This is a genomic window from Moraxella oculi, assembly GCF_023336735.1.
Classification (GTDB): domain Bacteria; phylum Pseudomonadota; class Gammaproteobacteria; order Pseudomonadales; family Moraxellaceae; genus Moraxella; species Moraxella oculi.
In genome coordinates this window covers 1-57,671 of record NZ_JAMBAQ010000009.1, presented here as the reverse complement: position 1 = coordinate 57,671, position 57,671 = coordinate 1, and the positions used below count along the sequence as shown (strand labels likewise).

Below are 57,671 nucleotides of genomic sequence, written 5' to 3'. Positions count from 1 at the left end.
GCAATGCAGACGGCAAGCCAAAATTTTAGCCGATTGGCCAAGATTGAATATGCGTTTTCAGGATTGCCTGCACTGTCTGCGTTAAAAGCCTTTATGGCACAAGAAGGAGAAGGTAAGTGGGCTGTGCTGTCTGAACGCCTTGCGGCATTGCATGATCGCATCGTCAGTCTACCAAAAGATGTCATTGTTGTTTGTGAACCTGAGATGGCAGATGTGTTGACAAGCACAATCAGCCGAACGCTTCATACCCAACCAAGATCTCAGCGTGTGTCAAGAGACCTGTTAGTATTTGATGATTTGTCGCAGATTGTGAATGGTAATAATTCTCAAGACATTGCCTGGCTGATCTCCACCAATGTTTATCATAATGCAGCCGCTTACGCTGCAACCACCGCAGGCGATGAGGACGCACCTGCACTGATGGTGCTTGCTCCATTTTTGCGTAATGGCTATCTGCATGCTGCCATTCGTGAAAAAGGTGGTGCTTATGGTGGTGGTGCAAGCTTTGATGGTAATGCGGCGGCATTTAAGTTTTATAGCTATCGAGATCCGAATTGCCAAGAGACATTTGCTCATTTTTTGGCCAGTATTGATTGGTTGATTGATCATGAGCATGATGAATCTCAACTACAAGAAGCAATCATGGGCATCATCGCTGGTATGGATAAGCCAGGTTCGCCAGCAGGCGAGGCGGTCAAGTCCTGTTTCGCTCAGCTTCATGGTCGTGATAGAGTGTATCAGCAAGCGTTGCGTGCTAAGATTTTGGCGGTAACAATAGACGACCTAAAACGCGTGGCTTGCCGATATTTAAAAGACAAGCCTCACACCAAAGCCACCCTAGCACCGCTTGAAAAAGAGCAAGTGGTTGAACAGCTAGGATTTTTGGTAAAAAAACTGACCGATTAAGCCATTCTCATTAAAAAAACCAAACCCTTGTCGTCATGGGTTTGGTTTTTTTTGATTGGATATTAACAACTGGGCAATCACTCACTCTGTTTCATATATTTGACGAATCAAGCGTTTAAAATAAGCAAATGCGTCATCTGCACCTTTCATGGCGGCTTGTCTTTGTTGTTCGTCAAATGGCAGTGCGTCAATTTTGGCTTTCACCGAACGCCAATGTGGCATGCGACCATCTGCATGAGCAGCCAAATGAGAAGCACCAAAATCATCTGTTAAATCAATCTTTCCTGCTTCTTTATACAAAATTGCCGCACCGACATTTGACCCTTCAACGCAATACAACCAGCCGACAGCCTCATCTTCATCATAGCTTGGCTGTTCAATGTCTTTATCGTAAGCTTCAACCGCCAAGTCTTTCATGTCAGACTTCACGCGATCTAGGCGACTTAATTGTGCTAAGTCATCAAACTGGCTGGCAAGTTTTTGATTTTGATAGATTGGATGGACGGTTTTATGAAACTCAAACTGTGCTTGTAGGAATTTGCGGTAGTTGTCATGATTGGCAAATGGTTGCATGCTCATGACCAAATGATCCACGGCGTCATGGGTTGTGCGTGAATGCTCTTTTAAAGCTTCAGATAGTGTGGGCTTACTCATAAATAACCTTTCATTCATGATCTTTGTTTATTGATGTACTCAATAAAAACCTGGACAGATTTATCAGGATTTACTTTTGATAAATCACAAGCTTGTGATATGATTATGATGGTGGTGCCTTGACTTGATATTTATATTTAATATTTAGACCTTATCAATATCAATCAGTTGGCTACATTTATCATGCTACCTTATGTTATTATGACGGTTTTTTTGTGATTTTCAAGCTAAAAATGATGGTTTTTTGATGAGTCTATGTTGAATTTACCCCAAAATAAATCACCAACCAAGCCTAATAAGCACCAAAAATCCACCAATCACATGATGAAATGGGGGCTTTTTTTACTAGGTTTTGTATTTTTAGGTTTGGGCATCTTAGGGGTGGTGTTGCCAGGCTTGCCAACGACAGTATTTGTTTTGCTGGCGGGATATTGCTGGTCGAGAAGTTCTGATCGATTTCATGATTATCTGCTTAGGCACAGGGTTTTTGGCAAGGTGTTGAGTGACTGGGAGAGACATCGTGCCATGCCACGCTTTGCCAAATACTTGGCATGGGGCATGATGATGCTTTCTTGTGTCATCTTGGCTTATCGCTTGCCTGCTGATTGGATGTGGGTGGTGGTATTGGTGGGTGTGATTTGTTTGGCGGTCTCTATTTGGATGGCGAAATTGCCTGATGCTTAATCACTAAAAAATATCCACAGGTCTAAGTGGATATTTTTTTACTAAAAAGCGTACAAACACTTAGCATGCTTTGGTGCCAAAAATTTTATCCCCAGCATCCCCAAGTCCGGGAATGATGTAGCCATTGTCATTTAGGTGGCTATCTAGGGCGGCGGTGTATATGGTTACATCTGGGTGAGCTTGATTGACCAATCGTACACCTTCTGGGGCAGCGACCAAAACCAAAGCCTTGATGTTGGTGCAACCATGCTTTTTAAGCATGTCAATGGTGGCAACCATACTACCACCTGTTGCAAGCATTGGATCTAAAATTAAGGCGGGACGGCGATCAATATCTTTGACAAATTTCTCAAAAAATGGCACAGGCTCAAGCGTTTCTTCATCTCGCTGCAACCCAACCACAGAAATTTTAGCAGTGGGTAACAAATCCAGCACCCCATCAAGCATGCCCAGTCCAGCCCGCAAAATTGGGACGAGTGTGAGTGTTTTACCCTTAATCTGTTCGCCATCAATCTCACCACACCAGCCTTGCATTTTAAAGGTTTCAATTTCAAAATCACGGCTTGCTTCATACGCCATCAAGCGTCCTAACTCTTTGGTTAAAGTGCGAAATTGGTAGGTGCTGCAATCAATGGCACGCATTAAAGACAGCTTGTGTCGGACAAGAGGGTGGTTAATGATTTGGATATTTAGATCGGTCATGCTAATCTCTTTATTATTGGTTCATGAATTCATGTATTGTTTGGTTCATTTTGCCAAACGCCATCTCAGTAAACAGCTTTGAAAAACCTTGCAAAACCATCAAGCACGATTCAATCATCTGTCTTGATAATGTCTGATGGTTTGGGTGGTATCGCTGTGCGTTTAGGCTGTGGGTGATTTTTCAGGTCTCAGCCACCCTTCAATGGTTACTTGTTTACTACGAGCGACCACGAGCTTACCATCGGTGCAATCTTTGGTAATCACAGAGCCTGCACCAATCGTTGCCTTGTTGCCTACCGTAACGGGAGCGACCAGCACTGTATTTGAGCCGATACGCACTTCATCGCCAATCGTGGTTTTGAATTTATTGACGCCATCATAATTGGCAGTAATCGTGCCAGCACCGATGTTGGTCGATGCACCGACCGTACTGTCGCCCAGATACGCCAGATGATTGGCTTTTGCACCATGCTTCATCTGCGTATTTTTAAGTTCCACAAAGTTACCGATATGCACTTCATCAGCCGTTACCGCATGTGGGCGTAAGCGTGCAAAAGGACCAATTTGGTTGTTTTCACCCACCACTGCATTCTCAAAAATGCTGTATGGCTGGACAACAGTACCACTGGCAATCTTAGTATTTTTGATGACGCAACCTGCACCGATTTTAACATCATCACCTACGACGCAATCACCTTCAAAAATCACATTGATGTCAATGCTCACATCTCGACCCACCGTCAAACGACCACGCAAATCAAAACGGGCGGGGTCAATGATGTGTACGCCTTGTTTCATGAGTTCATTGGCTTGGTGAGATTGCCAAGTGCGTTCTAATTGTGCTAACTGCATGCGGTCATTAACACCTTCAATCTCAAAAGCAAATGTGGGTGATACGGTGTCGATAATGATGCCATCATCAACGGCCATTTTGACGATGTCTGTCAGATAGTATTCGCCCTGTGCATTATCATTGTCTAGATTTTCTAAATATTTATGTAGGATTTCATTGGCGATGCAATACACGCCACTGTTAATTTCACTGATTTGTTTTTGGGTGGTCGTGGCGTCTTTTTCTTCTATGATGGCGACCACCTTGCCATCACAGCGTAGAATGCGACCCAAGCCGAATGGGTTGGTGGTGGTCATTGTCAGCATGGCAAAAGGGCTGCTGCTTTGAACGAGTCTTAGTAGTGTATCTGCTTGAATCAGCGGAACATCGCCTGACAGAATCAAGCTTTTACCTTGTTTTGGTAACACTGGTAAGGTCATTTTGACAGCATGCCCTGTACCAAGTTGCTCTGCTTGTTCAACCCAGTCGATGTCATTATCAACAAAGGCATTCCTAACCTTTTGACCTTCAAACCCATAAATAATAACGGTTTTTTGGGCGGTTAATTGTTTGGCGGTGGCCAAAACATGTGCCAGCAAGGACTTGCCTGCCAATGGCTGCAATACTTTGGGCTTGGCAGATTTCATGCGAGTGCCTTTGCCAGCGGACATGATGATGACGGTCAATGACATGATAACTTCCTGCGACAAAAATAAAGTGATTATAGCATAAGCATGACCATTTATGAATTGACCATGCCGCCGACCGCTTGATAGACGCTGACTAAGGCTTGGGCTTGATTGATCACGCTGTCTGTTACTGCCGTTTGGGCTTGACGGGCATGCTCTTTACTTTCTTCCAGCTCTCTGATTGAGATGAATCCCAGTTCATGGCGTTTTTGTTGATGTGCCAACTGTTTTTTGGCAAGCTGATTGGCTTTTAAGATGAGTTGGTGGTTTTGTTTGAGATTTTCTAAGTTTTCCAATTTGTCTTGAACATCTGACAATGCCTTATAGACGCTGTCTTGATAATTTAAGGTGGCGATGTGTTCATCGATTTTGGCAAGATTCAGATGATATTGGTGGTCCTTTGGGTTTAAGTTGGGAATGTTTAGTGAGATGCCCCAGTTGAGTACAGGAACTTTTAATAAATCCAGCAAATGCGTATGCTGTGAGCCTGCCCCTGCTGTAAATACCAATGTTGGGTACTGGTTTTTTTTGATGAGGTCTTGCTGGACTAGGCTTGCTGTCAGTCGCCACATTTGTGCTTGAACATCTGGTCGGTGGTTGATCACAGCCATTGATGAATGCTTGATGTCTGTTGGTAGGTTTGGGGGGAATTTTTGATTGCCAAGCTGTTTTTGTAAATCTTTTTTATCAATCTGGCTTAATAAAGACAGTGTGGATAGGCTGGCTTGTTCTTGTTGTGCCAGATTGTTAGCAATTTGCTTTAGGTTGTTGATGGTTTGTTCAATGGGTAAGGTGTCGGCAGGGGCAATCAGCCCCAATTTTAGCTGACTTTGTAAAAACTTGCGTTGTTTTTGTTGGTATTGCAAGGCTTGCTGGTTCTCCAAGCGTTTTTGTTGAATGCCTAGAAGGTTGAAATACTCTCTGACGGCAGTTGCGGTAAGGCTGACAAATACCGCTCGACGATCAGCACGGCTTGCTTGCATTTCCCAATCGCTGATGTTTTGTTGCAATGCCAGTTTCCCCCACAAATCAACTTCCCAACTGGCATTCACACTCACATCAAAGTTGCTTGATGATCTGATTTCGCCTGTTGAGAGGGATTTTTGTGCACGATGACCTGCTAAGGCGGTGTTACTTACCATGATTTTCTTATTATCTTTGGTTTTTTGATGACTCAAAATGGCTTTTTGTAAGTTGAGTGTTGCCACGGATAATTCATGGTTATGTATCACAACTTCACGCATGAAATCATTTAAGGTGGCATCATTAAATACACGCCACCAATCGCTGGTGCAAAGTTTGTCATCAATATGTAGGCATGCTTTCGGCTCGTTGTTGAGTATGTGTGGTAAAGGCACTGGCTGTTTTGGTACGGTTTGGCACGCTGATAGTGTCAGTACTGCTAACACCACACTAAAAGATTTGATTGACATGGCGATTATCCTTTATTTAAAGCATCAATTGGATTCATTTTTGCTGCCTTATGAGCTGGCATGAATCCAAATATAAGACCGATTAAGCTGGCACAGCTTACCGCAAGTATGATGGAAGTGGCAGAGAACATCACTTGAATTTCAAAAAGCCGTACCAGCAATCCCAAGCCAAAAGCCAGCAGTACGCCTAAAACACCACCTAAAGCACAGACAACCATCGCTTCAATCAAGAACTGCCAAACGATGTCTTTATAAGTAGCACCCACCGCCATACGCACGCCAATCTCGCCTGTGCGTTCGGTAACTGATACCAGCATGATGTTCATCACGCCAATACCGCCGACCAATAAAGAGATGACTGCAATCGCTCCAATGAGCAGAGTCAAAGATTGTGCGGTTTTCTCCACTGTTTTTGCTAGGCTGTCGCTATTAAACACAGTAAAATCTTTCCTTCCGTGTCTTTTGGTGAGTACTTGACTGATGTTTTCGCTTGCTAAGGCAGATGACTGGTCTTTTTTTAGAAGGACGGTGATGCTACTAAGTTGTGGCGATTCGCCTGCAAAGCGGGCTTGGTAAGTGCGATAAGGAAGCCAGACTTTTAGACCACGATCAAAGCTGGCTTCAACGCCTTTGTACTTAAATACCCCAACGACAGTGGTTGGCACGCCGTTTAAGAGAATGGTCTGACCTAGGGCGTCACCTTGTTTGAAAAAAGTTTCTTTGGTTTTTTCACTGATGATGATTTTTTGGCTAAAATGATCCAAATCTGTTTGGCGAAACATGCCCCCCAAGACAAATGCCACATTCTTTAAGCGATGATGATTAAGTCCTACACCATCTACTTGTACAAGCTTGGTATGATTGCCGAATTGGGCTTGTGCGTTCATCGATAAATCAGGCGACACGCTTTCTATGAAAGGTAATTTTTCAAGTGCGTGCATGTCATCAAAAGTTAAGTCATTAGGTCTGGTGGCATCATCATCGTTATTCATGGTCCCCATAAAGATGGTGATTGTCGGTGAACCGATGCTGTTGATTTGGGTTAAGATTTGCTGCTTTGAACCATTACCCAATGCGACAATCAATACCACAGAAGCAATGCCAATGATGATGCCTAGCATGGTTAAGAGTGTTCGCATTTTATTGGCGATCATGGTCAAAACCGCCATGCGAAAGGCCTCTTTGATGCGACTGATGGCTTGGGCGTTAAAAGTGTGTTTGATTGTTTGAGAAAATTTTTGTGAGGTATTTGGTAGGTGGTCTTCAGCTTGTTTTGTGTCGCTTAGGATTTGACCATCGGATATCTCAATGATGCGACCAGCACTCTGAGCGATTTTGGGATCGTGAGTCACCAAAATGACGGTGTGGCCTTCTTGATTGAGTTTGGTCAAAATGTCCATCACATCACGGCTGCTTTTGCTGTCTAACGCACCAGTTGGCTCGTCTGCAAAAATGATTTGGCCGCCGTTCATCAAGGCTCGTGCGATGGATACTCGTTGTTGTTGACCGCCTGAAAGCTGATTGGGATAGTGATAAAGCCGCTCTTGCAAGCCTAATTTTGTGAGTAAGGCTTGGGCTTTTTGCTCTCGTTCGTAACTGTTGGTTCCAGCGTAGATGGCAGGCATGGCAACATTTTCTAAGGCATTTAGGCTGCTAAGTAGCTGATATCTTTGAAAAATGAAACCAAATTTATCTCGCCGTAACCTTGCCAACTCATCGCTGTCCATGTCGGTGGTAGCAATGCCATCAATGACATAGCTTCCTGTTGTTGGTGCGTCTAGGCATGCCAAGATGTTCATCAGCGTGGATTTTCCAGAGCCTGATTGACCGACGATGGCGACCATTTCTCCTGCAAAAATTTCTAAATCAATGCCGTGCAACACTTGTAGTTCATTATCACCTGAGCCGAATTTTTTGGTGATGTTTTTCAGCGATAAAATGGGTGTGTGATTCATGCTACAGCCCCAAATCCAGTGTTTCTATATTGCCGTCTGACTGGGAGACGATCACTTTTTCACCTTGTTTTAATCCAGACAGAATTTCTGTGTTGATTTTGTCGTTGATGCCAACCTTGACGGTGCGTGTGCTGATATTGGGCGTAGCACTGTCCTGACTTTCCATGACTTGCACTTCAAATTCATCTGTGCCGACTTGCTTGCCTAAGGCGGTTAGGGGGATGGTGAGTGTCTGTGCTTTTTTGTCAATCATCACACTAACATTGGCAGTCATGCCAATAAATAGCTCACGATTGGGATTGGGTACGCTAAGCAGACCATAGTAATAAACCGCACCAGACGATGCACCATCGGCGATGGGAGACAGCTCAATGGCCTCCAGCGTGGCGTGAAATTTCTGATTTGGCAAGCCTAAGATGGTCACATTTGCCGCCATGCCCACCTTTAATTTGGGAATGTCAGCTTCAGAAAATTTGGCTTTAATGCGTACGGTGTCAATCTGAGCGAGTTTAATGATTGTCGGTGATGACTGCATGGCATTGATCGTTTGACCTTCTTTGGTAACGACCGCCACCACGACACCGTCAATGGGTGCGGTGATGCGAGTATACGCAAGGTTATTCTTAGCCGTGGCAATTTTAAGCTTTGCTTGTTCTAACTGTGAGTTGCTGGCAACCAACTCTTTTTTGGCAACTGATAGGGCGTTTTTGGCTTTATCAAAATCCACCTGTGAGATGATGCCCGCATCAAATCCTTGTTTTTGTTTGTTAAAATCGTTTTGGAGTTGGTCAAGCTGGAGTTTTTTAATATCATGCTGAGCAATCAGTGCTTGATAGCTGGCTTGTTCGTCCTTTAAGGTATTTTTTTGTTGTGTGGCATCAATATCAGCAATCAACTCGCCTTTTTTAAGGCGTTGACCGAGTTTGACATGCAACTTGTCTACTCGCCCAGTTGCCTGTGCACCCACATCCACCAGCTCTTCAGCATAGACTTGACCCCCTGCAATCACTGTTTCTTCAATGTCATTTAATGCCACCGACTCAGTGAGATATTCTATTTTTGGTGCTTGATGTCGTTGCCAAAACCAGCCGCCAATGGCGATGATGAGAATGATCATGACGAAAGAGATTTTTTTTAAAGACATGGTGCATCACCCAATGATATGTAATAATATGAAAAAGTAAGCATCATCAATGCTTTTTGCTAATTGATAAAAAATAATAAACAGCTTGCCAGTCCTGCCATCATGCCAGCTAGAACATCATCAATCAAAATGCCAAAGCCGCCAGAGACATTTTTATCCACCCATTTGATTGGAAAAGGTTTAATAATATCAAAAAAACGAAATAAGATAAAAGGAATGATGAATGATAAAATCACGCTTGGGTGTGAATGTGCCAATCCTGCTTCATTGCCAATTTGTGTGCTTTCTAACAGCCAAACACTCGGCAAAACAGCTATCCACACGCCCACCCATTCATCAAAAACAATGTGCGGATCATCATGGACATCCATCAAATTTGAAGTCTTGCCACAAACATGACTGCCGACCAAACAACCCAACAGCGTGAGGACCAAAAATCCCCAAAATCCCAATAATAACATCGGCAACGCAATCACAAATCCGCCCAGCGTCCCCCAGCTCCCAGGAGCTTTTTTTGGTAATCCAGAACCCAGTCCAATGCCCAGCCAGTAAACACACTTTTCAAGGCGTGTGGCAGTCAGCGGGCAGGGTGGGCAAGGGTTTGATTTTCGAATGTCGGGTTTGTGCATAATGATGTTTTATGTATTTACTTCAAAGGTTAATGACAAATGATGCTGCCCAGTTTTGAGGCATGAATGTTGCCAACTATTGGCAAATCAGCAATGCCATTTAGAATATTTTGTATGGAATTTAAATGATTTTGACCAGTCTTTCAAAAATGCTCCCAGCCTTGAATTTTAAAATCCACTTGTTGATTTTGATGAAATAATTCCACCTCTTGTTGTTCTATAATTTCGCCAATTTTAACAATGCTATTGGGATAAAGCTGATTAAAGTTATCAAAACTATCTTGGGGCATTGTAAAGCACAGCTGATAATCATCACCACCATTCAAAATGTGCTGATATTTGTCAGCAAAAGGTAGGGTGTTTAAGGCGTCATCGCAAGGAATGTTATCCAGATGCAGCCTAGCACCAACCTGACTGGCTTTTAAGACATGCCCTAAATCTTGCCCTAAACCGTCTGAAATGTCAATCATGCTTGTGGCATAACCGATGAGTTTTTGACCCAAATCAACCTGTGGCATCGGTAAATCTAGGGTGTGTTGTAAATCGGTTTTTTGATGGGTTAATATCTGTGATAATGCCAAACTTGCTGAACCAATAGGGCCGCTCACACAAATATGATCGCCAACCTTTGCCCCATCTCGGCGAATGGATTTGCCAGCTTCAACAAAGCCCAATGCCGTTACCGAAATGGTCAATCTGTCAGACTTGGTGGTATCGCCCCCAATCAGATCAACATGAAATTTTTTGCAAATATCGCCAATGCCTTGGGAAAGCGCTTGTAGCCATTCATCATCATTTTGGGGTAGAGAAATCCCCAGTAAAATTGCATATGGCGTCGCTCCCATGCTGGCAATGTCGGATAAATTGACCGCCACTGATTTAAAACCAATCGCATAAGGATGCGTACCTGATGGAAAATGTCGCCCAGCCACCAAGGTGTCCATACAGCTGACCAGCTCACAGTTGGGTGGAATGCGGCTGACTGCACAGTCATCACCAATACCTAAAATGGTTTGGCTGTGCGATTGAGTCAGGTGTTTAAAATGATTGTGGATTAGAGAAAATTCAGACATTGGACGATACTTCATTTAAAAGATGATGGGGATTATCAAAAAACTCTTGATCTGTTGATGGTGAATGTTCTCACTAATAACTTTCATGATTACTGCTCATGAGATGTTGTGTTTGGTGGTTTTATCATTCTTCATCAAATTGGGCGTTGCTGATGTTTTTGTTCTTTAAATCATCAACAAAATCATCAGAATGAAAAAGTTGCTGTCAAATTAACAAGTCTCTTTAATTTTTTGTACAAGGCGGATTTAGGCACATCACAAGGTATTTGTTGCAGGCTTGATGGTTGAGATGATCGCGGCGATAAGTGTTGTTTGGCAAAAAAATGAATGGACGATGAGCATTGTGGGTGAAACCATCACAAAAGATATCATGTTTAGGATCTGTATTCATGCTTGCGCCATACCTCTTGGAGATTGGTAAAAATCCTTGCTTTTAACGGCAAGGATTTTTACCATGATTAAAGCGTACAAAGTAGTCTTGGCACTTAGTGGCTTATTATTGCAATATTTTTCAATGATGATTTTAACTCAATTCAGATTGGGCAGATCGGCAGCAGACTTAGGTCTTATGCCATTTTTCTCATCTGTTCGCACTTCTTTGGCATATCTGTCTAGCACGGCATTGATGAGCTTGTGGGCGTCTGTCGCCCCAAAATAAGTATTTAGCCGCATTGCTTCATCAAGCACTACTTTATAAGGAATGTGTGGACTGTGCTTAAGTTCGTATGCACCGATAAGCAGCACCGCGCGCTCAATGGGATCTAGGCGGTTAAAATTGCGATCCAAATGGCGGGAAATCTCCACAATCAGTTCACCTATCTGATCAGGAATATTACGCATCAGCTCATGATAGTAGCCTAAATGCACAGTGTGCATGGCATTGTCGGCTCTGGTGCGAGCAACGATGGTGTGTGGTTCATTACCACCTAACAAATCTTGATGTTCGTTAGCAAAGCGATGGTCGGTCAAGATCCATTCATACAAGCCTTGCAAGGCAAAGCGACGAGCTTTACGCACAGCGGTATGGCTGGTTTTATAGCCGCATTCATCAAAGTTAACTTGGTTGTTTTGGGAGATAGTATTCATAAAACGCCTTAAAATAATGCTGCATTGAAATCATCTTTCAATGGAAAAAAGATGCCAGCTTTTCGATGAGTTATCATTCGTGATGACATCAAACAGCCGGGTCTTCATGTGGGATTTTTGTTAAATGGCTTTGAGTACACTTGCCATTTCGATGGCGGTCATGGCAGCTTCATACCCCTTGTTGCCTGCTTTTGTACCAGCACGCTCAATGGTCTGCTCAATATTTTCAGTTGTTAAGATGCCGTTGATCACAGGAATGTCGTGATGTAGAGCAACTTGACTGAGTCCTTTGGCTGACTCATTGGCAACGATATCAAAGTGTGGCGTTGCACCACGAATGATTGCACCTAGCACCACGATGGCATCATATTTGCCAGAAGTTGCCAGTCGTTTTGCAGTCAGTGGCAACTCAAAAGCCCCAGGCACACGAACGACGGTGATGTTTTCGCCTTGCACTCCATGGCGAAGCAGAGCGTCTAAGGCACCCTCCACCAGGCTTTCTACCAAAAACCCATTAAAACGGCTGACTGCAATGGCTACTTTAAGGTTTTGGTTTTGGTCTAAGGCGCCATCAATGTGAGTGATGGTGGATTTTTGAGCGGTGTAATTCATGGAGCTACTCGTGTTTGATTGTGTTAAAAACTGTCTTTTATCATATCATATTTTGATAAAAATAGGGTGTTTTTTGGTGGGTGAGTCAATTAAGGCAAGTGGTCATCTAAAAAACTGGCGTACTTGCGTGATGGGTAACATCATCAGAGCAATCGCATGGGAATGCCTTGATTTGCCATGAATGCCTTGGCTTCAGCGATGGTGTGGTCGCCGAAATGAAAAATGCTGGCCGCCAGCACGGCATCCGCACCGCCTTTGATGACGCCATCAGCCAGATGCTGTAGATTACCCACACCGCCTGATGCAATCACAGGAATGCTCACCAAATCACTGATGGTGCGTGTTAGTAGCAAATCATAGCCTGCTCGTGTGCCATCGCCATCCATGCTGGTAATGAGCAGTTCACCTGCCCCTCGTTTGGTCATCTCCACCGCCCAAGCAACCGCGTCAATACCAGTGGCACGCCGCCCGCCATGCGTAAAAATCTCAAAGCCAAGTGTGCCATCTGACTTGGTTACGCGTTTGGCATCAATAGAGACCACAATGCACTGACTGCCGAAGCGTGCTGCAGCGTCATTGACCAAATCAGGATTGGTGATGGCGGCAGAGTTGATGCCAACTTTATCTGCACCAGCATTGAGCAAATTTCGAATGTCGTCAATTTTACGCACGCCACCACCCACAGTCAGTGGAATGAATACAGAGCGAGCAATCTGCTCTACCATGTGATAGGTGGTATCTCGCCCATCTGATGTGGCTGTGATGTCAAGGAAGGTGATCTCATCTGCTCCTTGGTCATTGTAGCGTTTAGAGACTTCTATGGGATCGCCTGCATCTTTAATGTCAATGAAATTAACGCCTTTGACGACGCGTCCATTTTCGACATCAAGACAGGGAATGAGTCGTTTTGCTAACATAGGTGTCCTTGATTTGGCAAAGCTTGCTTAAACTGATGGGTTATTATAGCAGTTTTTGATGGGCTGTGCGTTAGAATATTTGCCATCATTCTAAGCCAAACTCTTGATGAAATTTTAATCGCTTGTTAAGCTTGTGATTTTTTTTTTTGAGTGTTAAAAGATGATCAATGCTGAGGAGGGTGTTGCCATCAAAAAATTTTTAGATTGGTTTTTGTTGATATTTTTTTCAAACGATGAGATTGCTAAACGAATGTTGATGTAAGATTGCTAGAATAAGGTTGATGTATGAGTCAATAAAAAAGACCAACCTTTAGGGTTGGTCTTTTTTATTCTCAAGTTGAGAAAGAATATTGGCACTCCATAGGGGATTCGAACCCCTGTTACCGCCGTGAAAGGGCGATGTCCTAGGCCTCTAGACGAATGGAGCGCATGAAACTTTGACTGAGTCAAAAATAAGAATGTAAGAAATTGCCTAGGTGCTTACATTCAGCCTTAATGGTTTTTGGTGGAGCTAAGCGGAGTCGAACCGCTGACCCCTTGCATGCCATGCAAGTGCTCTACCAACTGAGCTATAGCCCCTTGATTAAGGTGGGCGTATTATATAAGGTGAGTTGTTTGGTGTCAAGAAAATAATTTAAAAAAAGTAAATAATTTTCTTAAATTATTGATTTTTATCATTTTTATTTGATGATGTGGAGAATGTTATTTGACGGTTGGGTTGTGCGGTATTAGTTAAAACCGACAACGCAGTGGGGCATTGTCGGTCATCATGGGTCATGCTTGGGCTAAAAAATTTGGCAGGGTTTTATTCATTTCTTCAAGTTTTTTCAGCTTCTTCTTACCTAAGCCGTCCAACACCTCGCAAGCATGGCGTAATCGTGCCAAGGTCATGTCCGCACCCAAAATGTACATTGAATTCATGACAGGTGTGGAGCTGGTTGACCCTGCGATTGCCACGAAAAACGGCTGCATGAAGTCTTTGAGTTTGATGTCGAAGTGTGCTGATAAACCTTTGAGCGTTTGGTAGATGTATTCTTCACGCCAGCTTGGTAGGGCTTCTAGTTGCCAAGTCGCCAAATAGAGTATTTCTAAAAGTCTGTCTTGATCTAATGTTTTGTGAGTAAAATCTTCTGCCGTAACGGTAGGCAAATTTTGAAAATAAAAACCTGCCCAGTTGACCGCATCGGACAAAAGATTGATGCGTGGCTGAATTGCCTTGGTGATGGCGGTCAGTTTGTCATCATCGCTTGCCCAAGCTAAGATGGCGTGTTTGAGTTCATCGGTACTCATACTGCGTAGGTACTCGCCATTTAGCCAATAGAGTTTTTCCACATCGAAGACAGGACCGCCCAAGGACACACGAGTGATGTCAAAAGTATCAATCATCTCATCTAGGCTGAATTTTTCTTGCTCATGTGGTAGGCTGTATCCCATACGCCCCAGATAGTTCATTAAGGCTTGTGGTAGTACGCCTGCATCACGATAATAAGTGATGGAGGTTGGGTTTTTGCGTTTAGACAGTTTGGATTTATCGGGATTGCGAAGTAGTGGCATGTGGCATAGCACAGGCATTTCCCAGCCAAAATATTCATACAGCAGTTTGTGCTTTGGGGCGGAATTGATCCACTCTTCCCCACGAATGACATGGCTGATTTGCATCAAATGGTCGTCGACGACATTGGCAAGATGATAAGTGGGTAGGCCATCTGTTTTTAACAAAACCTGCATGTCCACCGTTTCCCAAGGAATGCTGATCTCACCCCTTAGCATGTCATTGATGACGCATACGCCTTCGGTCGGTACTCGCATTCTGATGACAAAAGGCTTGCCACTGTTTGCCAACTCATCACTTTCTTTGCGACTAAGATTGGCATAGCGACCGTCATAGCGAACAGGCAATCCCTGCTTTTCTTGTTCACGACGCATGACATCAAGTTCTTGAGGTGTACAAAAACAGCGAAAGGCATGCCCTTGGTCAAGTAATTGTTGAGCATATTGTTTATAAATTTCACCACGCTCAGACTGTCGATAAGGGGCAAATTGCCCACCTACATCAGGGCCTTCTGACCATTGAATGCCCAGCCATCGCAAAGCATTTAAAATCATCTCTTCGGATTGGGCGGTGGAGCGAACTTGGTCGGTATCTTCGATGCGTAAGATGAACTCTCCACCCATGGACCTGGCAAATGCTAAGTTAAACAATGCGATGTAGGCGGTGCCGACATGTGGAAATCCAGTCGGGCTGGGGGCGATGCGAGTGCGAACAGGACGGGTCATAGGTTTCTCACTGTTGTTGTATGTTATTGTGTGCTTGCTTGAAAATTTTTACTATCATATCAAATTTGCCAAGTTTTGGATAGAGTTGTTATTTTGTATGAAAAAGCACCAAAAATGCTTGATTTGGCAACAATAACAACACAAAAATCTGCCACAAAAGTATGATTTGCTGTTAGAATATTGGGTTTGCAGTTTTTGTTAGGCAAGTCTGCCAGCCATGCATGTTGAGCATGATTTGGCAAATTTGGGGTGTTTTGGATGATGACCGACTTACATGGCGATGATTTGGCGTCATTTCGCCATACGACAGTATTGCTTGAGCCAGCCGTTGCGATGGTGCTTGGAGTGGCAAATCTTAATCATGTCCCAAAAAACAGCGTGCATGGCGTGTTTGTTGATGCAACCTTTGGTCGTGGTGGGCATAGTAGGCTGCTGCTTGATTATTTGGCAGATGATGCAATGCTGGTTGTGTTTGATAAAGATCCACAGGCGATTGTTGCTGCCAAAGCATTGAGCAGGGCAGATGATCGAGTGAAAGTCGTGCATGACAGCTTTGCGACATTGGCAGACAGCTTGCGAACGCTTGGTGTTGATAGAGTAGATGGGGTATTGGCAGACTTGGGGGTGTCTAGTCCCCAACTTGACGATGGCGCTCGTGGATTTAGCTTCATGCGTGATGGTAGGGTGGACATGCGTATGGATACGACTCGTGGCGAACCTGTTTCAGTGTGGCTTAAACGAGTAGATATTGATGGGCTGGCGGATGTGCTTTTTGAATATGGCGAAGAGCGACACAGTCGTAAAATTGCCCGTGCGATTAAGGCGATGTCAAGTTATGAGTCTACTTTGGAGCTGGCAGAGGTTATTAAGCAGGCACACCCAGCTTGGCAAAAAGGCAAGCACCCAGCCACGCAAAGCTTTCAAGCGATGCGGATTTTTATTAACAATGAACTTGGCGATGTTGATGACTTCTTAATACAAACTCTGTCTGTGCTAAAATCAGGAGGACACCTTGCGGTCATCAGCTTTCATTCGCTTGAAGATCGTCGCATCAAGCGATTTTTAAACAACCATAGCCGTGGTCGCTGGGAAGGTGATGACAAGCTTTTCATGCCCCCAAAAAGACAAAAGTATTTTGGTAAACCAAACCGTATCGCACCATCTGATGATGAAATTACGGTCAATCCAAGAGCCAGAAGTGCCTATTTGCGTGGTGCAACTCGTACTGATGTGCCTTTTACAACCTGATGGCTGTCGTTTTTCATCTATCAACAGTGATGCTCTGGCGACTTTTACTTAAAACCTAAGACTTAGATACCATGAATGACAAACTTGCTCATTTGATTTCGTCTGATACTCTCACCAGTCGTTTTGGCATGGTGGCGTGTCGTGTGATTTTGTTTGTACTATTTATAGCAATCATGCACACAGGAGTGAAAGTCGTTGAGCAAACACAAGAGCATCATGAGGCTTATCACCAGTTGCAACAGCTTAAAAAAGAACTGGTGGCGATGCGAATTGAAGAGCAGCAGTTGCTGATTGAGCAACAAACTTTCAGTGCAACGCCACAGGTCGCTCGTCGTGCCGTGAGTGAACTGGGCATGTTTTTTCCCACAGGAGAGAATCGTCGCATCATCACCCCTGGTATCAGTACAACCTCAAAAAATCAGCAGGTGGGTGAATGATGAAAAAACCAACCCAAAAACAAGACCTTGCATCAAAAATCACGCCATCGAGTCGTAAGAAATCCCCCAAAGATGACACTAAAGATAAAAACGGCATTGCCAAGCCAAAGCATTCAAAGCACGGTAACGCATGGTCTTGGCTATTAAATAAGCTGGGGTTGAGTAAGAGGCGTTCACAGGCAACCAGATTGGGTGGCATGCATGATGCGTGGCGATATCGTCTGATTTGGGCTGTCATGGCGTTTGGCTTCGCTGCTTTATTTGTCAGGGCGTTTTATTTGCAGGTGGTCAATTCGTCTTTTCTGATTGATATGGGCGACAAAATCATCACTGCCAAAATCACCATGCCTGCACATCGTGGCATGATTACTGATACCACAGGAGTGCCGCTGGCAGCGAATGCACCATTATCAACCATCGTGTTTAGTCCTTATGATTATGCAAAAAGGTACTATGAATTATTAAAAATCGTCAAAACCTCTCCCAGTCAATCAAAAAGAGATAGGGCTCTACAACAACTTAAAGAAATGGACTTAGTCAAGCTGTCTGGCATGACCAATTTTCCTCTAAAAACTCTACAAAAAGCCGTTGCCATTGATAATACAATCGATGTCAGTGATGCAGATGCTGTGAAAGCGGCTTTACCAAAGGGTGCGGGTTCTAAAAGAATGGTGCTGCAACAAAAAGTATCGCCTGAATTGGTTGAGCCGATTAAAAAGCTCAAATTTGTGGGTGTGAGTGAAGATACGATTTTTCAAAGATATTATTTGCAAGCCGAACCAAATGCACAGATTCTGGGCTATATGGCACAGTCCAAAGATGCTACAAATGGTGGCTATGTAGGGCGTGCAGGCATTGAGGCCAAATACGAAAAACAACTTGCTGGCGAACCAGGAAGAGTACTGCTGCTAAAATCCAAGGATGCTGCTGTCAAAGAACTCAAAGAACTCAAACCGCAGGTTGAGGGTCAGGATTTGCAATTAACGATTGATTCTAGATTGCAATATGTGCTGTATAAAGAGCTTGAACAAGTAGGTCGTGTACAATCAGCACGATCAAGCTCAGGCATCGTGGTCGATGTCTTGACTGGCGATGTGTTGGCAATGGGGTCGTGGCCGTCCTTTAATTCAAACAATCTTGCCGAGCGTACTGGTGCCAATGAACGCAACCGCCCAGTATTAGACACCTTTGAGCCAGGATCCATCATGAAGCCTTTTACGGTGGCGGCAGCATTAGAATCTGGAAAATATTCTGTCAATTCACTCATTAATACCACGCCAGGTAAACTCTATGTTGGCGGTTATACGATTCGTGACAGTGCGGACTATGGTTCAATCACGATGGCAAAACTCATTCAAAAATCCAGTAATGTCGCATCAGCCAAAATCGCCCTTAGTCTTGGCGTGAATGATATTGCAGACATGCAGCGTCGCTTTGGCTTTGGGCAAAAAACAGCTTTAAATTTCCCTGCCGAAGCATCAGGGAGTGTCAAAAATCCTAGTGGTGAAAAAGACACCACGCGCCGAGCCACACTCAGCTATGGCTATGGTCAAAGTGTTACGCTGGCTCAGGTTGCCCAGGCTTATGCAACACTTGCCAATCATGGCCAAATGCACCCTTTACGGTTGGTAAAAAACGAAAAACCTGTCGAACCAACTCAGGTCATTGAAGCTCGTCATGCTGATGCCATTGTCAAGATGATGGAGCTGGTAACGGAGCCAGGTGGTACAGCACGAGCGGCTGCCATCAATGGTTATCGTGTGGCAGGCAAGACAGGTACAAGTCGCCGAGCCAAGCCTGAAGGTGGCTATCATGCCGACCAATATCGCACGACTTTTGCAGGGATTGCTCCTGCATCCAATCCTCGCTTTGCGGTGGTGATACTGGTAGAAGATCCACGCCGTCAACACTATGGTGGTGTTGTGGCCGCACCTGTATTTCACAATGTGATGAAGGAGGTGTTGCGTTTGTATAATGTGCCATTTGATAAGCCTTTACAAGCCGATGTGAAAGACTTGCCACGATTTTAGCCGCATGATAAAACCATAGAAGGAATTTGCCATGAAAACTGTTACGCTGTCTGCACTTTTTAACGCTTTGAATACGACTTTGCCTGAGGATATGATGTCGGTAGCACAGCTGCCATTTTCACGGTTTTGTTTGGACAGTCGTAAGATTGAGCAGTCAGATGCGTTTGTGCTGCTTGAAAGCTTTGGGAGGCAAGGTGATTTTGAGCGTGTGCGTGAGTATCTGCATTCGGTAGAAAATAAGGCTGCTTTTGTGTTGTCGCAAATCGACCCCAGGCTACTTGGCATCAATTTTCATCTTCCAGTGGCGTATGTGCCAAACATTCGTAGCCATTTGGGGGAATTGATTGCAGTCAGGTTGCAACAGCAAAAGACCGCTCAGCTGCCAACGGTGGTGGCGGTAACTGGCACAAATGGTAAAACCACCATCAGTCAGCTGACCGCCCAGCTTGCCCAAATGGCTGGCATGCCCTCTGCCATCATGGGTACAGCGGGCAATGGACGGTTGGGTAGTTTGGTTCAATCAGCAAATACCACAGGCGATGTGTTGATGGTGCATGAGTTTTTATATCAAATGGCACAAGAATCGATTGAGCTTGTGTCGTTAGAAGCCAGCTCACATGGACTTCATCAGCATCGTTTGCAGGGAGTGCCGATCAAAGTGGCGATTTATTCCAATCTGTCTCGAGATCATTTGGATTATCATGCAGACATGAATGACTATGCCCAAGCTAAGGCCAGACTTTTTGATAAAAATTTATTTCCAAGCCTTACCCATGCCATCATCAACCTTGATGATGATCATGCCGACATCTTCTTAAATACGGCCAAGCTATCTGGCTTGACGGTATGGACCTATGCCACTCAAAATCCACAGGCAGACATTCACGCAAGCCAAATCACGCCAAGTCTTGATGGAGTGGACTTAACCATCAATACGCCGCAAGGACAGATGATGGTAAGAAGCCCGCTTTTGGGAATGTTCAATGTGTCAAATCTTTTGGCGAGTGTCGGAGCTGCTTTGGCGTTAGGGGTGAGTCTAGAGCGGCTTTTCGATGGCATCACACACCTAAAAGGTGCAAGCGGCAGAATGGAGCGAGTGCCTTCTAGGCATGGGTCATTCATCGTGGATTATGCCCATACGCCTGACGCATTAGAACAGGTATTATCCGGCCTTAAAAAACACTGCACTGGCAATCTTGTGGCAGTGTTTGGCTGTGGTGGGGATCGTGATAAGGGCAAACGCCCATTGATGACACAGGCGGGGCTAAGATTTGCTGACAAAGTCATCTTAACGGCTGATAATCCAAGAAGCGAGCAGCCTTTAGCCATATTAAAAGACATGCAAACAGGGCTGATGTGTGCTGATCATTATCGGATTGAGATTGAGCCTGATCGCAGATTGGCGATTGAGCTTGCTGTAAAATCAGCAGGAGAGCAGGATATCGTGGTGATTGCTGGCAAAGGGCATGAGACCTATCAAGAGATACAGGGGGTGCGACATGATTTTGATGATAGAGTGGTATTAAGACAAATGATTGATAAATTTGATAAATGAACATTCATTAACACGAACGAGAATGAAGAGTAAAGACATGACAACAAATCACCGATATGTTTGGCATAAGCAAAATTTACAAGCCGCCACTTGTGGTGCTTGGCATGGAGATTTTTCTGGTCAGTCCACCAAAATCACGACAGATACTCGCACCATCAATGAAGGCGATATTTTTTTGGCAATTCATGGCGAGAACTTTGATGGGCATGATTTTGTCAACCAAGCCTTTGAGCAAGGAGCGGTACTGGCGATTGTCAATCAGGTGGTGGCAAGCAATTTGCCACAGCTTGTTGTTGGAGATACCAAAAAAGCACTAGGAATGCTTGGTCAATACCGCCGTGATGATCACCCTGATTTGACGGTTGTTGCCCTGACAGGATCGGCTGGTAAAACCACGACCAAAGAGATGCTTGGCAGCATTCTTGGGCAAATGGCACCGACTTTGATTACTCGGGGCAATCTCAACAATGATCTTGGCGTGCCGATGATGCTGCTTGATTTGACAGATGAACATCGATTTGCGGTGATGGAGCTTGGGGCGAATCATGTGGGGGAGATTGCCCATACCAGTGCTTTGGTGCGCCCTGATGTGGCCTGTGTGTTAAACATTGGTACGGCACATTTGGGTGAGTTTGGTGGTCGTGCCAACATTGCTCGTGCAAAGGCTGAAATTTACTCATCATTAAGCAGTGATGGCGTTGCGGTCGTGCCATTTGACGATGAATTTTTTGAGTTTTTAAATGAGTCGGCAAGTCAATTCACCAGTCGTATTTTAAGTTTTGGTGAGCGAAGTGTGCCGTTATCTCAAGCATCTTTATCTGATGATGATACAGCAATGCTGTGCAAGCAGGGTGTGGACTCGGTATTAATGATGGGTGATTTGTTCGCAGATGATGTTGATGTGGCGAATACATACACCAACTTTACGCTAAATACCAACTTGCATGTTGATGAGATTGAAAGTCTGCCAGTGCATTTGCCATTCATGGGCATGCATAATGTGGTCAATGCTCAGGCGGCGGCGGCATGTGCTTATGCGTTGGGCGTTCCTCTTGAGCTGATTGTAAAGGGTCTAGAATCGGCAAATCCGCCCAAGGGTAGGTTGACTCGTGTGGCATTTGGTCAGCATACATTCATTGATGATACCTATAACGCCAATCCGACCTCCATGCTGGCCGCTGCCAAAGTATTAGAACAAGAAGAGACGACTAAAATTTTAGTACTGGGAGATATTTTTGAGCTGGGTGAGGCGGCAGATGATGAGCATCATCGTTTGGGATTGAACTTGGCACAGCTGCATATTGATGAGATTTTTGGGCTAGGTCGGCACATGCTACACACGGTGCGTGGAGTCAATGAAATTCGCCCCATTGCGACACATTTTTCGGACAAAGATTCTTTGCTTGGTGCGTTAAATGCACGCTTGGACAGTGGTGCTGCTACCGTGTTATTTAAGGGTTCTCGTGGTATGAAGATGGAATCGCTCATCGACGCCTTGATGAATGCTTAACTTCATGAATTGTTAGATAAAAAATGGCAGTCACTGCCAGAAGGGTTAAATCATGCTTTATTGGTTATTTCAGCACAGCGATATTGCCATATCATCTTTGACATTGCGTGCCTTACTTGCGGTCATCACATCGCTGTTAATTGTCATTGTGGCTGGCAAACCAGTCATCAATTATTTACGCACCTTAAAATACGGGCAGGCAGTGCGTGATGACGGTCCAAAAACCCACTTAATCAAACAAGGAACGCCCACAATGGGAGGTGTGCTGATTTTGGTGGCCATTGGCATCTCAACCTTGGCTTGGGCAGATTTATCAAATCCTTATGTGTGGATTTTGATGGTGGTGATGGTGATTTTTGGGGCGGTAGGCTGGGCAGATGACTGGCTAAAAATCAAGCATAAAAACCCACAAGGCTTGATTGCTCGCAAAAAGTATTTTTGGTTGTCGGTTGGTTCGCTATTTGCAGGTGGTTCACTGTATTACATCGCCATACAACAAGACACCACCACGGCTGCTGCAATGCAAGATTTGCTGGTGCCGTTATTTAAGGATCTGGTGATTCCTCTTTCGGCAATTCCTCTTGGATTAGGCTTCATCATCTTGACTTATTTTACAATCAATGGCACTTCTAATGCGGTGAACCTAACCGATGGCTTAGATGGCTTGGTGATTTTGCCAGTGGTGCTGGTGGCGGCCGGGTTGGGTGTGTTTGCGTATATTTCAGGCTCGGCCAATTATGCGGCATACATGCATGTGCCTTATATTGCATACAATGCTGAGGTCATCATTGTTTGTGCATCAATTGTTGGTGCAGGACTGGGCTTTCTTTGGTATAACGCCGCACCTGCTGATGTGTTCATGGGTGATGTTGGGGCGTTAAGCTTGGGTGGCATGCTCGGTACGATGGCGGTAATGACACGCCAAGAGCTGGCGTTCGTCATCATGGCCGGGGTGTTTGTGGCAGAGGCGGTGTCGGTGATTTTACAGGTGGGTAGTTATAAGATTCGCAAAAAACGCATTTTTTTGATGGCACCTTTACATCATCACTACGAGGAAATGGGTCTAAAAGAAACCAAGGTCGTTGCAAGGTTTTATATTGTCTGTATCATTTTGGTGGTGCTAGGCTTGATGACTTTAAAATTGCGATAAGACCATCCATCTATAAAACCCACGATTGTCGTGGGTTTTTTTGCATTGTTGTCGCAGAAGGCTGATGGGTGTGCTACAATGATTGCCCAATATCAAAGCATAAACCCATCAACAAGTGATGTGAATGATATGAATACCAATCAAAATCAAGCCATGCAACAAAAACCATTTCCAGCACTGTGGGTGCTTATCTTGGGTGTGATGATTGCCATAGGGCCACTTGCCATTGACATGTATTTACCTGCCTTGCCGACCATGGCAGAGGATTTTGGGGTGAGTACTACCAGTTTGGCTCGTTCTGTGCCTGCTTATTTTATTGGGCTTGTGTTTGGGCAGTTATTTTATGGTCCGTTTTCTGATAGGATCGGCCGTGTTAAACCCATGTATATTGGCATGGTGATTTTCATTATAGCATCTGTGATTTGTGCCATGACAAAAAATGAATGGATTTTGTTTGCTGCTCGCACCATGCAAGCTGTGGGTGCGTGTGTAACAAGTGTGGTAGCTAGGGCATCTGTGCGTGATGTCTTAGATCCCATTCAGTCGGCACGAGCATTTAGCTTGATGGTATTGGTGATGGGCGTTGCACCCATTTTAGCTCCGACATTGGGAACTGTGATTTTGCAAGCAGCTGACTGGCATGCTCTGTTTTGGTTTTTGGCGGCATATGGAGTGTTCATCATCATCTTGACCAAATTCTTTTTAAAAGAAACACTTCTACCAGCCAATCGCAACACACGCCCCATGCGTGAGACTTTGGTTGGCTATCTTGACTTGCTCAAAGACAAAACTTTCGTCATTCCTGCGATGGCGGCTGGGTTATTACAGGGGGCTTTTTTTATTTATTTATCAATTTCTAGTGTGTTGTTCATGGAGAATTACGGTCTTTTAGAAAAGGAGTTTGCTATTGCATTTGGAATCAATGCTTTTGGTTTTGTTGCTTTAACCCAAGTTAATCAATGGCTACTTAAAAAAATCCCATTGATAACACTCTTGCGTTTTGGGGCTTTCCTGCAAGTCTTTTCAGCGACATGCCTTTTGGTGCTGGGGAGTGTCTTTGGAGGTCAAGCAAACTTTATGTTGGTGTCTGTCGCCATCTTTTGTTGCATTGCAGGACTTGGTTTTACCCAACCGAATGCCACTGCTATCGCGCTTGCCTTTCAAAAAAAGCGTGCAGGCATGGCGTCTGCAATGCAAGGTGCCATGCAGTTTTCGGTAGGAATTTTTGGCGGTCTGTTGCTTAGCTTTTTTGATGCTGATCCAGTAACAAAGCTTGGCATCACAACATTCGTCTTGACTGCCATTGGTGCTTATCTCATTTGTCAACTTGATAAAAATATTCGACTGTCCGATATTGATTGATTTGACGGTCGTTTGCAGGCTGGCAATCAAGAGATGTTAACCACCACGATGGTAGGGGTGGTTGTTGATGATGCTCATTGCACGATACAGCTGTTCTACCAAAATCACACGCACCAAGGGGTGGGGGAGGGTTAAGTCGGATAAGGACCACTTAAAATCAGCTGCTGCCAACACCTCTGCCGACACACCATCAGCACCGCCAATCACTAAGGCAATGTCCACTCCTTCTGCCATGACTGCATTGAGTCTGTCGGCCAGAATCTCGGTTGAGATCATCTTGCCTTTGACTTCCAAAACCCAAAGACGCTCTCTTGGTTGTCGGGAGGTTAAGATGGTTCTTCCTTCTTGTTGTTTGTATTTGTCGATTTCAGCAGGCGAAGGGTTTTTACTGCGTTTGGCAGGGGGGAGTTCGATGATTTGAGTGCTCATCATGGGGTTGATGCGTTTTAGATATTCATCAACACCAGAGTGTACCCATGTGGGCATTTTATGACCAACGCTTAAAATTCGTAATTTCATACAACACGCTCGGTTTAAAGATTTTACTTATTATAGATAAAAATCAAAAAAATCTCCAAATTGAGGCAAAATTGATGTAAAAAAATGGCGGAAATTTAAAAACTTTGTTATGCTAAGGCTTATTTTATTACTTAGGAAGTAGACATGAATATACACGATTCAAATCATCCAGCTCATAACGCCATCACTTATGAATATGCGGGTTTTTGGTTGCGGCTTGTGGCAAATATTATTGATGCCATATTATGGGCGTTGATCAGTTTGCCACTGCTTTATTTGATTTATGGCAATGCTTATTTTAGTAATCCACAGCCATTTGCTGGTGGGTTTGATGTGATTTTGTCAACAGTATTACCAGCCATACTTTCTGTGGTTTTTTGGCTAAAAAAAGACGCAACTCCTGGAAAAATGTTGCTTGGTCTTAAAGTATTGGACGCCAATACGGGCAATCGCTTGACGCCAGCACAAGCAATTTTGCGCTATTTTGGTTATTTCGTATCGGCATTTGTACTGTTCTTGGGCTATATTTGGGTGGGTATTGATAAGAAAAAGCAAGGTTGGCATGATAAGATTGCCAAGACCGTGGTTGTGCGTGAACGCTGATGCGTCAAAACACAAGACGCATTGGCGATGCTTATGAAAATCGTGCTTGCCAAATGCTACAAGCAGGCGGTCTTGACATCATCACTCGTAACTATCATGCGTCAAAGCTGGGTGAAATCGACATCATTGCCCAAGAATGCAAAGCCAACCGATTCGGTCAAATGGTGCGGACGATTATTTTTGTTGAAGTGCGTGCCAGAAGACATCGCCATCAACCATTTGTCAGTTCAGTACAGAGCATCACCATTGCCAAGCAAAGAAAAATCATTCAAGCGGCAGGGTATTTTTTGCAGCATCATGAATCTTTTGCTGGGTATGATTGTCGTTTTGATGTGATTGTCTTTGATGAATTTGGTGAGCGTGCTACTGGTGAGTGGATTAAGTCGGCATTTTTGGCGGAGTGAATGCGTTGGTATTCATGTGTCATGAGCATGCCTGCCTTGAAATTTAATAATGACTACAAAGGGTGAATATCATGAAACAACTGGCATCGGCTGCCATGCTTGGTGTGCTAATGACGCTGACGGCGTGCGGTACACTTGGTAACACTGCTCAAAGTGTTGATTTTGCTGACATGGGGCGTAGCTTGCCTGAGCGTATCAGCGACGAAAGCATTGAATTTACAGCGCGCAAGCAGTTATCATACATTGCTGGTGTGAATGAAAATACCGTGCGTATCGCCATTGACAGCTTTCATCGCGAGGTGTTGCTGACAGGCGAGGTGCCTAATGAGACGGTCAAGACCGACATTGAGGCAATGGTAAAATCCATGAAAGATGTGACGGCGGTCTATAATTATCTGACAATTGCCCAAACGCCAAAAAGCCAAAGTCATACCGTGCATGAAAACTACCTAAAATCAAAGATCAATGCTCGCTTGATGGCACAGCAAGGCATCAAGGCATCTCAATACAAAATCGTTGTGCGTGATCGTACGGCATATGTGATGGGTCATATGACTCCAATCCAACAAGGATATGTTTTAGATGCCATACAGCATACCGCAGGCATGGCATCAGCGGTTACTTTAACGACTTTGGTGAATGACGATGTTTCTGTGGGTGCTAAGATTCATCCTAACCCAACGCAGCCTAGCTCAAGTAATGGTGTGATTGATGGGGGTGGGGTGTATCAAGCCAAACCTTATGCCTTGCAAGAAATCTATGTACCAAATGCCACCACCAATGCTCCAGCAAATATTGAGCCTGTCTATACGCCAGTAGGTATGGGTAAAAGCACAAGTGGTTATGTGCAGCTGTATCAAGGAACGAATACTCCTTAGTTTTGACTGATTAAGCTTATGACCTCACAAAAGAAAAACGCAACAAAGCTAACTTTAAAGACTTAAGTTTTGCTATAATAGCGTGTTTTTAAGCGATGAACTGTTAATATTTTTTTGGAAAAACTCATGAATGCTGATGATTTGATTGAATTGTTACAACCACACTTCCCAAAAGCCGAAATCCAAGCGGCAAATCAGGGCAATAAATTTGAGGTATTGATTGTTGATGCGGGTTTTGAGGGCAAGCGATTGGTGCAGCGTCAGCAGGCTGTGTATGCCATCGTCAATCCGCACATTCAAAGTGGTGCGATGCATGCCCTAACCATTCATGCACTGACTCCTGATGAATACCAGGTCAAACAAAACTAATGAGGCAAGGAAGTGCTATGGATAAATTTAAGATCACAGGCAAGAGCCGCATTGCAGGCGAGGTTACCATCTCTGGTTCTAAAAATGCCGCCTTGCCACTATTGGCAGCGATGATACTGCCTAATGGCGAATCTGTCTTACATAATGTTCCTACCTTAAAGGACACAGAAACGCTCATCAAGCTCATTGCAGGTACAGGTGTGGCAATCGCTAAGCAGGGCAATACTGTCGTAGCAGACGCACGCTGTGTGACAGACTACTATGCACCCTATGAGCTGGTACGCACCATGCGTGCATCAATCTTGGTATTAGGACCTTTATTGGCACGCTTTGGTGAAGCGGAGGTGTCTTTACCAGGTGGCTGCTCAATCGGTTCTCGCCCTGTGGATCAGCATCTAAAAGCCTTTGAGGCGATGGGAGCTTCCATCACGGTAGAAAATGGCTATGTCAAGGCAAAAGCACCAGCAGGCGGTCGTCTGATTGGTTGTGATTTTAGCTTTGATATGGTAACTGTGGGTGGTACTGAAAATGCCATCATGGCGGCCGTACTTGCCAAAGGTGTTACTCGCTTACAAAACTGTGCTTGTGAGCCAGAAGTCGTTGATTTGGCAAAAATGCTTGTCACCATGGGCGCTAAGATTGACGGTATTGGTACGCCGACGATGGTCATTGAAGGCGTTGATGATTTGCACGGATGTGAATACACGGTCATCTCCGACCGCATTGAGACTGGATCATATCTAGCAGGTGCCTTGATGAGTGAGGGAGATGTTCTAACCAAGAATACCTCAGCAGAGTTTTTATATCCTGTACTAAAAAAGTTTGAATCCATGGGGGCGATCATCACGACAGGGAATGATTGGATTCGTGCTGTCATGAAGGGCCGTCCAAAGGCGGTGGATATTCGCACACAAGTGCATCCAGGCTTCCCAACAGACATGCAAGCCCAATTGATGGCTGTTTGCTGTTTAGCACAAGGTACCAGCACCATCATAGAAAATATTTTTGAAAATCGCTTTATGCATGTCCCAGAATTACAGCGTTTGGGTGCGAATATTAAGGTTGATGGCCATGCTGCAGTCGTTGTGGGTGTGGATTCATTTACCCCAGCTCCTGTGATGGCAACCGACCTGCGTGCTTCAATGTCATTGGTGATGGCGGCAGCTTGTGCTGATGGTGAGAGCATCATTGATCGCATTTATCACATTGACCGTGGTTACGATGATGTGGAAAATAAACTGCGTGCATTGGGCGTGAACATTGAACGCTTAAAAGGCTGATGATGCGCACCGTTTTTAGCGGTGCGTTTTGGTTAATGAGATTTTGTGGGCTGAATAAACGGTGGCGATGATGAGTAACTTTGATGGATTGACGATTGCCTTGTCGAAAGGGCGAATTTTAGATGAAACCCTGCCTTTGTTTGATAGAGCGGGCATTCGTCCTTTAGAGGATATGAATAAATCTCGCAAGTTGATTTTTCAGACCAGTAGTCCTGCTGTGAGATTTTTACTACTGCGTGCGTCCGATGTTCCGACTTATGTGGCACATGGTGCGGCGGATGTTGGCATCTCTGGTAAAGATGTATTGATGGAGTACGATGGCGATGTGTATGAGTTGCTTGATTTAAACATTGCCAAATGCCGATTGATGACAGCTGGTGTTAAAGGAGCGGTATTGCCAAAACGACGCCTACGCATCGCCACCAAATACGCTAAGGTTGCCAAGGATTATTTTGCCTCTCGTGGTGAGCAAGTAGACATCATTAAATTATACGGTTCTATGGAATTGGCACCGCTGGTGGGATTGGGGGATTTGATTGTCGATGTGGTGGATACGGGAAATACTTTGCGTGCCAATGGACTAGAACCATTAGAAGAGATTTGCCAAGTGTCATCACGATTGATTGCAAATCCTGTGAGCCATAAGCGTAAATTGGCACAGCTTGAGCCGATTTTAGAGATTTTACATGACGCTGTAAAAAAACAACACTTAGGATTATAAGGAGGCGTGATGCCAGATTTGGTCATTTTAAACAGTCAAGACGGTGATTTTAAAAAAAGATTGGCAGATTTATTGTCTTTTGAGACCGTTACTGACAAAGCGTTGGTTGAGACGGTTGACGATATCATCACCCAGGTGCGGACAAGAGGCGATGATGCTGTATTTGCCCTGACTAAGCAGTTTGATCAACATCCTGCTAGAAGCGTTGATGAGCTGTTTGTTGATGCGAATGCTTTAAAAGTTGCCTTTGAAGGTTTGGGTAATGAGGTTAAAACGGCATTGCAGTCATCTGCTGAACGCATCTTTGAATTTCATCAATACCAAAAAGAATCGGGTTTTTGTTTTGTAGATGGTTTGGGCAACACTTTGGGGCAGAAAGTTACACCGTTGGACAGCGTGGGCATTTATGTTCCAGGCGGTCTGGCAAGCTATCCGTCTAGTGTGCTGATGAATGCCATTCCTGCCAAGGTTGCTGGCGTGGCCAACATCACCATGGTTGTTCCTGCCCCAAAAGGAGAGTTAAATCCCTTGGTGCTGGCAGCAGCACATTTGGCAGGAGTGGATCGTGTCATTACCATCGGTGGGGCACAGGCAGTGGCAGCTTTGGCGTATGGCACTAAGCGTATCACAAAAGTGGATAAAATCACAGGGCCAGGCAATAAATATGTTGCTGCTGCTAAGCGAGCGGTATTTGGACAGGTGGGTATTGATATGATTGCAGGACCTTCTGAGGTACTGGTCTATGCCGAAGGTGAGGCAAATGACGATGCTGACTGGTTGGCGATGGATTTGTTATCGCAAGCTGAACATGATGCGGTGGCACAAGCGATTTTTGTAACCACTTGTCCCAAGCAACTAGAAGCGGTAAAAAACGCACTTGATAAGGCCTTAAACACACTACCAAAAGCTGACATTGCCAAAACGGCACTTGCCAGTCGTGGGGCATTGATTTTGGTTAGGGATAGAAGTGAGGGCGTAGAGGTCATCAATCAAGTTGCTCCTGAACATTTGGAGTTGTCTTTAGATGATCCATCGCAAGTTGAGCGACAGATTAGGCATGCAGGAGCAATTTTTCTAGGTAGGCACACGCCAGAAGCGATTGGCGACTATTGTGCTGGTAGCAATCATGTATTACCAACCTCAGGCACGGCAAGATTCAGCTCGCCTTTAGGAGTGTATGATTTTACAAAAAAAACCTCACTGATTCATTGCACGCCAGAGGGCTCAAAACCACTGGCCAAGATTGCGGATATTTTGGCGGTGGAGGAAAGTTTGCAAGCACATGCTTTATCAGCACGCTATCGCCATGGTGGTATTGTGTCGTCATGATGGCATCAGTTGGCGGTGAGAGACTAACTCATTTTGCGGTTGAAAATAAACACACCATGTGTTCAAACATAAAAATAAAGTAAGGGTAAAGTATGAGCATAGATACCAGATTGTGGAGTAATAAAATCCGAAAACTGACGCCTTATGTGGCAGGTGAGCAGCCAAAAGCAGAGGATTTGTGCAAATTAAACACCAATGAAAACCCTTTTGCACCAAGCCCAAAAGCAGTCGCTGCCATGCAGGCTGTTTTATTGGAAGATGGGCAGGTGCTCAGACTTTATCCTGAGCCTGAATCAGATGAGCTGTGCCGTGTGCTGGCGGATTATCACGGATTAAGGCGTGAGCAGGTGTTTGTTGGTAATGGGTCTGATGAAATATTGGCATTTATTTTTGCTTGCTTTTTTACCAAAGAACGACCATTACTCATGCCTGATGTGAGTTATAGCTTTTATCCTGTCTATGCACAAACTTTTGGGGTGGATGTTCATACCATTGCCTTAAAGGATGATTTTAGCATTGACTTGGACGATTATCGCATTCCTTGTGGCGGTGTGATTCTCCCAAATCCTAACGCTCCGACAGGCATTCTCTTACCAATTGAAAACATTCGTAAGCTTGCCAGTGAACACCCCAGTTCTGTCATCGTCATTGATGAGGCTTATATTGATTATGCTGATGAGGTAAAAAGTGCGTCTGCGATCAGCTTGATTGATGAATTTGATAACCTCATAGTAACACAAACTTTCTCAAAATCTCGCTCTTTGGCAGGGCTTAGAGTGGGAGCGGCGTTTGCCAATCCTAATTTGATTACTGCTTTATCCATCTACAAAAACAGCTTCAACAGCTATCCACTTGACCGTGTGGCACAAGCTGGGGCAGTTGCCAGCATTTTGGACGATGCGTATTTTGAACAAAAGCGTCAAGAGGTGATTGCCCTTCGGGGTGACTTGGCTGAGTCTTTAAAGGGGTTGGGTTTTGAGGTGTTGCCATCAGCGGCTAATTTCTTATTTGCTAAGCCATCTCACGACACACTCAGCACCAAAGAGATTTTCGATGCGTTGCGTGCATCAAAAGTAATCGTCCGTCATTGGGATAAGCCACGCATCAAAGACCATCTGCGTATCACGGTAGGAACTGCCGAACAAAACGCTCGCTTGATTGCAACATTAAAGGAGATTTTGTGAATGACGGATAAGGCTTGTAAAGCGTGAAATGTTTCAAAGCCCAGGCATTTGTGCTAAAATGCTTGGGCTTTTTGTGGGACAGACATTAAGCAACACTGAAAGTTCATCAGCCAGCTACTCTAAGATTAGCCAGCCACAAGGAAAAATTATGACCGTCATCAAGCAAGAAGATTTCATTCAATCCATCGCAGACGCATTTCAATACATCAGCTACTATCATCCTACCGACTATATCAAGGCACTTAAAGAGGCATTGGCTCGTGAGGAAAATCCTGCTGCCAAAGATGCGATGACGCAGATTTTAGTCAACAGTCGCATGTGTGCTGAGGGCAAACGACCCATTTGTCAAGACACAGGGATTGCTACGGTATTTTTGAAAGTGGGCATGACTGTTCAATGGGACGCCATCATGAGTGTTAATGATATGGTTAATGAAGGTGTTCGCCGTGCCTATAAGCATCCTGATAACACTTTGCGTGCTTCGGTGCTGGCTGACCCAGCGGGCAAGCGTGTTAATACCAAAGATAACACCCCTGCAGTGATTCATATGGAAATCGTGCCAGGCGATACGGTTGATGTTATCTGTGCTGCTAAAGGCGGGGGTTCTGAAAATAAGTCGAAGCTTGCCATGCTAAACCCATCAGACAACATTGTGGATTGGATATTAAAAGCAATCCCAGAGATGGGTGCTGGATGGTGTCCACCTGGCATCTTGGGTGTTGGCATTGGAGGTACGCCAGAAAAGGCAATGTTACTTGCAAAACAAAGTCTCATGAGTCATATTGACATTCATCAGCTTAAAGAAAAAGCCAAAAGCGGTGCTGATTTATCCACCACTGAACAACTGCGATTAGAAATTTTTGACAAAGTGAATGCGTTGGGTATTGGGGCTCAAGGCTTGGGTGGACTGACCACTGTCCTTGATGTTAAAATCCTAGATTATCCGACACATGCCGCATCAAAGCCTGTGGCAATCATTCCTAACTGTGCCGCCACCCGTCATGTGCATTTTGAACTAGATGGTAGTGGCCCAGCCGAGCTTGCAGCTCCTGATTTGTCAGTTTATCCAGACATCACATACAGCCCAGATAATGGCAAGCGCGTGAATGTTGATGCCTTGACAAAAGAAGAGGCGGCAACTTGGAAGACGGGCGATGTGTTGCTTTTAAGTGGAAAAATTTACACGGGTCGTGATGCTGCCCACAAACGCATGACCGACATGCTTAATAATGGCGAAAAACTCCCCGTTGATTTTACCAACAAACTCATCTATTATGTCGGACCTGTCGACCCTGTGCGTGATGAGGTGGTTGGGCCTGCTGGACCCACAACCGCAACTCGCATGGATAAATTCACTCGCCAAATGCTTGAACAGACAGGGTTGCTGGGTATGATTGGTAAATCCGAAAGAGGTGAAAATGCTTGCAAGGCAATCGCTGATAATAAGGCGGTTTATTTGATGGCGGTAGGCGGTTCAGCTTATTTGGTGTCCAAGGCAATTAAAAAAGCCAAAGTTGTTGCCTTTCCTGAGCTTGGCATGGAGGCGATTTATGAGTTTGAGGTTAAGGACATGCCTGTGACGGTAGCAGTCGATAGCAAAGGAGTTTCTGTTCATGCTACCGCCCCCAAAATTTGGCAAGCCAAAATCGGTAAAATTCCTGTGAAAGATGCTGACGAAGCTTGATGATTCTGTCATTTAAAAAACCCAAGTCATTGAACTTGGGTTTTTTTATTCACCAATAGCGATCATTTACCTTTGCCATTGGCTTGCTCATTGTTGGTTTTTGACAGCTTAGTACCTGCTTTGCGTACTTCAGACTTTGGCTTATTGTCGCTTTTTGCGGCAGTCTTTTTGATGCGTGTTTTGGCAGGTTTTGGTTGAGCAAGATTTAAAATGCCAACTTGAGGCAGTAGCTGACCTGCAACATTCTCAATCATGTCTTTATAGCTGTTGGGGCGTTTATTTGCTTTTTTTGCTTTGTCTTGAACGCCACCATTGTTGTCATCAGTTGGCTTCACGGCAGCAGGTGTTGATGTCTCAACTTCATCATCAATTTTTTCGACAGGTGCTTGTTGCGTCATTTGATCATCAAGTGAGCTTGTAGTACCATTGCCATCATCAGGCATTGATTGCGAGTCTTTGACATTTTCATCAGTCATCTCATCTTTGATGGCGTCGGTTGCGTTGTCATTTGTCAAGACAGAAGGAGCATTTGATGCTTGGGTGTCATCAATTTCTGATGTGGTCTGAATGACATCTTTATCATCAATCGCTGTTTCATCATTTGGGGTGGAGTTGTGCGACTTTGAAAAATCAGGGTGCTGACCACGAGGGTCGTTATCAGCACGCTTGGTAATGCGTAGTGCTGGTGGCGTGGTGGTTTTTCCCTGTGGCGTGCTGATGCGAGAAGCAACGCTGGTATTTTTATCAAAATCGGTCAAATAGTCGGCACTCAGCGGTACATAGCCATAATTGGTGAAATCCATTTTGGCGGTGATTGATTGACTTTTGGCACAGGCATTGAGAAAGTCTTGCACAAAGTTGTTTGCTTTATTATTGCCAAGCATGAGTTTGATGAACTCACCAGCTGTACCACGGATGGTATTTTGGGTGCTTTGTGCAGCAAGAACAACTCGTGGATCATTGATTGCTCTATTCATTTGGCGTGCCAACTCAACAATCTTCGCATCTGGTGTGATTGTCAAGCTTGTTGCTGCTGATGGCATCTTACTACTAAAGTTGCTTGACGCCGCCTGATCGTCATCATTGCAATCATTTGTTGAATTGATTGGAGTATCATCAGCATTTTTTAAGTCGTTTTGACTGACGAATGAGGATTCATTGGTGGTGCTATGGCTTGCCATCAATGTCTGTGAATCCACCTTGTCTTCATCAGCATCGCTGACTGGAGATTTGGCTGATTTGTTTGGCGATTTGGCGACATTTTGATCGGTCGCATCTTTTGCTTTTGGTTGATGTGCTTTCTCGTCTTTGCTCTCATCGAGTGAAATGTGCACGGTTTGACTTGGCACTTCTTCTTTGATGATTGGCTTGACATTGATCACAATCTCAAGAGGATCGCTTGAACGGATGCGTTGATCATCGCTTTTTTTGATGATTTGCTCATCTGCTTTTTTGTCTGACTTAGCGTGATTGTTGGTCAGTGAGTTGCCACGCACGATCTCGCCACGAGGTTCACGGTGTGAGCCAGGCTCTCTTTTTTGGTATGCTGCTTCGTCTTTTTTGGATTTTTTGTCTGATTTTTCTTTGCCTTCTTCAACTTCCTTTTTCACCTTTTTATTCTTGCTGCGGCGTTCTTGTTGTTCTTCACGAATTTCACGATCGGATTTGCTTGTTGCATGAATTTCTTTGGTTTTTTTATTGTTGGTTTTGATGTCTTGATTTTGTATGTCAAGATTGACCACACCACCAGCACCCAAGCTAACACCACCAGCATTAACCAATGATTCGATGGCAGCGGCGGCATTGTTATTATTTAGGCTGCCTGCCAGCTGAGCTTGTGGTTTTGGTGCAAATAGGTTGGATAGCCAAGCAACGACTTGTGGCTTAGCTTCAGGCTGAATATTTGGCTTTTTGTTGTTTGATTGGTCGCCTTTTTGTTCATTAGAATCGGCTTTTTGCCAGCGATTCGGCTTGTCTTTGCTGGTGTGTTCGGCTTGCTCGCCAGTTTGCCAGTTCACATCATAGCCACGATCTCCCATTTCCTCTTCTTCGGCATCGATGATGCGTTCATAGCTTGATGGGGCGAAACCATCTGGGTTGAAATGTAGGCTAAAATTTGGGCTTTCTAGGTGTGCATGTGGCAAGATGGTGATGCGTGTGCCAGAATCTTGTTCCAAATACACCAAGCTTTCTCGCTTTTCATTGAGTAAAAAAGCCGCGATTTCGGTGGGCACTTCTGCTTGAATCTCACCCATGCGTTCTTTTAAGGCCATTTGCTCGATTTGACGCATGATGGATAATGCAAGTGAACGCAAATCACGAATCATACCATTGCCATGACAGCGAGGGCAGATGTATCCTGTTGACTCCTCTAAAGATGGACGAAGGCGTTGACGACTCATCTCCATGAGACCGAATTTGGAAATTTCAGCAAATTGCACCCTAGCACGATCATAGCGAGTTGCTTCCATCAGGCGTTTTTCAACTTCTTTTTGATGGCGTGGATCGCTCATGTCAATAAAGTCGATGACAATCAATCCGCCCATGTCTCTAAGGCGTAGCTGCCTAGCAATCTCATCAGCAGCCTCTAGGTTGGTATGGTAGGCAGTCTCAGCAACATCTGAACCTTTGGTGGATTTTGATGAGTTGATGTCAATGGCAACCATGGCTTCGGTTTGGTCAATGACGATTGAGCCACCTGAAGGTAGGCGTACCTCGCGCTGATAGGCGGTTTCGATTTGGCGTTCAATGCCAAAGCGTGCGAACATTGGTTCGTAGTCGGTATATTTACGCAGTTTGTTCAGCTGTGCTGGCATGACAGCATCGATGAAGTTTGCTGCTTCATTATAGGCATGTTCTGAATCAATCCAAACCTCACTGATGTCATCGCGCAGGTAGTCACGCACCGCACGAGTAACCACGCCTGCTTCTTGATGAACTAAACAGGGGCTTGGGCGTTTTTTATTTTGATCTTGAATGGAAGTCCAGATGTCCAATAGATGATTTAAATCGTTTTGTAAGTCATCAAATCCTTTGCCAAGACCTGCGGTACGCACGATGACACTCATGCCTTTTGGAATGGACAGACTTGCGATGATTTGCTTCATCTCTTCACGGACTTTACCTGAGATTTGACGACTGATGCCACCTGCTTTTGAATTGTTTGGCATCAGAACCAAATAGCGACCAGCCAACGAAATGTAAGTAGATAGAGCGGCGCCTTTATTGCCTCGCTCTTCTTTTTCAACTTGAACGATGACCTCATCGCCTTCTTTGAGTAACTGGCGGATGCTGTCTTCACGGACATTGCCGTGCAGGTATTCAGGAGCGATTTCACGCAGTGGTAAAAAACCTTGGCGTACTGAACCATATTCAACAAAAGCTGCTTCTAGTGATGGTTCAATACGGGTGATATGACCTTTGTAGATGTTGGCTTTTTTTTGTTCACGAGTGCGATTTTCTAAGTCGAAATCGTACAGGTGGTTGTCTTTGCATAGTGCGACACGAATCTCTTCGTTGTGTGTGGCGTTGATTAAAATGCGTTTCATGGTGTTCCTTAAATTGAGTTGGCTTGGACTTCCAAGCGACTTTGGCAACACCGTTTGAATGATCTGAGTGCGTTAAAGTTCATCTCAGATGAGCTAAAAGATTATTAAGACGAGACCGCTTGCGATGTCTTTTGAGCTGGCCGTCATCTGGTCATTTGTCAAATATGGTTGCTTTGAGTAAAGGCAACATGATTTAAAAAAATTCTTAATACACTCAATCGCAGTCAATGACGATTGATGACCATTGCTTGCACCAATGGTTATGCATGGTGTTTTGGGATTGTCCTATCAAAGGCAGAGTTTGTCTTGTGCCGATGAGCCAAAAATCACCACTAAAACAGCATAAAAACTTCATTGAATGACGATATTTTGTCAAGCCGTGATTGGTAGCGATTGGCAAAATAAAGCATTCGCATTGATAATCTTTGCACATCTCAAACGGATGTTGTGGTTTAATAAAAAAATTATTGGGTTGCTGGCGAATCAATGCGGCGTGTCAGACCGATGTGCTGCTTTGATTGGCAGTTATAAAATCAGGCATCTTTGACCGATATTTTATAAAGATTGATTCAAAAAAATGATGAAAAAGGCGTCTTGTGAATTGAATTTCGCCTTTTTGTTTGCAACATGCTAAACTATACCAAAATTTTGCGTATTTTCCTATCAAAAAATCATTATTTTTACCAAAAACTCTTAAAATCATGAAAAAATCTTGTCATCTTACCAAAAAATCACAGACCAATCCCCAGCATGTTGCCAGTAAATCAAGAAAGCTCTCTGATCCACAGAGTGCTGATGAGATGATACAAGATTTTAGTCGGGTCAATTTTCTGGTGGTTACTGCCAACCAAGAGGGACAAAGAATTGACAATTTTTTGTTGGCAAGATTAAAAGGTTTGCCACGCTCACATCTTTATAGACTCATTCGTAATGATGAGATTCGAGTGAATAAAAAACGCATTAAGCCGCACGACCGTGTGAGTGCTGGTGATGTAGTACGCATTGCACCTGTGCGTTTGAGTGTGCGTCAAGAGCCTGTCATCAGTGATGAGTTTGCCTCATCATTGCTAAATCGCATCATTTTTGAAGATGAGGGCTTGATTGTTTTTAATAAGCCGCAAGGCATGGCGGTGCATGGCGGTTCGGCAGAAAGCTTTGGGGTGATTGAAGCGATGCGAATGGCGATGGGTAAAAAATACTTGGAACTCATTCACCGCATTGATAAGGACACATCAGGATTGTTGCTGATTGCCAAAAAACGCAGTACTTTAAAGCAGTTGCAAGACAATTTTCGCAAAAAAACCATCAAAAAAAGCTACCTATGTTTGGCAACAGGGCATGTCAAGGTCGATGAGCAGCTCATTGATAAGCCTCTATTAAAGTATGTCTTAGCTGGGGGTGAACGCCGCACCAAGGTTAGTCAAGAGGGTAAGTCCAGTCAGACGCATGTTAAGACTTTGGCTCGTTTTGATATTGAAGGCATGCCAGTAAGCTTGGTACTGGCAAGCCCTTTGACGGGGCGTACGCATCAAATTCGTGTGCATATGGCGAGCATTGGCCATGCACTGCTTGGTGATGATAAATACTTGACAGTCTTAGCCCCAAGTGTGCCACGATTATGCTTGCATGCATGGCGACTTACCGTACCAAATGATGATGGTTCACCAAGTCATTTTACCGCTGACATACCATCTGACATGGCTAACTTATTCCCAAAAGACAGTGGGGGGGTGATTGAGTATGGCGGTTGATATGTTTGATGATGTTAACACGCCAAACACCAGTCGTAAGAATGACTGCGTGTGATTTACCGATAAATATTGATACTGACAAATTAGGAAGAAGTTTATGAAGTCTGTCATGATAGATACTGCCGCTCATCACGAAAAAATTGCTAAATCCATTATCGAAGCTGGTGCTTTGGTGGGGCGAGAGGAACTTATTGGTTCGATTGACTTAGGCTCTAATAGCTTTCACTTGGCGATTGCACGCCTTGATCATGGCGAAATTCGTAAAGTCGCTTCCATCTCTGAAAAGGTGCAGCTGGCAGCGGGTCTGGATGACAACAATGTATTATCTGAGGAGGCGATGCAGCGTGGATTGGACTGTCTACATCGTTTCGCTCAGCATCTTACGGAAGTCAATCCAAATCTGCTGCGTGTGGTGGCAACTAACGCATTGCGTAAGGCGGTCAATGCTCAAGAGTTCATTAAGCGTGCCAATGTGCTGCTGCCAAAGCCGATTGAGATCATCGCAGGGCGTGAGGAGGCGCGTCTCATCTATTTGGGTGTTTCTCATTCTAATGCCAGTACAGATAAGCGACTGGTCATCGACATTGGTGGAGGTTCGACAGAATTCATTATCGGGCAGGGTTTTGAACCGATTGAAATGGAAAGTTTGCAGATGGGCTGTGTGGCATTCACTAAGAAGTTTTTTAATGATGGCAAAATCACTGAGGTGGCATTTGATCGTGCCATGAAAGCCACCAAAGCTGAACTGCTGTCAATTGAAAAAAGATATAAGAAAGTCGGTTGGGATAATGCCATTGCGTCAAGCGGCACGGCAAAAGCTGCGCTATTTGTGTTACGAGAGCTGGGTTTGGCGGATGAATTCATCACCATTGAAGGTATGGAAAAATTAAAGCGACATCTCATCAAGCTTGGTCGGATTGATAAGATTGATTTTGATGGTGTCAAATCGCACCGTCAGTCAGTATTTCCAGCAGGCGTAGCGGGACTTTATGCCATCATGCAAACACTCAATGTCAAGCAACTAGGCTACTCTGATGGTGCCTTGCGTGAAGGGGTGATGTACGACATGCTTGGGCGATCAGGAGATGAGGATGTCAGAGAACGCAGTATTGCAGCGATGGCGGAGCGTTATTCTGTTAATGTCAAGCAAGCTGGGCGTGTGATGGCAACCTGTGCCAGATTATTTGATGCTGTCAAAGACCAGCTAGGCTTTGATGATGAAGACCGTGATTTATTGAGGCGTGCGGCGAACCTGCACGAAATTGGCTTGGCAATTGGACATAGCAATTACCAAAAACACAGTGCTTACCTGTTAGAGTTTTCTGACATTGCAGGTTTCTCGCAGGTGGGTCAAGCGATGATGGCGCAGATTGCCTTGTATCACAGACGCAAGCTTAAAGCAGATGCCTTGGAAGTATTGGAGAATTTAGGTGGTCGTAAATTGGTGTATTTGTGCCTATTGTTGCGTTTGGCTGTTCAGGCGAATCAAAGCCGTACCACCAAAGCTGCCCCCATTTATTTGACCATCATCAAAAAGAATCAATGGCAGGTTTCAGTGGGTCAAGGTCTGCATGATGAGCTGATTTACTCGCAGCTTGCTTCCGATGTCGCTCAGTTTGCCAAATGGGGTGTGATGCTTGATGTGGTTTGATGACAGTCAATGCTTGATTGGGAAGAAAAATGTTTTTGAAAATGTAAAAAATATGCTAAACTAAATTAAGTTTACATTTGTTCATTGGGATGATAAAGATGAGTACAGTTTGGGAAAGTGTTCAGCTAGCACGCCATGCTAAGCGTCCATTATTCTTAGATTATGTTTCAGCATTGTTTACAGAATTTGATGAGTTGCACGGAGACAGAGCTTTTGCTGACGATAGAGCAATCATTGGTGGGTTGGCACGCTTTAATGGTGAACCAGTACTGGTGGTTGGTCAGCATCGTGGTCGCTCTACTCGTGAGCGTATTTCTCATAATTTTGGCATGGCAAACCCTGAAGGATATCGAAAAATCATTCGTTTGGTACAATTGGCCGAGCGTTTTGGGTTGCCTGTGTTTACTTTTATTGACACCCAAGGTGCTTATCCTGGTGTGGGTGCGGAGGAAAGAGGGCAGGCTGAAGCAATCGCCAAGTCAATTGCGGTATTTAGTAGCTTAAAAACCCCAATCATCGCAACGGTGATTGGTGAGGGTGGTTCTGGTGGTGCATTGGCAATTGGGGTGGCGGATAAAGTTAATATGCTAGAAAATAGCATTTACTCGGTCATTTCACCTGAGGGCTGTGCCTCTATTTTATGGAAAACCGCTGAAAAAGCCGCCGATGCTTCCGAAGCTTTAAAGCTAAATGCTAATAATCTACACCAACTTGGTTTGATTGACGAGGTCATTGCCGAGGGTGTGGGGGCTCATGAATCACCAAAGGTAGTCATGGATGCCTTAAAAGACCTCCTAACCCACCAGCTTAATGAACTCAATCAGTTGTCAATTGATGAGTTGCTAGAACAGCGTTATCAACGCTTAATGTCATTTAATTCGACTGTTTCGTTGTGATTTGACTATTCAAAATCGCTTAAAAAAGCTAGAATGGTCATGTTCTAGCTTTTTATGATGCCATGCTAACTCAGTTAACACAAATTTTTAGAGCATATCATACAGACCTTGCCAGCCATCGGCTTTTTTTGGCGTGTAGTGGTGGGCGAGATTCGCTGTCGTTGGCTTGGGCGTGCAAACTCTTGTATGAACAAGGCGAGCTGCCAACATTACCGATATTACTACATGTGCATCATGGCTGGCAGGCAGCCAATGATGAGTGGGCGAATTTGGTGGCGTGCTGGGCTGCTCAGCATGGCTTTGAGTGCCGTATTTTATCTGTCAAACTTCCCAAAAATAATGAGACCTTTGCTCGAGACGCTCGCTATCGGGCATTGGCAGGGGTGATGGCTGATGGCGATGTTCTTTTTGTGGCCCATCATGCCGATGATCAAGCCGAAACCATGCTCATGCGTTTGGTCAATGGGGCTGGTGTTGTTGGTCTTTCAGGCATGAAAGTTTGGCAAGATAGGCGCATACAAGACAAGCAGTTACGACTATGTCGCCCCATGTTGCAGATGACACGCAAGCAAATCAGCAAATTTGCTAAAAGTCATAACCTGCCTTATGTCAACGACCCCACCAATACCAACGATGATCATGTGCGTGGCAAGCTTCGTAATCATGTATTGCCTGTCTTTGAGCAAATCAACCCCCAAGCGATACAGAACATCACTCGCAGCGGTCAGCTATTGGCACAGGCAAGCGAGATTGTCTCAATGTTTATTGACGATAAACTGGCATCGGCACAAGATGCCTTAACCCAAATGCCATTTTGCCAAGTGCTAAATATTGGTCAAGTTGTTCATTTGCCAACATCAGTGCAGTCATCTGTTGTTCATGCGTGGTTGTCAAAAGGAGAGATTTTGCCACCTAGTCAGCGGCTGGTCAAAGATGTGTTGGGGTTGATTCATCGTAGGGATGGCAATCATCAGACGCGGCTGTTTTGGCAGGGCGAGCATGGACATGTCGTTTGTCGTTATGGCATGCAGATTTATTGTTATCGCAAAGAGGCTTGGGAGTGTCTTTTGGCGCCTTCTTGTGTCAAGTGGTCATCTGGTGAGGTGGTGTTAAAACAGACGGAGGAGTGTGCGTTGATTTGGCAGGTTTTGCCAGATTTTTTGGGAAAAAAAGTGCAACTTTATCCTGTATCTCGCCAAACCATCGTACCATTACATCAAGGTGTTTTGATAAAACAATTGCACGGCAAAAAACTGATGCAGACATTGGGTGTGCCAGCTTGGCTTAGAGACAATTTATGGTTGGTGTGTGTTGACGACTTCCCCACATTACTGCTGACGGCTGGGCAGGCATGGCGGCTGAATAAAAACAGCAAAACGACAGGTGCTAAGTTTTGCGTCATGGGTACAGATGGTGTAAAATGGCAGGCTGATAACCAAATCACCACATCGGATGCTTAGGAATGCTTGTGAATACTTTGGATGATAAAAAAATCGCTTTTATCGGTGGTGGCAACATGACCAATGCCATCATTGACGGCTTGCTAAAACTCAAAAAAGAACAAAATTTGAATGTGAATCTTGCGGTATCTGATCGTAATGAATCCAAGCGTGAAGCTTTTGCCGCCAAAGGAGTACATTCAGTTGCACCAGATGACGCTCATCAAATCATCATTGATGCTGATGTGCTGATATTGTCGGTAAAGCCACAGGTGATGAAAGAGGCTTGTCAAAGCATCATTCCTTACTTATCTGGTCAGCTGATACTCTCAGTGGCAGCAGGTCTGTCGGTGGAAGCTCTAACAAATATGCTCGGTGGATATGCCAAAATTGTTCGTAGCATGCCAAATCTCCCATCGGCAGTTGGGTTGGGGGCGACAGGATTATTCGCTAACAACATCAGTGATGAGGATAAGGCGGTGGCAGGTGCTGTCATGAGTGCTTCAGGCATTGTGGCATGGCTAGATGATGAATCACGGATACATGCGGTAACAGCATTGGCAGGATCAGCCCCTGCGTATTTTTTCTACTTGCTTGAACACATGATTGAGCAGGCGGTCTTAATGGGGTTAAATAAAGACACAGCGACAGCACTGGCCACCCAAAGTCTCATTGGGGCAGGCGAGCTTGCTAAGACGACCGACCCAGCACTTTTGCGAACACAGGTCACCTCAAAAGGAGGCACAACCGCAGCGGCGTTGGCAGTGTTTGCCGAACAAGATTTTGGAAAAATCATGCAAGATGGCATGAAAGCATGTGCCAATCGTAGTCGAGAGCTTGGTGGCGAGCTGGGTCAATAAGACGATAATATGGTGTTGATATTGTGGATTTGATATGGATGAGTAAGTGGCATAGGTTATGAATACACTCCCTTTTATTCTCATTAATGCAGTGGTTAATTTTGCACTGATTGTGTTGTTTGTGCGTTTTATGTTTGAATTTGCACAGGTTGATGTCAAAAGCCCTTACATGCAAGCCGTCAGACGCATGACGCGTGTGGTAGATTTATTTTCAAGCATCTTGCCGAATGTGGGGTCAGAAAGACACATCAGTACAGCAGCGGTGATGCTAATGTTGATTTTGTACTGGATTAACATTTCAGCCAATGCTTTCATACTCAATGAGTCAATCAATGCGGTCAAGCTATTTTTTGCTGGGACGCTACAAGCCATCATTAAATTTTTGGCAATGTTGCGTTATATCATCATCGGTTCGGTGGTGGCAAGTTGGGTGGTGATGCTGATGAATGTTTCGCATCCTTTGGTGTATCTCATCATGCAGCTTTCAGAGCCAATCATTGCACCATTTCGCCGCATCATACCAAATTTAGGCATGCTTGACCTATCACCGATTGCAGCGATTTTTGCCTTATTGCTGATGCAAAACTCCATTACCATCATCGGTGCAAATATTTGGGCTGGAATATAGAGTTGTTTTGTATGGTAGGGCATGAGAGGTGTACGACACCGCTTCAACTTACCTACGGTAATTGTCATCATCAGAGTTATTAAACAGAAATAATGCCATGAATTTAAAATCCATACGCCACCCAGCACTCTCAAACCAATCTGGGAAAACGGCACTTGCCTCACGCTTGCCGATTGGGCTTGCCACTGTTTTGGCACTCATTGCAGGCATGGTGTTTAGCTTATCTTTGGCACCTTATTATCTGTGGCCTGTGGCGATTTTTTCTGTGATGGTCTTGTATGCCTTATTGGTGAATGAAGACAGTCCCGTTCGGGCTTTTTGGCTTGGGCAGCTGTATGGATTCGGTACTTGGGTGGTGGGAGCTTCTTGGCTATACCATTCGATTCATGAATATGGCTCAATACCCTCTTGGATTGCTGCCATCATGATTGTTGTGATGGCAATGATCATGGGGTTATTTCAGGCATTTTTCGCTTGGGCTTTTGTGAGATTTGTCGGTCGGCAACCATTGGCATTTGCTTCGCTGTGGGTGTTTCAAGAGTGGCTAAAAACTTGGTTGTTTTCTGGCTTTCCTTGGTTGTTTGTGGGCTATGCTTTTACTGAACAGTCTTGGCTGACTGGGTTTGCACCTGTGCTTGGTGTGTTTGGTGTCAGCTTTATGGCGGTGTTATTTTCAGCATCACTGGTAGAATTATTTCGTCAAAATCTGCGGTTTTTTGTGTTATCAGCTTTGGTACTCATGCTAAATGCCGCACTGTCCTGGGTGGATTGGACTTGGCAAAAACCAAACGATCGGTTATCTGTCTCTTTGGTACAAGGAAATATCCCCCAAGATTTAAAATGGCTGACTCAATATCGTGAACGAACACTTAAAATCTATGCAGATCTATCAAGCAATGAGTGGGGTCGCGATGTCATCATATGGCCAGAGGCGGCAATCCCAATGTTTCATGATGAGGCAGCACCGTTCATTAACCGCATTGCCAATCAAGCTTTGGCAAAAGAATCGGCATGGGTTACAGGGTTGATGTATCGTGATTTTGAGCAATACGATGCGTCCAAAGACTCTTATCCACCCATTTATAATAGTGCCGCTGCCATCGATCGGCATGGCATAAGTCTGTATAAAAAGCAACATCTTGTTCCATTTGGTGAGTACATTCCTTTTAGCGGCTTGTTTAATATACTCCCCAATCTTGCCAATATGCAAAGCATGAGAAGCATCAGTGCGGGAGATGCCAACCAAACGCCGTTGATGGTCAAGGGTAGAAGTGTGGGGGTAGCGATTTGCTATGAAGTTGCCTATCCTGATACCACACGCCATAATGCTAAGGATGCAGAGGTGCTGCTGACCATCTCTAATGACGCATGGTTTGGTACAACAGCAGGCCCTTGGCAGCATTTGCAAATGGTACAGATGCGCAGCCTTGAAACGGGACGCTATTTCATTCGTGCGACCAATACAGGCATTACTGCCATCATCAATCACAAAGGAAAAATTCAAAACATCGTGCCGCAGTTTGAGCGGACTGTTTTGCAAGGCGAAGTGCCGATGATGATGGGCGTAACCCCATTTGTAAGATTTGGTAATTATCCAATTTTAGGGTTGAGTGTGTTGCTTTTTTTATGCAGTTTGATGGCACGACAAAATCAATCTGCCAGCAGTGCCACCCAAAAATATTATACGGCTAACGGCGTGCGTGATTAATGATGAGTTGAGTGAATGACTTTTTTGCAATAATTTTTTTTAATGTATCAAAGCAATTGCACAAAAAAGTAAAATTTGGTATATAATAGAGTAAATTTATTTTAAATTAAGATTAACCAACCCATCGTTACGACAGGTGATTTATGGCACATGACGCATCAAATAATAATCCGACCAAAGAGTTACTGGCATCATTGGTGGGCATAGCACTTCTACTTACGATGATTGCTGGCATTGCCATTTCAGCATGGTTGCGTCCAGCGGGCGAGCATCATTCGTCCACAGTAGCGTTGCCTGACACCCAAGAGGCGGCTGTAGCAAGCATGCAGGTCAGCGATGCTGCCTTAGCCGAAGCACAAGAAAAGCTTGACAAAACTCCTGATGATACTCAGGCACCGACACAGGCCACTGCCACCGAAGACACGCCAGCTGCTCAAAATGCCCCTGCTGACACCACCAACCCTGCACCTGTGGTCGAGACTGTTGAAGAGCAATCACAGGCAAAAGCAGCGATTGAAACAGCAAGCAGTACAGAAGACAAAAAATAATTCAATACTAAAAAATGCCCAGCCAACCCTACCACGCAGTAGAATTGGTTGGGTTTTTTTATGACCAAATGTCATCTGATGATGGTTTTGAAGTGATGCATGGACCATGACTCATCATGAATTAAGCTTGGCGTGGGTGGGTGTTTTTGGTGCTACCCGCAGTGCATTGAGATGTTAGCAGCATTCATGAAGATGAATACAAGCTGTCCTAGCATCGGATTGATGACGGTTGGGAAAAATGATGGCTTATGTTAAAATGCAGTTTCACATTTCAATTGTGGTCAGATATTAACATCAAAAAAAGGACTCATCATGTCAGATTGTGTACAGATTCGTCTTGAGCGATTGGCAAACATTCGCCAGCAAATGCAAATACATGAGATCGATGCACTCATCATTCCTTCTGCCGACCCACACATGTCAGAGTATTTGCCTCTGTATTGGCAGGGTCGTGCATGGCTGTCTGGTTTTACAGGCTCGGTAGGGACGCTCGTCTTAATGCAGGATTTTGCAGGGCTTTGGACAGACTCTCGTTATTGGGTGCAGGCACTAGTACAGCTTGATGGTACAGGCATTCAGCTTCAAAAGATGGGACAAGGAAATCCAACCTTTGGACAGTTTTTGGCACAAAGATTATCAAATGGGGCGAGAGTTGCTATTGATGGGGCGGTATTATCGGTGGCACAATTTGATGACTTGAAGAGGGTTTTTGGCGAAAAAGACATTCGCTTAACGACCAAGATAGACCTGCTAAAAACGGTATGGACGCAGCGTCCTAGCCTACCAACAAAGACCATCTACCCACACCCATCGGCATTCATTGATGTCTCAGCGAAAGATAAACTGACCCAAGTTCGTCAAGCCATGGGTGAGCTTGGTGCGGATGCTCATCTGATATCAAGTCTTGATGACATTGCATGGCTGACCAATCTGCGTGGTGCTGATGTCCCATTCAATCCTGTGTTTTTGGCTCATTTACTCATCACAGCAAATGAGGCGACCTTGTTCGTTCATGGCGATAAGTTAAATGATGAGGCAAAAACATCATTGACAAATGCTGGCATTGTGGTGGCAGAATATGATGCGGTGGCAGAGCATTTGGGCGGTATTTTAGGATCGTTACTTATTGATCCTGCCAAAGTGGCTGTCGCCACCTTGAAAAATCTGGCAGATGACATTAGAGTTGTGCATGCAGTGAATCCAAGCACGATATTAAAAGCGGTCAAAACCGATAAAGAGCTGGAGCACATTCGTGAGGCCATGCGTCAAGATGGTGCGGCCTTGTGTGAGTTTTTTAGCGAATTTGAACGCTGTGTGTCAACTGGCAAGATGTTGAATGAAGTGGATATCAATACCATGCTTAATGATGCGCGCAGTCGTCAGCCGAACCATGTGTCAGCAAGCTTTGACACGATTGCAGGATTTCGTGCTAATGGGGCGATTGTCCATTACCAAGCCCAGTCAGAAAGCTGTGCAACCCTACAAGGTGATGGGCTACTACTGATTGATTCTGGTGCACAATATTATAATGGTACGACTGACATTACTCGCATGGCAAGTGTGGGTCATGTCAGTGACGAACAAAAGCAAGATGTAACCTATGTATTAAAGGCACACATCGCTTTGGCAACTGCCACATACCCAGTTGGCATACCTTCTGCTCACCTTGACACACTGGCACGCAATCAGCTGTGGCAGCAGGGGTTGGATTATGGTCATGGTACAGGGCATGGGGTAGGATACTTCTTAAATGTTCATGAAGGACCGCAAGTCATCTCTGTTCATGCACCCACCACAAAAGAACGCACGATGCAGTACGGCATGATTACCAGTAATGAGCCAGGTCTTTATCGTGAAGGCAGCTGGGGCATTCGTCTTGAAAATCTTGTGGCGACTGTGCCAGCACGCCAAACGGAATTTGGTGAGTTTGCTTGTTTTGAAACTTTGACATTGTGTCCATTCGACACACGGTTGATTTTACCTGATCTGTTGACCGATCAAGAAAAATACTGGCTGAATAACTATCATCAAAAAGTGCATGATCAGCTGATTGATCGTGTGGATGGCGATGCAAAATCTTGGCTGATTGAGCGTACTCGTCCGATTTGAGTTGTGTGCAAATCTGCCTACAGTCATTGCCCCAAAAGTGAGTTTTGCTTTTGGGGTATTTTAAATCAACCATTGGTTTGGTATGCTGACCGATTTGCTTGACCGTGAGCTGAATGTGGGTTATTGGCTTGCGAATGGGCGACTGACTTTGGTTAGGGTTGAGACACGGACTGTAAGATCTGTCCCACTTTATCCATGCATTCTTGATATTCGCTGTCTGAATCGGACTTGATGGTAATACCGCCCCCCGCCCACAGTTCGCATTCATCAGATTTTTGCAAGGTGCGGATTAATACATTCCATATGCCCGATTCATCAAAATTTAGATAACCTAGGGTGCCACAGTACGCCCCTCGTGGACTGGTTTCCAATTCATTGATGATTTCACACGCTCGTTTTTTTGGTGTGCCTGTGATGGAGCCTGCTGGCAAAGAACCAAATAAGACTGCCAAAGCGTGTGTGTGGTTGAGTTGTGCAGTAACAGTACTGACCATATGGTGAACATTTTTAAAACTTTCAATGGCAAATCTTTTGGGTGTTTTTACTGTACCAATATTGGCGTATTTGCCCAAATCATTACGCAGCAAATCCACAATCATCAAGTTTTCACTGATGTCTTTTTCACTGGTTGCCAGTTCATTTTTTAGTTGGGCATCAAGTGATGGCTTGTCGTGGCGTGGTCGTGTTCCCTTGATGGGTTTGGCGATGAGATGGGTATGATTTTTTTCTTGGTAAAATTCAAAAAACAACTCTGGCGATACCGACAGAAGTTCAAAGTTGGTCAAGTACAGATACCCAGAAAACGGAGCGTTCATTGTCTTATATAACTTGGGCAGATGGCTTGCCAAATGAGTCGAGCCCGCCTGCCATTTTTGAGTCAAATTGATTTGATAGGTATCGCCTGCCTTGATGTATTTTTGGACTTGGTCAAAAGCTGTTTGGTAGTCTTGTTTTTGCCAAGTGGGAATGAAACAGAAAGGGGTGGGTGGCGCTAAGTCTTCTTTTAATAAACTTGCCACATCATCTTTAATGATATTAAATAATTCTTGATCAACATCAATGCCAATAAGATCAAAGCCTGTCTCACTCTTTTTTAAATACACATCATAATGACCCAGATAGGCACAGGGCTGATTTTTTTTAATGCCAATGCTAGGGTTTAATTGGTGAGCTGATAAATCATAACCAATAAATCCCATGAAACCGTGTGTGTATTCGTCTTTTTTGGTGGGGCAATCAAAATCTTTGCCATAAGCCATCAGTTCATTTTGCCAATCGGCATAAGTTGATGGGTAGGTGCGGTGTCCGTTTTGGCGGGTTTTTTTGTGAATGTATAAGCCGTCCATAAAATTTGCCGTCCATGAAACGGCAGGACAAATGCCAATTACAGGGCGGTGATTGTTGTTCAAAAAACACACTTGCCAATCAGGGCGGTGCGTGGCAATCAGGGCGGTCAGCTCAGATGAATCGTGGACGGTGGTAAAGTGATGTGCAGGCATTGTTAAAATGACAAATAAAAAGGTAAATTGTAAAGGAAAATGGAAAAAAGGGAAAGGGGCTTGGCTTAGGTGTTCAACAAAAAAAGCAAGGGGCGTCATCATGTGCTTTCATCATGGTCTAAGATGCGTCGACTTAAATGATTTTTTTGGCAGGTGATTGATGAGAATTTTAAAATGAGTGTGCAAACATGAAAAAACCCTATTTTGACAATAGGGTTCGTGGATAAAAAAATGAAAAATCAACCGTTAAATTTTTTAACCACCAGTGCCGAATTGGTTCCCCCAAAGCCAAAGCTGTTGCTCATTGCACTATTGATGGTGGTTTGGCGAGTGGCTGTAACGATGTCAAAAGGCTTGGCTTTTTCATCAAGATTGCTGATGTTAATGCTTGGGGCGATAAAACCATGTTTCATCATTAAAATGCAGTAGATGAACTCCTGCACGCCCACGGCCCCCAGACTGTGACCTGTCATGGATTTTGTTGAGCTGATGGGGGGTGTCTTATCTGCTCCACCAAATGCTTGAGCGATGGCATCAAGTTCGGTGATGTCGCCAAGCGGTGTACTGGTACCATGTGAGTTCACATAGTCCACCGTATCAAGACCTGCTTGAGCTAAGGCGATTTGCATACAGCGAGTCGCTCCTTCTCCACTTGGAGCGACCATTTCAGCACCGTCTGAGGTTGCTCCATAACCTACCAATTCAGCTAGAATGGGTGCTCCACGAGCGACAGCATGTTCCAGACTTTCAACAATCACCATGCCGCCACCGCCTGCAATCACAAAGCCATCACGAGTCGCATCATAAGGGCGGCTGGCGGTTGTTGGTGTGTCGTTGTATTGGGTACTCATTGCTCCCATCGCATCGAACATGCATGACTGCGTCCAATGCTCACTTTCGCCACCACCTGCCAATACCAAATCTGCTTTACCAAGCTGAATCAGCTCCATGGCATGACCGATGCAGTGGCTAGATGTTGCACAGGCAGAAGAAAGAGAGTAGCTGGTGCCTTTGATTTTTAGGCCAGTCGCTAGGGTTGATGAAACGGTACTGCTCATGATTTTGGGAACGGCAACCGCACCCACACCACGCAGTCCTTTTTCTTTCATGTTGTCCACAGAAGTTACGACATCTGCGGTGCTGGCACCACCAGAGCCTGCCACTACCGCCACTCGTGGATCATTCGCCACATCATCGGTGCTAAGTCCTGCATCTTTGATGGCGGATAATGCCGACAGATAGGCATAAAGGCTGGCGTCTGACATGAAGCGTTTTAATTTGCGATCAATGCCGCTGGTGTCAAGCGTGCTATGGTCAATCGACCCTGAGACGCATGATTTAAACCCTTGACTGGCATAGCTTTGGTTGAAGGTGATGCCAGACTTGCCTGCTTTAAGATTATTGGCGACTGTCAGTAAGTCATTGCCAATGTTTGAGACGATGCCCAAACCTGTGATGACGACTCTTTTCATCATGATTCCTTAACTTGGATAAAAGTTTACACTTGTATTTTGACTATTGTAACAAATTATTTAACAGATGGGAAAAATTTCTTAAAGCCCGATGGGTTTTTGATTGATGCGTTGATTTGTTCGGTTTTTTTTGATGAGTTTTCACCAAATGAAACGCTCTGCAATATTTGCTTGATATGGTAACAATTTACCTAAATTTTTGCTAAGTGTGATGGCAATTTTTATGATACTCTGTTTGTTAATTGATTAACTTGTGAATGGTTATTGAAAATTGAAAGGAGATGATGATGCCAGGCATAAAAACGAATGAGTCTTTTGATGAACTTGCCGAAACCTTAGAAAATGCAGATGGTGTGGAGGTTGTTGGTCATGTAGACATTGCTAATAAGTCTGTGCAAGATGTTTTGGTGGTCAAAGGTTCAATCACAGAGGTGGTGGATATGAATGATGCCCAAAGTGATGAAACGCCCCAAGGTGAGCACGATCAAGAGATGCTTGACGAGGTAAAATCTACCGCCAGTCAAATCACACAAAAAGCCACGGATTTTCAAGAGCAACTGCAAGATCAGGCTCAAAATCTAAAACAAGAAGTGTCAGAGCATGCTGATGAAGCTAAGCAGGCAGTCCAGTCTGCTGCAACGATGGTGCAAGACAAGGCAGCAAAGTTGAAAGAAGCAGGTGATGTGGCGATTACTGATGCAAAAAGCAAAGCCGAAGAATTGATGCAGGCTTCCAAAGACAAAATGCAAGACATTGAGCAAGACATTGAAGATGCAGCAGATGAGTTAAAAGAAAGGGCTGCTGATGAGGCGTTGTTTGTCAAAGACAAAGCTCATGCAATCAAGCAAAAGGCTCAAGAGATTGTTGATGAAGCCACGAATGTTGCTCAAAATGCGATTGATGACATCAAAGATAAGTTTGAGCATCTAAAAGCTGATGCTCAAGACAAAGCGGAAAGCTTAAAGTCTGACGCTCAAGACAAGGGTGTGCAATTAAAGGATAAGGCCGAACAGCTGACCGAAGATATTAAGGCTAAGACTGAAGAAGCGACGCAAATTGTCAAAGATAAGGTCGATGCAGTGGTTGAAAATGTGGATCGGACTCAAGCACATCATGACTCAAGACCACAGGTAGGTTTTTTGACAAAGATTGGTGCTTATTTTGATGGCATGACTTCTGGCAGACAGCAAGGTTTTGCATCAGTGGATCTTAATAGCAAGGACTTTGATGAAGATGCTTTTAGATCACAAGCAGCGACCATTGGCTCGCAACTTTTTGGTGGTAAGCTTGCCAAAGCTCAATCATTGGTGGGTAAATTCACTCCAAGTGCCAGTGCAGATAGTATTTCAAAGGCAGTATTTGACAAAATTGCGTATTGGGCGAATGATTGGGCAAAAAAAGATTTGCAAAAAGACAGTCGACTGGGTAAGTTAAATGAACTGACTGATGCTGAGCGTGATGAGTTTGCTCGTGATGTGGCAAATCAAAATCGTGCCTTGGCTCTGATGGGTGGTCTGTCAGGTTTGTTCGGTGTTAAGGGCGTGATTGCTGATACTGCTTGGCTGTTGATGGTGTCACTCAAATCTGTTTACCAATTGGCAATCATCTATGACAAGCCTCTGATGGGGGCGGATGGCATCAAACTGGCTTATGGCGTGCTTTCTGGTGCAAATTTAAGTAAGTTGCAAGAAAAACAAGTGATTTTAACAGCACTTGCACTGGGCAACACATTTTTTGTTAATGCACAAGACCCAGATTTAAAGAAACAGCTTGAGCGTGCCGATTCCAAATTCCGCATTGACAATGCTTTTGCAAAACAGTTGGATGATTTGTCGCATTTTGTTGATATTGAGAAGTTGAATTTTGGCTGGTTTAAACGCGTATTATCTGTAGCATCTGTTGGCACCAGTGTGTACTACAACAGAGAGTTGATTGAAGAGGTTTTGGGTACTGCCATGGCAACTTTCCGACCAGAGCGTCCCCAGCTTTTAACTCAAAGCAATCAATCAAGCTTAGAGGCTAAGAAGGAAAATGATGATCTGGATTGATGATTAATCACCATGAACATCTCTTAAATATCTGGGGTAAAACGAAATTTTTGTTTTGCCCTTGTATTTTTTTATGAGTATACTTATAATATATTGCCCCTTAATGGGGATAGTCGGCTATTTGTACATCATACAGCTAGCCATTTTGTTAATAACGGGAGAAATTGCCAATGGCAACCACAAACCAACTTATCCGTAAGGGTCGTAAGACTATTACCGAGAAGTCAAAAGTACCTGCACTACAAGCATGCCCACAGCGTCGTGGCGTATGTACTCGTGTCTATACTACGACTCCAAAAAAACCTAACTCAGCGATGCGTAAAGTGTGCCGTGTTCGCTTAACTTCTGGCTATGAAGTGTCAAGCTATATCGGTGGTGAAGGTCACAACCTTCAAGAACACAGCGTCGTACTAATTCGTGGCGGTCGTGTTAAAGACTTGCCAGGTGTTCGTTATCATACCGTGCGTGGTGCACTTGACTGCGCAGGCGTGAAAGATCGTAAGCAAGGCCGTTCTAAATACGGTGCTAAGCGTCCTAAGGCATAAGCCTAAGACATCATTTGCGTAGCTTGGGGTTTGGTGTGTCAAACCCAACAAGTACGCAGTAAGGCTGGTTAAGCTAGCTTTTATACCAGAACATCCTGAAGATATAAGGAACTATTATGCCAAGACGTCGTGTCGTCGCTGCCCGTGAAATTCTACCGGATCCAAAATTCGGCAGCCAAACCATTGCTAAATTCATCAACCATGTGATGGTTGATGGTAAAAAATCAGTCGCAGAAAAAATCGTTTATGGAGCACTAGAAACAGTTGCTGCTAAGCGTAATGTTGAAGATCCTGTGGCTTTCTTTGAAGAAGTATTAGAAAGTGTTCGCCCAACGGTAGAGGTAAAGGCTCGCCGTGTTGGTGGTGCAACTTACCAAGTACCTATGGAAGTGCGTCCCTCCCGTCGTACAGCCCTAGCGATGCGTTGGTTGGCTGATGCTGCCGCTAAGCGTTCTGAAAAGTCAATGGCATTGCGCTTGGCTGGCGAACTTAATGATGCTGCAGAAGGCAAAGGTGCTGCCATCAAGAAGCGTGATGATGTTCACCGCATGGCAGATGCGAACAAAGCATTCTCGCACTTCCGTTTCTAATTATTTTAAGAAAACCTTTGGGTTATTCTTAATCAACTTAGCTTGGTTGAATATGCTAACTATTGACTGAGCTAAGTATGAAATTTAGTCTGATGGTCATGATTTTGTCATGTCAAATAACCATAATCAGTGCATCAGACACTCTATTTAATGAGAATTTTTCTAGGAAAAATTATGGCTCGTAAGACTCCCCTAAATAGATATCGCAACATTGGTATCTCAGCTCACATTGACGCAGGTAAAACCACCACGTCAGAGCGTATTTTGTTCTATACAGGTAAAAGCCACAAAATTGGCGAGGTGCATGAAGGCGCAGCGACAATGGACTGGATGGAACAGGAGCAAGAACGCGGTATTACCATTACTTCTGCTGCAACCACTTGCTTTTGGTCAGGCATGTCTGATCAATTTCCAGAGCATCGCATCAATTTGATCGACACCCCCGGCCACGTTGACTTTACCATTGAGGTTGAGCGTTCAATGCGTGTCCTTGATGGTGCGTGCATGGTTTATTGTGCGGTTGGTGGCGTACAGCCTCAATCTGAAACTGTATGGCGTCAAGCAAATAAATATCGTGTTCCACGCTTAGCATTTGTTAACAAGATGGACCGTACTGGTGCCAACTTCTTCCGTGTGGTTGAACAAGTGAAGACCCGTTTGGGTGGCAACCCTGTGCCAGTGGTTGTACCGATTGGTGCAGAAGACACTTTTGAAGGCGTCATCGATCTGTTGGAAATGAAAGCCATCATTTGGGATGTGGAATCTCAAGGCATGAAATTTGAGTATGGCGAAATTCCAGCTGATTTGGCTGATGTTGCTGAAGAGTGGCGTAACAACATGGTTGAGGCGGCTGCTGAATCATCAGAAGAATTGATGGACAAATACCTAGAAGAGGGTGATTTGAGTCGTGAAGACATCATCGCTGGTTTGCGTATGCGTACCTTAGCGTGTGAAATCCAACCAATGCTTTGCGGTACTGCCTTTAAAAACAAGGGTGTTCAACGTATGTTGGATGCGGTGATTGAATTCTTGCCAGCACCGACTGATGTTGAAGCCATCAAAGGCATCTTAGATGACAAAGACGAAACGGAAGCCAGTCGTGAATCTTCTGATGATGAACCATTTGCAGCTCTTGCATTTAAGATCATGAATGATAAATATGTGGGTAACTTGACTTTCGTTCGTGTGTATTCAGGTGTTGCCAAGCAAGGCGACAGTGTATACAACCCTGTTAAAATGAAGCGTGAGCGTATCGGTCGTATTGTAGAAATGCACGCAAATAGCCAAAACGAAGTAGATGAAGTTCGTGCAGGCGATATTGTGGCATTTGTTGGCTTAAAAGATGTAACGACTGGCGATACTCTGTGTGATAACGACAATGTCATCACGCTTGAGCGTATGGAATTCCCAGATCCAGTCATTTCTTTGGCAGTTGAGCCAAAAACAAAAGCTGACCAAGAGAAGATGTCTATTGCACTTGGTCGCCTTGCCAAAGAAGACCCATCGTTCCGTGTGCGTACTGATGAAGAATCTGGTCAGACCATCATCTCTGGTATGGGTGAGCTGCACTTGGATATCATCGTTGACCGCATGAAGCGTGAATTTGGCGTTGAGGCTAATATCGGTGCACCACAGGTTGCTTATCGTGAGACCATTCGCCAAACTGTCGAGGTTGAAGGTAAGTTCGTTCGTCAAACAGGTGGTCGTGGTAAATTTGGTCATGTTTGGCTACGCCTTGAGCCACTTGATCCTACCGGTGAGATTGAATACGAATTTGCTGAAGAGATTGTGGGTGGTGTTGTTCCTAAAGAATACCATGCGGCAGTTGATAAAGGTATTCAAGAACGCATGAAAAATGGTGTTTTGGCTGGCTATCCAGTTGTGAATGTCAAAGCGACTTTGTACGATGGTTCTTATCATGATGTTGACTCTGATGAACTTTCGTTCAAAATGGCAGGTTCGATGGCGTTCAAAAAAGGCTTTATGCAAGCATCTCCAGCACTGCTTGAGCCCATCATGAAAGTTGAGGTTGAGACTCCTGAAGACTATATGGGTGATATCATGGGCGATCTTAACCGTCGTCGTGGTATGGTTCAGGGTATGGACGATCTGCCTGGTGGCACAAAAGCCATTCGTGCAGAAGTACCGCTGGCAGAGATGTTTGGTTATGCTACTCAAATGCGTTCGATGTCTCAAGGTCGTGCAACTTACTCGATGGAATTTGCGAAATACCAAGAAACACCTAAAAATGTGGCAGATGAAATCATTAAGAAATTCACTGCTAAAGATGACGATGATGAGTAATTCGCCGTTTGATTGACGGTACTTTGACATTCTTAGCATCATTTTGCTAAGAATGTCCGCAAAATTAAAAAACAATCTTTTTTGCCAATGTTGATTGGTGTAATTTAAGAAGGAATAATATTATGGCCAAAGCCAAGTTCGAACGCAACAAACCACACGTAAATGTAGGCACCATCGGTCACGTTGACCATGGTAAAACCACACTAACTGCTGCGATTG

At 44.5% G+C, this 57,671-nt stretch carries 48 protein-coding genes and 2 tRNA genes (1 of these 50 running past the window's edge); 32 read left to right on the top strand and 18 right to left on the bottom strand.

Annotated features, from left to right (window positions below):
- Window positions 1-906, top strand: partial view of an insulinase family protein gene (locus M2R47_RS05665; protein ID WP_249100171.1) — the final stretch only. It extends 2,049 nt beyond the left edge of the window; 906 of the gene's 2,955 nt are visible here — the last part of the coding sequence; the start codon falls outside the window, past its left edge; its stop codon occupies window positions 904-906.
- An 81-nt stretch (window positions 907-987) separates the two neighbouring features.
- Here M2R47_RS05665 and M2R47_RS05660 read toward each other — a convergent pair whose 3' ends face one another.
- Window positions 988-1,560, bottom strand: a complete 573-nt coding sequence (locus tag M2R47_RS05660) for a biliverdin-producing heme oxygenase (RefSeq protein WP_249100168.1) — start codon at window positions 1,558-1,560, stop codon at window positions 988-990.
- Between the two features lie 255 nt (window positions 1,561-1,815).
- Between M2R47_RS05660 and M2R47_RS05655 the strand changes: the two genes are divergently transcribed.
- Window positions 1,816-2,244, top strand: coding sequence for a YbaN family protein (locus M2R47_RS05655; RefSeq protein WP_249100165.1), 429 nt, complete (start codon window positions 1,816-1,818; stop codon window positions 2,242-2,244).
- 60 nt (window positions 2,245-2,304) lie between these two features.
- Here M2R47_RS05655 and upp read toward each other — a convergent pair whose 3' ends face one another.
- From upp to gltX, 13 genes are all read right to left on the bottom strand, one after another.
- The gene (gene upp / locus M2R47_RS05650; RefSeq protein ID WP_249100162.1) at window positions 2,305-2,946 is read right to left on the bottom strand and encodes a uracil phosphoribosyltransferase; all 642 of its coding nucleotides are present in this window, start codon (window positions 2,944-2,946) and stop codon (window positions 2,305-2,307) included.
- Window positions 2,947-3,108: 162 nt separating this feature from the next.
- Window positions 3,109-4,470, bottom strand: a complete 1,362-nt coding sequence (gene glmU, locus M2R47_RS05645; protein WP_249100159.1) for a bifunctional UDP-N-acetylglucosamine diphosphorylase/glucosamine-1-phosphate N-acetyltransferase GlmU — start codon at window positions 4,468-4,470, stop codon at window positions 3,109-3,111.
- A gap of 50 nt (window positions 4,471-4,520) precedes the next feature.
- A complete protein-coding gene (locus M2R47_RS05640; protein ID WP_249100157.1) occupies window positions 4,521-5,900 on the bottom strand; it encodes a TolC family protein in 1,380 nt (459 codons plus the stop codon).
- A gap of 5 nt (window positions 5,901-5,905) precedes the next feature.
- Window positions 5,906-7,855 (bottom strand): MacB family efflux pump subunit, encoded by a 1,950-nt coding sequence (locus M2R47_RS05635; RefSeq protein WP_249100155.1) that lies wholly within the window; start codon window positions 7,853-7,855, stop codon window positions 5,906-5,908.
- A gap of 1 nt (window position 7,856) precedes the next feature.
- Window positions 7,857-8,999 (bottom strand): efflux RND transporter periplasmic adaptor subunit, encoded by a 1,143-nt coding sequence (locus M2R47_RS05630; RefSeq protein ID WP_249100152.1) that lies wholly within the window; start codon window positions 8,997-8,999, stop codon window positions 7,857-7,859.
- 59 nt (window positions 9,000-9,058) lie between these two features.
- The gene (locus M2R47_RS05625; protein WP_283162918.1) at window positions 9,059-9,628 is read right to left on the bottom strand and encodes a phosphatidylglycerophosphatase A family protein; all 570 of its coding nucleotides are present in this window, start codon (window positions 9,626-9,628) and stop codon (window positions 9,059-9,061) included.
- Window positions 9,629-9,771: 143 nt separating this feature from the next.
- The gene (gene thiL / locus M2R47_RS05620) at window positions 9,772-10,701 is read right to left on the bottom strand and encodes a thiamine-phosphate kinase (RefSeq protein ID WP_249100149.1); all 930 of its coding nucleotides are present in this window, start codon (window positions 10,699-10,701) and stop codon (window positions 9,772-9,774) included.
- Window positions 10,702-11,229: 528 nt separating this feature from the next.
- Complete coding sequence (nusB, locus tag M2R47_RS05615) at window positions 11,230-11,787, bottom strand: transcription antitermination factor NusB (protein WP_249100146.1); 558 nt, start codon at window positions 11,785-11,787, stop codon at window positions 11,230-11,232.
- A gap of 120 nt (window positions 11,788-11,907) precedes the next feature.
- Window positions 11,908-12,399, bottom strand: coding sequence for a 6,7-dimethyl-8-ribityllumazine synthase (gene ribH, locus M2R47_RS05610; protein ID WP_249100143.1), 492 nt, complete (start codon window positions 12,397-12,399; stop codon window positions 11,908-11,910).
- A 143-nt stretch (window positions 12,400-12,542) separates the two neighbouring features.
- Complete coding sequence (gene hisF / locus M2R47_RS05605; RefSeq protein WP_249100140.1) at window positions 12,543-13,316, bottom strand: imidazole glycerol phosphate synthase subunit HisF; 774 nt, start codon at window positions 13,314-13,316, stop codon at window positions 12,543-12,545.
- 351 nt (window positions 13,317-13,667) lie between these two features.
- Window positions 13,668-13,743 (bottom strand) — tRNA-Glu (locus M2R47_RS05600).
- A 76-nt stretch (window positions 13,744-13,819) separates the two neighbouring features.
- Window positions 13,820-13,895 (bottom strand) — tRNA-Ala (locus M2R47_RS05595).
- 195 nt (window positions 13,896-14,090) lie between these two features.
- The gene (gene gltX / locus M2R47_RS05590; protein WP_249100137.1) at window positions 14,091-15,593 is read right to left on the bottom strand and encodes a glutamate--tRNA ligase; all 1,503 of its coding nucleotides are present in this window, start codon (window positions 15,591-15,593) and stop codon (window positions 14,091-14,093) included.
- A gap of 261 nt (window positions 15,594-15,854) precedes the next feature.
- On the opposite strand from gltX, the gene rsmH reads away from it, so the two are divergent.
- The 7 genes from rsmH to M2R47_RS05555 all read left to right on the top strand — a co-directional run bounded on the left by rsmH (window position 15,855) and on the right by M2R47_RS05555 (window position 24,885).
- Entirely contained in the window at window positions 15,855-16,841 is a 987-nt protein-coding gene (rsmH, locus tag M2R47_RS05585) for a 16S rRNA (cytosine(1402)-N(4))-methyltransferase RsmH (protein WP_249100238.1), read from the top strand.
- A 71-nt stretch (window positions 16,842-16,912) separates the two neighbouring features.
- A complete protein-coding gene (gene ftsL, locus M2R47_RS05580; protein WP_249100134.1) occupies window positions 16,913-17,278 on the top strand; it encodes a cell division protein FtsL in 366 nt (121 codons plus the stop codon).
- Window positions 17,275-19,308, top strand: a complete 2,034-nt coding sequence (locus tag M2R47_RS05575) for a peptidoglycan D,D-transpeptidase FtsI family protein (protein WP_249100130.1) — start codon at window positions 17,275-17,277, stop codon at window positions 19,306-19,308. Before ftsL ends, M2R47_RS05575 begins: the two co-directional genes overlap by 4 nt.
- Before the next feature lie 31 nt (window positions 19,309-19,339).
- Complete coding sequence (locus tag M2R47_RS05570; RefSeq protein ID WP_418001185.1) at window positions 19,340-20,863, top strand: UDP-N-acetylmuramoyl-L-alanyl-D-glutamate--2,6-diaminopimelate ligase; 1,524 nt, start codon at window positions 19,340-19,342, stop codon at window positions 20,861-20,863.
- 37 nt (window positions 20,864-20,900) lie between these two features.
- Window positions 20,901-22,373, top strand: coding sequence for a UDP-N-acetylmuramoyl-tripeptide--D-alanyl-D-alanine ligase (locus M2R47_RS05565; RefSeq protein ID WP_249100128.1), 1,473 nt, complete (start codon window positions 20,901-20,903; stop codon window positions 22,371-22,373).
- Between the two features lie 52 nt (window positions 22,374-22,425).
- Complete coding sequence (gene mraY, locus M2R47_RS05560) at window positions 22,426-23,523, top strand: phospho-N-acetylmuramoyl-pentapeptide-transferase (protein WP_249100126.1); 1,098 nt, start codon at window positions 22,426-22,428, stop codon at window positions 23,521-23,523.
- 129 nt (window positions 23,524-23,652) lie between these two features.
- Entirely contained in the window at window positions 23,653-24,885 is a 1,233-nt protein-coding gene (locus M2R47_RS05555; protein WP_249100123.1) for a multidrug effflux MFS transporter, read from the top strand.
- A 36-nt stretch (window positions 24,886-24,921) separates the two neighbouring features.
- Here the strand turns inward: M2R47_RS05555 and rlmH are convergent, their stop codons facing one another.
- Entirely contained in the window at window positions 24,922-25,404 is a 483-nt protein-coding gene (rlmH, locus tag M2R47_RS05550) for a 23S rRNA (pseudouridine(1915)-N(3))-methyltransferase RlmH (protein WP_249100121.1), read from the bottom strand.
- A gap of 144 nt (window positions 25,405-25,548) precedes the next feature.
- On the opposite strand from rlmH, the gene M2R47_RS05545 reads away from it, so the two are divergent.
- The 9 genes from M2R47_RS05545 to M2R47_RS05505 all read left to right on the top strand — a co-directional run bounded on the left by M2R47_RS05545 (window position 25,549) and on the right by M2R47_RS05505 (window position 33,856).
- Window positions 25,549-26,007 (top strand): RDD family protein, encoded by a 459-nt coding sequence (locus M2R47_RS05545; RefSeq protein WP_249100120.1) that lies wholly within the window; start codon window positions 25,549-25,551, stop codon window positions 26,005-26,007.
- Window positions 26,007-26,411 (top strand): YraN family protein, encoded by a 405-nt coding sequence (locus tag M2R47_RS05540; protein WP_249100117.1) that lies wholly within the window; start codon window positions 26,007-26,009, stop codon window positions 26,409-26,411. The genes M2R47_RS05545 and M2R47_RS05540 overlap by 1 nt, the downstream gene beginning before the upstream one ends.
- Before the next feature lie 71 nt (window positions 26,412-26,482).
- Window positions 26,483-27,289, top strand: a complete 807-nt coding sequence (locus M2R47_RS05535) for a BON domain-containing protein (protein ID WP_249100114.1) — start codon at window positions 26,483-26,485, stop codon at window positions 27,287-27,289.
- 126 nt (window positions 27,290-27,415) lie between these two features.
- Window positions 27,416-27,658 carry a BolA family protein gene (locus M2R47_RS05530; protein WP_249100111.1) on the top strand — a complete coding sequence of 81 codons (243 nt, stop codon included), beginning with the start codon at window positions 27,416-27,418 and terminating at the stop codon, window positions 27,656-27,658.
- 17 nt (window positions 27,659-27,675) lie between these two features.
- Entirely contained in the window at window positions 27,676-28,938 is a 1,263-nt protein-coding gene (gene murA, locus M2R47_RS05525; RefSeq protein WP_249100108.1) for a UDP-N-acetylglucosamine 1-carboxyvinyltransferase, read from the top strand.
- 70 nt (window positions 28,939-29,008) lie between these two features.
- Window positions 29,009-29,659, top strand: coding sequence for an ATP phosphoribosyltransferase (hisG, locus tag M2R47_RS05520; protein ID WP_249100106.1), 651 nt, complete (start codon window positions 29,009-29,011; stop codon window positions 29,657-29,659).
- Window positions 29,660-29,668: 9 nt separating this feature from the next.
- Entirely contained in the window at window positions 29,669-30,988 is a 1,320-nt protein-coding gene (gene hisD / locus M2R47_RS05515; protein WP_249100103.1) for a histidinol dehydrogenase, read from the top strand.
- Window positions 30,989-31,080: 92 nt separating this feature from the next.
- Window positions 31,081-32,172, top strand: coding sequence for a histidinol-phosphate transaminase (hisC, locus tag M2R47_RS05510; protein WP_249100100.1), 1,092 nt, complete (start codon window positions 31,081-31,083; stop codon window positions 32,170-32,172).
- Between the two features lie 145 nt (window positions 32,173-32,317).
- A complete protein-coding gene (locus M2R47_RS05505; protein ID WP_470365337.1) occupies window positions 32,318-33,856 on the top strand; it encodes a fumarate hydratase in 1,539 nt (512 codons plus the stop codon).
- 62 nt (window positions 33,857-33,918) lie between these two features.
- Here the strand turns inward: M2R47_RS05505 and M2R47_RS05500 are convergent, their stop codons facing one another.
- On the bottom strand, window positions 33,919-37,404 hold the full coding sequence (locus tag M2R47_RS05500) for an Rne/Rng family ribonuclease (protein ID WP_249100099.1): 3,486 nt from the start codon (window positions 37,402-37,404) through the stop codon (window positions 33,919-33,921).
- Between the two features lie 701 nt (window positions 37,405-38,105).
- On the opposite strand from M2R47_RS05500, the gene M2R47_RS05495 reads away from it, so the two are divergent.
- The 9 genes from M2R47_RS05495 to M2R47_RS05455 all read left to right on the top strand — a co-directional run bounded on the left by M2R47_RS05495 (window position 38,106) and on the right by M2R47_RS05455 (window position 48,994).
- The gene (locus M2R47_RS05495; RefSeq protein WP_249100096.1) at window positions 38,106-39,155 is read left to right on the top strand and encodes an RluA family pseudouridine synthase; all 1,050 of its coding nucleotides are present in this window, start codon (window positions 38,106-38,108) and stop codon (window positions 39,153-39,155) included.
- Between the two features lie 97 nt (window positions 39,156-39,252).
- The gene (gene ppx, locus M2R47_RS05490; RefSeq protein ID WP_249100095.1) at window positions 39,253-40,806 is read left to right on the top strand and encodes an exopolyphosphatase; all 1,554 of its coding nucleotides are present in this window, start codon (window positions 39,253-39,255) and stop codon (window positions 40,804-40,806) included.
- A 98-nt stretch (window positions 40,807-40,904) separates the two neighbouring features.
- Entirely contained in the window at window positions 40,905-41,702 is a 798-nt protein-coding gene (locus tag M2R47_RS05485) for an acetyl-CoA carboxylase carboxyltransferase subunit alpha (RefSeq protein ID WP_249100092.1), read from the top strand.
- Between the two features lie 62 nt (window positions 41,703-41,764).
- Window positions 41,765-43,162, top strand: coding sequence for a tRNA lysidine(34) synthetase TilS (gene tilS / locus M2R47_RS05480; protein ID WP_249100089.1), 1,398 nt, complete (start codon window positions 41,765-41,767; stop codon window positions 43,160-43,162).
- A gap of 8 nt (window positions 43,163-43,170) precedes the next feature.
- Window positions 43,171-44,001, top strand: a complete 831-nt coding sequence (gene proC / locus M2R47_RS05475; RefSeq protein ID WP_249100086.1) for a pyrroline-5-carboxylate reductase — start codon at window positions 43,171-43,173, stop codon at window positions 43,999-44,001.
- A gap of 58 nt (window positions 44,002-44,059) precedes the next feature.
- Window positions 44,060-44,629 carry a YggT family protein gene (locus M2R47_RS05470; protein WP_249100083.1) on the top strand — a complete coding sequence of 190 codons (570 nt, stop codon included), beginning with the start codon at window positions 44,060-44,062 and terminating at the stop codon, window positions 44,627-44,629.
- A 97-nt stretch (window positions 44,630-44,726) separates the two neighbouring features.
- Entirely contained in the window at window positions 44,727-46,337 is a 1,611-nt protein-coding gene (gene lnt / locus M2R47_RS05465) for an apolipoprotein N-acyltransferase (RefSeq protein WP_335341978.1), read from the top strand.
- Between the two features lie 143 nt (window positions 46,338-46,480).
- On the top strand, window positions 46,481-46,885 hold the full coding sequence (locus M2R47_RS05460) for a hypothetical protein (RefSeq protein WP_249100081.1): 405 nt from the start codon (window positions 46,481-46,483) through the stop codon (window positions 46,883-46,885).
- Between the two features lie 312 nt (window positions 46,886-47,197).
- Window positions 47,198-48,994 carry an aminopeptidase P family protein gene (locus M2R47_RS05455; protein ID WP_249100078.1) on the top strand — a complete coding sequence of 599 codons (1,797 nt, stop codon included), beginning with the start codon at window positions 47,198-47,200 and terminating at the stop codon, window positions 48,992-48,994.
- 152 nt (window positions 48,995-49,146) lie between these two features.
- Here the strand turns inward: M2R47_RS05455 and M2R47_RS05450 are convergent, their stop codons facing one another.
- Both M2R47_RS05450 and M2R47_RS05445 read right to left on the bottom strand, forming a co-directional pair.
- Window positions 49,147-50,493, bottom strand: a complete 1,347-nt coding sequence (locus M2R47_RS05450) for an anthranilate synthase component I family protein (RefSeq protein WP_418001186.1) — start codon at window positions 50,491-50,493, stop codon at window positions 49,147-49,149.
- 239 nt (window positions 50,494-50,732) lie between these two features.
- The gene (locus M2R47_RS05445; protein ID WP_249100226.1) at window positions 50,733-51,965 is read right to left on the bottom strand and encodes a beta-ketoacyl synthase N-terminal-like domain-containing protein; all 1,233 of its coding nucleotides are present in this window, start codon (window positions 51,963-51,965) and stop codon (window positions 50,733-50,735) included.
- Between the two features lie 287 nt (window positions 51,966-52,252).
- Between M2R47_RS05445 and M2R47_RS05440 the strand changes: the two genes are divergently transcribed.
- From M2R47_RS05440 to M2R47_RS05420, 5 genes are all read left to right on the top strand, one after another.
- Window positions 52,253-54,013, top strand: coding sequence for an EcsC family protein (locus tag M2R47_RS05440; RefSeq protein WP_249100072.1), 1,761 nt, complete (start codon window positions 52,253-52,255; stop codon window positions 54,011-54,013).
- A 170-nt stretch (window positions 54,014-54,183) separates the two neighbouring features.
- Window positions 54,184-54,558 (top strand): 30S ribosomal protein S12, encoded by a 375-nt coding sequence (gene rpsL, locus M2R47_RS05435; protein WP_029102685.1) that lies wholly within the window; start codon window positions 54,184-54,186, stop codon window positions 54,556-54,558.
- A 116-nt stretch (window positions 54,559-54,674) separates the two neighbouring features.
- A complete protein-coding gene (rpsG, locus tag M2R47_RS05430) occupies window positions 54,675-55,148 on the top strand; it encodes a 30S ribosomal protein S7 (protein WP_036364066.1) in 474 nt (157 codons plus the stop codon).
- 174 nt (window positions 55,149-55,322) lie between these two features.
- Complete coding sequence (gene fusA, locus M2R47_RS05425) at window positions 55,323-57,452, top strand: elongation factor G (protein ID WP_249100069.1); 2,130 nt, start codon at window positions 55,323-55,325, stop codon at window positions 57,450-57,452.
- A 122-nt stretch (window positions 57,453-57,574) separates the two neighbouring features.
- On the top strand, window positions 57,575-57,671 hold a 97-nt coding region (locus M2R47_RS05420), incomplete at its 3' end, for a GTP-binding protein (protein WP_079393000.1).

Bases quoted from the DNA above. Each gene is read 5' to 3' on its own strand.
- M2R47_RS05660 (WP_249100168.1), bottom strand. From the start codon at position 1,560: ATGAGTAAGCCCACACTATCTGAAGCTTTAAAAGAGCATTCACGCACA.
- M2R47_RS05655 (WP_249100165.1), top strand. From the start codon at position 1,816: ATGTTGAATTTACCCCAAAATAAATCACCAACCAAGCCTAATAAGCAC.
- upp (WP_249100162.1), bottom strand. From the start codon at position 2,946: ATGACCGATCTAAATATCCAAATCATTAACCACCCTCTTGTCCGACAC.
- glmU (WP_249100159.1), bottom strand. From the start codon at position 4,470: ATGTCATTGACCGTCATCATCATGTCCGCTGGCAAAGGCACTCGCATG.
- M2R47_RS05640 (WP_249100157.1), bottom strand. From the start codon at position 5,900: ATGTCAATCAAATCTTTTAGTGTGGTGTTAGCAGTACTGACACTATCA.
- M2R47_RS05635 (WP_249100155.1), bottom strand. From the start codon at position 7,855: ATGAATCACACACCCATTTTATCGCTGAAAAACATCACCAAAAAATTC.
- M2R47_RS05630 (WP_249100152.1), bottom strand. From the start codon at position 8,999: ATGTCTTTAAAAAAAATCTCTTTCGTCATGATCATTCTCATCATCGCC.
- M2R47_RS05625 (WP_283162918.1), bottom strand. From the start codon at position 9,628: ATGCACAAACCCGACATTCGAAAATCAAACCCTTGCCCACCCTGCCCG.
- thiL (WP_249100149.1), bottom strand. From the start codon at position 10,701: ATGTCTGAATTTTCTCTAATCCACAATCATTTTAAACACCTGACTCAA.
- nusB (WP_249100146.1), bottom strand. From the start codon at position 11,787: ATGAATACTATCTCCCAAAACAACCAAGTTAACTTTGATGAATGCGGC.
- ribH (WP_249100143.1), bottom strand. From the start codon at position 12,399: ATGAATTACACCGCTCAAAAATCCACCATCACTCACATTGATGGCGCC.
- hisF (WP_249100140.1), bottom strand. From the start codon at position 13,316: ATGTTAGCAAAACGACTCATTCCCTGTCTTGATGTCGAAAATGGACGC.
- gltX (WP_249100137.1), bottom strand. From the start codon at position 15,593: ATGACCCGTCCTGTTCGCACTCGCATCGCCCCCAGCCCGACTGGATTT.
- rsmH (WP_249100238.1), top strand. From the start codon at position 15,855: ATGACCGACTTACATGGCGATGATTTGGCGTCATTTCGCCATACGACA.
- ftsL (WP_249100134.1), top strand. From the start codon at position 16,913: ATGAATGACAAACTTGCTCATTTGATTTCGTCTGATACTCTCACCAGT.
- M2R47_RS05575 (WP_249100130.1), top strand. From the start codon at position 17,275: ATGATGAAAAAACCAACCCAAAAACAAGACCTTGCATCAAAAATCACG.
- M2R47_RS05570 (WP_418001185.1), top strand. From the start codon at position 19,340: ATGAAAACTGTTACGCTGTCTGCACTTTTTAACGCTTTGAATACGACT.
- M2R47_RS05565 (WP_249100128.1), top strand. From the start codon at position 20,901: ATGACAACAAATCACCGATATGTTTGGCATAAGCAAAATTTACAAGCC.
- mraY (WP_249100126.1), top strand. From the start codon at position 22,426: ATGCTTTATTGGTTATTTCAGCACAGCGATATTGCCATATCATCTTTG.
- M2R47_RS05555 (WP_249100123.1), top strand. From the start codon at position 23,653: ATGAATACCAATCAAAATCAAGCCATGCAACAAAAACCATTTCCAGCA.
- rlmH (WP_249100121.1), bottom strand. From the start codon at position 25,404: ATGAAATTACGAATTTTAAGCGTTGGTCATAAAATGCCCACATGGGTA.
- M2R47_RS05545 (WP_249100120.1), top strand. From the start codon at position 25,549: ATGAATATACACGATTCAAATCATCCAGCTCATAACGCCATCACTTAT.
- M2R47_RS05540 (WP_249100117.1), top strand. From the start codon at position 26,007: ATGCGTCAAAACACAAGACGCATTGGCGATGCTTATGAAAATCGTGCT.
- M2R47_RS05535 (WP_249100114.1), top strand. From the start codon at position 26,483: ATGAAACAACTGGCATCGGCTGCCATGCTTGGTGTGCTAATGACGCTG.
- M2R47_RS05530 (WP_249100111.1), top strand. From the start codon at position 27,416: ATGAATGCTGATGATTTGATTGAATTGTTACAACCACACTTCCCAAAA.
- murA (WP_249100108.1), top strand. From the start codon at position 27,676: ATGGATAAATTTAAGATCACAGGCAAGAGCCGCATTGCAGGCGAGGTT.
- hisG (WP_249100106.1), top strand. From the start codon at position 29,009: ATGAGTAACTTTGATGGATTGACGATTGCCTTGTCGAAAGGGCGAATT.
- hisD (WP_249100103.1), top strand. From the start codon at position 29,669: ATGCCAGATTTGGTCATTTTAAACAGTCAAGACGGTGATTTTAAAAAA.
- hisC (WP_249100100.1), top strand. From the start codon at position 31,081: ATGAGCATAGATACCAGATTGTGGAGTAATAAAATCCGAAAACTGACG.
- M2R47_RS05500 (WP_249100099.1), bottom strand. From the start codon at position 37,404: ATGAAACGCATTTTAATCAACGCCACACACAACGAAGAGATTCGTGTC.
- M2R47_RS05495 (WP_249100096.1), top strand. From the start codon at position 38,106: ATGAAAAAATCTTGTCATCTTACCAAAAAATCACAGACCAATCCCCAG.
- ppx (WP_249100095.1), top strand. From the start codon at position 39,253: ATGAAGTCTGTCATGATAGATACTGCCGCTCATCACGAAAAAATTGCT.
- M2R47_RS05485 (WP_249100092.1), top strand. From the start codon at position 40,905: ATGAGTACAGTTTGGGAAAGTGTTCAGCTAGCACGCCATGCTAAGCGT.
- tilS (WP_249100089.1), top strand. From the start codon at position 41,765: ATGCTAACTCAGTTAACACAAATTTTTAGAGCATATCATACAGACCTT.
- M2R47_RS05470 (WP_249100083.1), top strand. From the start codon at position 44,060: ATGAATACACTCCCTTTTATTCTCATTAATGCAGTGGTTAATTTTGCA.
- lnt (WP_335341978.1), top strand. From the start codon at position 44,727: ATGAATTTAAAATCCATACGCCACCCAGCACTCTCAAACCAATCTGGG.
- M2R47_RS05460 (WP_249100081.1), top strand. From the start codon at position 46,481: ATGGCACATGACGCATCAAATAATAATCCGACCAAAGAGTTACTGGCA.
- M2R47_RS05455 (WP_249100078.1), top strand. From the start codon at position 47,198: ATGTCAGATTGTGTACAGATTCGTCTTGAGCGATTGGCAAACATTCGC.
- M2R47_RS05450 (WP_418001186.1), bottom strand. From the start codon at position 50,493: ATGCCTGCACATCACTTTACCACCGTCCACGATTCATCTGAGCTGACC.
- M2R47_RS05445 (WP_249100226.1), bottom strand. From the start codon at position 51,965: ATGAAAAGAGTCGTCATCACAGGTTTGGGCATCGTCTCAAACATTGGC.
- M2R47_RS05440 (WP_249100072.1), top strand. From the start codon at position 52,253: ATGCCAGGCATAAAAACGAATGAGTCTTTTGATGAACTTGCCGAAACC.
- rpsL (WP_029102685.1), top strand. From the start codon at position 54,184: ATGGCAACCACAAACCAACTTATCCGTAAGGGTCGTAAGACTATTACC.
- rpsG (WP_036364066.1), top strand. From the start codon at position 54,675: ATGCCAAGACGTCGTGTCGTCGCTGCCCGTGAAATTCTACCGGATCCA.
- fusA (WP_249100069.1), top strand. From the start codon at position 55,323: ATGGCTCGTAAGACTCCCCTAAATAGATATCGCAACATTGGTATCTCA.